58 protein-coding genes (1 of these 58 cut by a window edge) are annotated in these 55,924 nt (G+C 69.4%); 34 read left to right on the forward strand and 24 right to left on the reverse strand.

The window, feature by feature from the left end:
- Positions 1-127: 127 nt before the first annotated feature.
- Both ACZK5N_RS08325 and istA read right to left on the reverse strand, forming a co-directional pair.
- Positions 128-871, reverse strand: coding sequence for an ATP-binding protein (locus ACZK5N_RS08325; protein ID WP_459017647.1), 744 nt, complete (start codon positions 869-871; stop codon positions 128-130).
- Positions 868-2,433 carry an IS21 family transposase gene (gene istA / locus ACZK5N_RS08330; RefSeq protein ID WP_459017646.1) on the reverse strand — a complete coding sequence of 522 codons (1,566 nt, stop codon included), beginning with the start codon at positions 2,431-2,433 and terminating at the stop codon, positions 868-870. Before istA ends, ACZK5N_RS08325 begins: the two co-directional genes overlap by 4 nt.
- A 305-nt stretch (positions 2,434-2,738) precedes the next feature.
- Between istA and ACZK5N_RS08335 the strand changes: the two genes are divergently transcribed.
- The 3 genes from ACZK5N_RS08335 (at position 2,739) to ACZK5N_RS08345 (ending at position 4,023) form a co-directional block, all read left to right on the forward strand.
- Entirely contained in the window at positions 2,739-3,413 is a 675-nt protein-coding gene (locus tag ACZK5N_RS08335; protein WP_459018819.1) for a tyrosine-type recombinase/integrase, read from the forward strand.
- A 165-nt stretch (positions 3,414-3,578) separates the two neighbouring features.
- Complete coding sequence (locus tag ACZK5N_RS08340) at positions 3,579-3,794, forward strand: hypothetical protein (RefSeq protein WP_459018820.1); 216 nt, start codon at positions 3,579-3,581, stop codon at positions 3,792-3,794.
- Entirely contained in the window at positions 3,778-4,023 is a 246-nt protein-coding gene (locus ACZK5N_RS08345) for a YlcI/YnfO family protein (protein ID WP_459018821.1), read from the forward strand. Before ACZK5N_RS08340 ends, ACZK5N_RS08345 begins: the two co-directional genes overlap by 17 nt.
- Before the next feature lie 25 nt (positions 4,024-4,048).
- Here the strand turns inward: ACZK5N_RS08345 and ACZK5N_RS08350 are convergent, their stop codons facing one another.
- From ACZK5N_RS08350 to ACZK5N_RS08370, 5 genes are all read right to left on the reverse strand, one after another.
- Complete coding sequence (locus ACZK5N_RS08350) at positions 4,049-4,411, reverse strand: type II toxin-antitoxin system death-on-curing family toxin (RefSeq protein WP_459018822.1); 363 nt, start codon at positions 4,409-4,411, stop codon at positions 4,049-4,051.
- Positions 4,408-4,611, reverse strand: coding sequence for a CopG family transcriptional regulator (locus tag ACZK5N_RS08355; protein ID WP_459018823.1), 204 nt, complete (start codon positions 4,609-4,611; stop codon positions 4,408-4,410). The genes ACZK5N_RS08350 and ACZK5N_RS08355 overlap by 4 nt, the downstream gene beginning before the upstream one ends.
- A gap of 200 nt (positions 4,612-4,811) precedes the next feature.
- Complete coding sequence (locus ACZK5N_RS08360; RefSeq protein ID WP_459018824.1) at positions 4,812-4,967, reverse strand: hypothetical protein; 156 nt, start codon at positions 4,965-4,967, stop codon at positions 4,812-4,814.
- A 107-nt stretch (positions 4,968-5,074) separates the two neighbouring features.
- Positions 5,075-5,563 (reverse strand): ABC transporter permease, encoded by a 489-nt coding sequence (locus ACZK5N_RS08365; RefSeq protein ID WP_459018825.1) that lies wholly within the window; start codon positions 5,561-5,563, stop codon positions 5,075-5,077.
- Between the two features lie 196 nt (positions 5,564-5,759).
- A complete protein-coding gene (locus ACZK5N_RS08370) occupies positions 5,760-5,885 on the reverse strand; it encodes a hypothetical protein (RefSeq protein ID WP_463624804.1) in 126 nt (41 codons plus the stop codon).
- Positions 5,886-6,017: 132 nt separating this feature from the next.
- Here ACZK5N_RS08370 and ACZK5N_RS08375 point away from each other — a divergent pair, with 132 nt between their 5' ends.
- Positions 6,018-6,308, forward strand: coding sequence for a hypothetical protein (locus ACZK5N_RS08375; RefSeq protein ID WP_459018827.1), 291 nt, complete (start codon positions 6,018-6,020; stop codon positions 6,306-6,308).
- An 89-nt stretch (positions 6,309-6,397) separates the two neighbouring features.
- Here ACZK5N_RS08375 and ACZK5N_RS08380 read toward each other — a convergent pair whose 3' ends face one another.
- Positions 6,398-7,492, reverse strand: coding sequence for a cobalt-precorrin-5B (C(1))-methyltransferase (locus tag ACZK5N_RS08380; RefSeq protein ID WP_459018828.1), 1,095 nt, complete (start codon positions 7,490-7,492; stop codon positions 6,398-6,400).
- Positions 7,493-7,710: 218 nt separating this feature from the next.
- Between ACZK5N_RS08380 and ACZK5N_RS08385 the strand changes: the two genes are divergently transcribed.
- Complete coding sequence (locus ACZK5N_RS08385; protein WP_459018829.1) at positions 7,711-8,094, forward strand: hypothetical protein; 384 nt, start codon at positions 7,711-7,713, stop codon at positions 8,092-8,094.
- A gap of 35 nt (positions 8,095-8,129) precedes the next feature.
- Here the strand turns inward: ACZK5N_RS08385 and ACZK5N_RS08390 are convergent, their stop codons facing one another.
- The 4 genes from ACZK5N_RS08390 to ACZK5N_RS08405 form a co-directional block, all read right to left on the reverse strand.
- Positions 8,130-8,753, reverse strand: coding sequence for a response regulator transcription factor (locus ACZK5N_RS08390; protein ID WP_459018830.1), 624 nt, complete (start codon positions 8,751-8,753; stop codon positions 8,130-8,132).
- The gene (locus ACZK5N_RS08395; RefSeq protein WP_459018831.1) at positions 8,750-9,832 is read right to left on the reverse strand and encodes a sensor histidine kinase; all 1,083 of its coding nucleotides are present in this window, start codon (positions 9,830-9,832) and stop codon (positions 8,750-8,752) included. Before ACZK5N_RS08395 ends, ACZK5N_RS08390 begins: the two co-directional genes overlap by 4 nt.
- A gap of 118 nt (positions 9,833-9,950) precedes the next feature.
- Positions 9,951-10,481: an alpha/beta fold hydrolase gene (locus ACZK5N_RS08400; RefSeq protein ID WP_459018832.1), complete on the reverse strand. Its 531-nt coding sequence runs from the start codon at positions 10,479-10,481 to the stop codon at positions 9,951-9,953.
- 40 nt (positions 10,482-10,521) lie between these two features.
- Positions 10,522-11,175, reverse strand: coding sequence for a precorrin-8X methylmutase (locus ACZK5N_RS08405; protein WP_459018833.1), 654 nt, complete (start codon positions 11,173-11,175; stop codon positions 10,522-10,524).
- 211 nt (positions 11,176-11,386) lie between these two features.
- On the opposite strand from ACZK5N_RS08405, the gene ACZK5N_RS08410 reads away from it, so the two are divergent.
- The 9 genes from ACZK5N_RS08410 (at position 11,387) to pyrE (ending at position 20,111) form a co-directional block, all read left to right on the forward strand.
- On the forward strand, positions 11,387-12,061 hold the full coding sequence (locus tag ACZK5N_RS08410) for an energy-coupling factor ABC transporter permease (protein ID WP_459018834.1): 675 nt from the start codon (positions 11,387-11,389) through the stop codon (positions 12,059-12,061).
- Positions 12,048-12,323 carry an energy-coupling factor ABC transporter substrate-binding protein gene (locus ACZK5N_RS08415; protein WP_463624805.1) on the forward strand — a complete coding sequence of 92 codons (276 nt, stop codon included), beginning with the start codon at positions 12,048-12,050 and terminating at the stop codon, positions 12,321-12,323. Before ACZK5N_RS08410 ends, ACZK5N_RS08415 begins: the two co-directional genes overlap by 14 nt.
- A gap of 13 nt (positions 12,324-12,336) precedes the next feature.
- Positions 12,337-13,080: a cobalt ECF transporter T component CbiQ gene (gene cbiQ, locus ACZK5N_RS08420; RefSeq protein WP_459018836.1), complete on the forward strand. Its 744-nt coding sequence runs from the start codon at positions 12,337-12,339 to the stop codon at positions 13,078-13,080.
- Positions 13,065-13,877: an energy-coupling factor ABC transporter ATP-binding protein gene (locus ACZK5N_RS08425; protein ID WP_459018837.1), complete on the forward strand. Its 813-nt coding sequence runs from the start codon at positions 13,065-13,067 to the stop codon at positions 13,875-13,877. The genes cbiQ and ACZK5N_RS08425 overlap by 16 nt, the downstream gene beginning before the upstream one ends.
- A complete protein-coding gene (cbiT, locus tag ACZK5N_RS08430) occupies positions 13,874-14,473 on the forward strand; it encodes a precorrin-6Y C5,15-methyltransferase (decarboxylating) subunit CbiT (protein WP_459018838.1) in 600 nt (199 codons plus the stop codon). The genes ACZK5N_RS08425 and cbiT overlap by 4 nt, the downstream gene beginning before the upstream one ends.
- A 59-nt stretch (positions 14,474-14,532) precedes the next feature.
- Positions 14,533-17,106, forward strand: coding sequence for a bifunctional hydrogenobyrinic acid a,c-diamide synthase/histidinol phosphate aminotransferase CobBC (cobBC, locus tag ACZK5N_RS08435; RefSeq protein ID WP_459018839.1), 2,574 nt, complete (start codon positions 14,533-14,535; stop codon positions 17,104-17,106).
- 189 nt (positions 17,107-17,295) lie between these two features.
- A complete protein-coding gene (cobT, locus tag ACZK5N_RS08440; protein ID WP_459018840.1) occupies positions 17,296-18,351 on the forward strand; it encodes a nicotinate-nucleotide--dimethylbenzimidazole phosphoribosyltransferase in 1,056 nt (351 codons plus the stop codon).
- Positions 18,352-18,780: 429 nt separating this feature from the next.
- Positions 18,781-19,575, forward strand: a complete 795-nt coding sequence (locus tag ACZK5N_RS08445; protein ID WP_459018841.1) for a class E sortase — start codon at positions 18,781-18,783, stop codon at positions 19,573-19,575.
- A complete protein-coding gene (gene pyrE / locus ACZK5N_RS08450) occupies positions 19,572-20,111 on the forward strand; it encodes an orotate phosphoribosyltransferase (RefSeq protein ID WP_459018842.1) in 540 nt (179 codons plus the stop codon). The genes ACZK5N_RS08445 and pyrE overlap by 4 nt, the downstream gene beginning before the upstream one ends.
- 52 nt (positions 20,112-20,163) lie before the next feature.
- Here the strand turns inward: pyrE and ACZK5N_RS08455 are convergent, their stop codons facing one another.
- Together ACZK5N_RS08455 and aceA are read right to left on the reverse strand one after the other, a co-directional pair.
- Positions 20,164-22,395: a malate synthase G gene (locus ACZK5N_RS08455; RefSeq protein WP_459018843.1), complete on the reverse strand. Its 2,232-nt coding sequence runs from the start codon at positions 22,393-22,395 to the stop codon at positions 20,164-20,166.
- Between the two features lie 31 nt (positions 22,396-22,426).
- Positions 22,427-23,704, reverse strand: a complete 1,278-nt coding sequence (gene aceA, locus ACZK5N_RS08460) for an isocitrate lyase (protein ID WP_459018844.1) — start codon at positions 23,702-23,704, stop codon at positions 22,427-22,429.
- A 134-nt stretch (positions 23,705-23,838) separates the two neighbouring features.
- On the opposite strand from aceA, the gene ACZK5N_RS08465 reads away from it, so the two are divergent.
- From ACZK5N_RS08465 to fbaA, 6 genes are all read left to right on the forward strand, one after another.
- Positions 23,839-25,311, forward strand: a complete 1,473-nt coding sequence (locus ACZK5N_RS08465; protein ID WP_459018845.1) for a helix-turn-helix domain-containing protein — start codon at positions 23,839-23,841, stop codon at positions 25,309-25,311.
- A 68-nt stretch (positions 25,312-25,379) separates the two neighbouring features.
- Positions 25,380-26,156, forward strand: coding sequence for a LemA family protein (locus tag ACZK5N_RS08470; RefSeq protein WP_459018846.1), 777 nt, complete (start codon positions 25,380-25,382; stop codon positions 26,154-26,156).
- Between the two features lie 139 nt (positions 26,157-26,295).
- Positions 26,296-26,838: a YceI family protein gene (locus ACZK5N_RS08475; RefSeq protein WP_459018847.1), complete on the forward strand. Its 543-nt coding sequence runs from the start codon at positions 26,296-26,298 to the stop codon at positions 26,836-26,838.
- Between the two features lie 91 nt (positions 26,839-26,929).
- Positions 26,930-27,565 carry a TrmH family RNA methyltransferase gene (locus ACZK5N_RS08480; RefSeq protein WP_459018848.1) on the forward strand — a complete coding sequence of 212 codons (636 nt, stop codon included), beginning with the start codon at positions 26,930-26,932 and terminating at the stop codon, positions 27,563-27,565.
- Between the two features lie 22 nt (positions 27,566-27,587).
- Complete coding sequence (locus tag ACZK5N_RS08485) at positions 27,588-28,127, forward strand: hypothetical protein (RefSeq protein WP_459018849.1); 540 nt, start codon at positions 27,588-27,590, stop codon at positions 28,125-28,127.
- A gap of 135 nt (positions 28,128-28,262) precedes the next feature.
- Positions 28,263-29,291, forward strand: coding sequence for a class II fructose-bisphosphate aldolase (gene fbaA / locus ACZK5N_RS08490; protein WP_459018850.1), 1,029 nt, complete (start codon positions 28,263-28,265; stop codon positions 29,289-29,291).
- Positions 29,292-29,362: 71 nt separating this feature from the next.
- Here fbaA and ACZK5N_RS08495 read toward each other — a convergent pair whose 3' ends face one another.
- Positions 29,363-29,713 carry a rhodanese-like domain-containing protein gene (locus ACZK5N_RS08495; protein ID WP_459018851.1) on the reverse strand — a complete coding sequence of 117 codons (351 nt, stop codon included), beginning with the start codon at positions 29,711-29,713 and terminating at the stop codon, positions 29,363-29,365.
- Between the two features lie 143 nt (positions 29,714-29,856).
- Between ACZK5N_RS08495 and ACZK5N_RS08500 the strand changes: the two genes are divergently transcribed.
- From ACZK5N_RS08500 to ACZK5N_RS08530, 7 genes are all read left to right on the forward strand, one after another.
- Entirely contained in the window at positions 29,857-31,374 is a 1,518-nt protein-coding gene (locus tag ACZK5N_RS08500) for a sugar ABC transporter ATP-binding protein (protein WP_459018852.1), read from the forward strand.
- Positions 31,371-32,378: an ABC transporter permease gene (locus ACZK5N_RS08505; protein ID WP_459018853.1), complete on the forward strand. Its 1,008-nt coding sequence runs from the start codon at positions 31,371-31,373 to the stop codon at positions 32,376-32,378. The genes ACZK5N_RS08500 and ACZK5N_RS08505 overlap by 4 nt, the downstream gene beginning before the upstream one ends.
- 62 nt (positions 32,379-32,440) lie before the next feature.
- A complete protein-coding gene (locus ACZK5N_RS08510) occupies positions 32,441-33,496 on the forward strand; it encodes an ABC transporter substrate-binding protein (RefSeq protein ID WP_459018854.1) in 1,056 nt (351 codons plus the stop codon).
- 94 nt (positions 33,497-33,590) lie between these two features.
- Complete coding sequence (locus tag ACZK5N_RS08515; protein ID WP_459018855.1) at positions 33,591-35,360, forward strand: L-fucose isomerase; 1,770 nt, start codon at positions 33,591-33,593, stop codon at positions 35,358-35,360.
- A gap of 409 nt (positions 35,361-35,769) precedes the next feature.
- Positions 35,770-37,206, forward strand: a complete 1,437-nt coding sequence (locus ACZK5N_RS08520; protein WP_459018856.1) for a rhamnulokinase — start codon at positions 35,770-35,772, stop codon at positions 37,204-37,206.
- On the forward strand, positions 37,203-38,186 hold the full coding sequence (locus ACZK5N_RS08525; protein ID WP_459018857.1) for a LacI family DNA-binding transcriptional regulator: 984 nt from the start codon (positions 37,203-37,205) through the stop codon (positions 38,184-38,186). Before ACZK5N_RS08520 ends, ACZK5N_RS08525 begins: the two co-directional genes overlap by 4 nt.
- Positions 38,187-38,256: 70 nt before the next feature.
- Positions 38,257-38,700, forward strand: a complete 444-nt coding sequence (locus ACZK5N_RS08530) for an RbsD/FucU domain-containing protein (RefSeq protein ID WP_459018858.1) — start codon at positions 38,257-38,259, stop codon at positions 38,698-38,700.
- A gap of 14 nt (positions 38,701-38,714) precedes the next feature.
- Here ACZK5N_RS08530 and lplAB read toward each other — a convergent pair whose 3' ends face one another.
- The 8 genes from lplAB to ACZK5N_RS08570 form a co-directional block, all read right to left on the reverse strand.
- Positions 38,715-39,764: a lipoate-protein ligase LplAB gene (lplAB, locus tag ACZK5N_RS08535; protein WP_459018859.1), complete on the reverse strand. Its 1,050-nt coding sequence runs from the start codon at positions 39,762-39,764 to the stop codon at positions 38,715-38,717.
- 9 nt (positions 39,765-39,773) lie between these two features.
- On the reverse strand, positions 39,774-40,010 hold the full coding sequence (locus tag ACZK5N_RS08540) for a thioredoxin family protein (RefSeq protein ID WP_459018860.1): 237 nt from the start codon (positions 40,008-40,010) through the stop codon (positions 39,774-39,776).
- Between the two features lie 21 nt (positions 40,011-40,031).
- Entirely contained in the window at positions 40,032-41,069 is a 1,038-nt protein-coding gene (locus ACZK5N_RS08545; protein ID WP_459018861.1) for a permease, read from the reverse strand.
- Between the two features lie 2 nt (positions 41,070-41,071).
- Positions 41,072-41,374: an ArsR/SmtB family transcription factor gene (locus ACZK5N_RS08550; RefSeq protein WP_459018862.1), complete on the reverse strand. Its 303-nt coding sequence runs from the start codon at positions 41,372-41,374 to the stop codon at positions 41,072-41,074.
- 64 nt (positions 41,375-41,438) lie between these two features.
- Complete coding sequence (locus ACZK5N_RS08555) at positions 41,439-42,233, reverse strand: sulfite exporter TauE/SafE family protein (RefSeq protein ID WP_459018863.1); 795 nt, start codon at positions 42,231-42,233, stop codon at positions 41,439-41,441.
- Positions 42,230-42,577 (reverse strand): rhodanese-like domain-containing protein, encoded by a 348-nt coding sequence (locus tag ACZK5N_RS08560; protein WP_459018864.1) that lies wholly within the window; start codon positions 42,575-42,577, stop codon positions 42,230-42,232. The genes ACZK5N_RS08555 and ACZK5N_RS08560 overlap by 4 nt, the downstream gene beginning before the upstream one ends.
- Positions 42,574-43,947, reverse strand: a complete 1,374-nt coding sequence (locus ACZK5N_RS08565; RefSeq protein WP_459018865.1) for a rhodanese-like domain-containing protein — start codon at positions 43,945-43,947, stop codon at positions 42,574-42,576. Before ACZK5N_RS08565 ends, ACZK5N_RS08560 begins: the two co-directional genes overlap by 4 nt.
- A gap of 62 nt (positions 43,948-44,009) precedes the next feature.
- Positions 44,010-44,681 carry a fructose-6-phosphate aldolase gene (locus ACZK5N_RS08570; RefSeq protein WP_459018866.1) on the reverse strand — a complete coding sequence of 224 codons (672 nt, stop codon included), beginning with the start codon at positions 44,679-44,681 and terminating at the stop codon, positions 44,010-44,012.
- 202 nt (positions 44,682-44,883) lie between these two features.
- On the opposite strand from ACZK5N_RS08570, the gene ACZK5N_RS08575 reads away from it, so the two are divergent.
- The gene (locus tag ACZK5N_RS08575) at positions 44,884-45,954 is read left to right on the forward strand and encodes a hypothetical protein (protein ID WP_459018867.1); all 1,071 of its coding nucleotides are present in this window, start codon (positions 44,884-44,886) and stop codon (positions 45,952-45,954) included.
- Positions 45,955-45,997: 43 nt separating this feature from the next.
- A complete protein-coding gene (locus tag ACZK5N_RS08580; RefSeq protein ID WP_459018868.1) occupies positions 45,998-47,887 on the forward strand; it encodes a hypothetical protein in 1,890 nt (629 codons plus the stop codon).
- Between the two features lie 9 nt (positions 47,888-47,896).
- Here the strand turns inward: ACZK5N_RS08580 and ACZK5N_RS08585 are convergent, their stop codons facing one another.
- Positions 47,897-49,135, reverse strand: coding sequence for an MFS transporter (locus tag ACZK5N_RS08585; RefSeq protein WP_459018869.1), 1,239 nt, complete (start codon positions 49,133-49,135; stop codon positions 47,897-47,899).
- Between the two features lie 385 nt (positions 49,136-49,520).
- Here ACZK5N_RS08585 and ACZK5N_RS08590 point away from each other — a divergent pair, with 385 nt between their 5' ends.
- The 5 genes in view from ACZK5N_RS08590 to ACZK5N_RS08610 are tightly spaced (at most 30 nt apart) and all read left to right on the forward strand, a layout consistent with a single transcriptional unit that may run on beyond the window.
- Positions 49,521-50,288, forward strand: a complete 768-nt coding sequence (locus tag ACZK5N_RS08590) for a DeoR/GlpR family DNA-binding transcription regulator (protein WP_459018870.1) — start codon at positions 49,521-49,523, stop codon at positions 50,286-50,288.
- A gap of 14 nt (positions 50,289-50,302) precedes the next feature.
- Positions 50,303-51,679 (forward strand): dihydrolipoamide acetyltransferase family protein, encoded by a 1,377-nt coding sequence (locus tag ACZK5N_RS08595; protein ID WP_459018871.1) that lies wholly within the window; start codon positions 50,303-50,305, stop codon positions 51,677-51,679.
- Between the two features lie 17 nt (positions 51,680-51,696).
- Positions 51,697-53,064, forward strand: a complete 1,368-nt coding sequence (gene lpdA, locus ACZK5N_RS08600; protein ID WP_459018872.1) for a dihydrolipoyl dehydrogenase — start codon at positions 51,697-51,699, stop codon at positions 53,062-53,064.
- Positions 53,065-53,094: 30 nt separating this feature from the next.
- A complete protein-coding gene (locus ACZK5N_RS08605; RefSeq protein ID WP_459018873.1) occupies positions 53,095-55,554 on the forward strand; it encodes an alpha-ketoacid dehydrogenase subunit alpha/beta in 2,460 nt (819 codons plus the stop codon).
- Between the two features lie 5 nt (positions 55,555-55,559).
- On the forward strand, positions 55,560-55,924 hold the beginning of the coding sequence (locus ACZK5N_RS08610; protein ID WP_459018874.1) for a PHP domain-containing protein. It continues 994 nt past the right edge of the window; only the first 365 of its 1,359 coding nucleotides appear in the window; it begins with the start codon at positions 55,560-55,562; the stop codon falls past the right edge of the window.

Genomic DNA, 55,924 nt, shown 5'->3' on the forward strand with positions numbered 1-55,924 from the left:
GTGAGTATTTGACCGTGTGAGCGCCGTTGGTTATCGCGCTTGAGCGCCACTGGATATTGGGGTCGAGCGCCGGGGGTAGTGCCGGTGAGCGCCACCGGGGGTCGTGGTGGCGCTCACCGGCTCTGGGTTATGCGGTGGCGGTGTGTTCGCGCATGTTGGTGCCGCCGGTTTCGATCCAGATGGTGTTGTGGACGATGCGGTCCATGATCGCATCGGCGTGGACTCCGGAGCCGAGGCGCTGGTGCCAGTCTTTCTTCGCGTACTGGGTGCAGAACACGGTGGAGACTGCGTCGTAGCGGCGTTCAAGCAGTTCCAGGAGCATGCTGCGGGTGCTGTCGTCGGGCGGGTCGAGGAGCCATTCGTCGATCACGAGCAGCGTGAACGCGGCGTATTTGCGGAGGAACTTCTCCTTCCCGGCGGGCCGGTCCCTGGCCGCAGCCCAGGCCTCTTCGAGGTCGGGCATGCGTATGTAGTGCGCCCGATACCGGTGCTGGCAGGCCTGTTTCGCCAGCGCGGAGCCGAGGTAGGACTTCCCGGATCCGGTGAAGCCTTGGAACACGACGTTCTGCTGTCTGGTGATGAAGGTGCAGGTGCCCAGTTGGGCAATCACCCCGCGGTCGAGGCCACGCTGTTCGACCAGGTCGAGGCGGCGGAAGTCCGCGTTCGGGTAACGCAGCCCCGCCCGGCGGATCAGGCCTTCGACCTTGCCGTGGGTGAACGTGGCGTGGGCGTCGTCGACGGCCAGCTTGATGCGTTCTTCGAACACCATCCCGAGGGTGAGGGTGTCGTCCTGGGTTTCCAGGGCGTCGACCAGGCAGGTGGCGCCGATCTCGCGGAGCTTGCGTTTGGTCTCGGTATCGATCCGGGTCATCGTGCGCCTCCGTAGTAGTCGGCCCCACGCACGTACCCGACCGGCCCACCGCCGCCGTTCTCCGGTTCGATCCCCGGCCCTCGGCTGCGGGTGTGGTCCTGGTTGGTTTCCAGGATCGGCCTCAGATGGGCGTAGCGGGGCGAGCGGACCCTGGACGCCAAGGCGATCTGGCAGGCTGCTTCGAGGCGTTCAGTCGAGTAGCGGCGAGTGAGCCGCAGGACCGCCAGCGCGGCATCGAGGCCCTGCTCATCGACCGGGACGGACTCGAAGATCCGGTTGACCACGGTCAGCGTGTTCTCCCCGACCCGGCCCGCCCACTGGCGGACCCTGGCCGCGTCCCATTGCCGGTAGCGCGGCCCCTCGGGCAGATCGGCGTCGTGGGTGCGGTACTGGTTGAACACGCCTGGTGGTGCGAGCAGGTGGCTGGTCAGCCGCGTGTGACCGGTGAACACCTCGAGCATCGTGTCGGTGACCCGCAGATCGACACTGCGACCAATATGCGAATACGGCACGGAGTAGAAGTTCTTCTCCCACACGACATGCCCATTCTTCTGGACTCGTCGCCCGTAGACCCAGCGGCTGATCTCGAACGCGACCGCGGGCAGCGGCCGCAGCAGCGGCTTCTCCTCCGCTTCGAACACACTCAGCCGGGAGCCTTGGCGTTTCTGGAAGGGTTCACGGTTGTAGGCCTCCACCCGCTGGTAGATCGCGGCGCGCAGCTCGGGCAGCGTGGCGAAGCGGCGGTCCCGGAGCCCGGCGATCACCCACGTCGCGACATGCGCGACGGTGTTTTCGACGCTGGCCTTGTCCTTGGGTTTCCGGACCCTGCCGGGTAGCACCGCAGCCGAGTAGTGCGCAGCCAACTCCCGGTAGGCGTCGTTGAGGACCACCTCACCCTCGGCGGGGTGTTTGATCACGCCGGTCTTCAGGTTGTCTGGAACGATCCGCGGGACGGAGCCGCCGAACCAGTCGAACATCGCCACATGCGCCCGCAGCCACGTGTCCTGCCGCATATCCAGGGCCGGCTCGACGAACGCGTAGCGGGAGAACGGCAACGTGGCCACGAACAAGTAGACGCGCTGCTGCTGCCCGGTCACCGGATCGGTCAGCTGCATCGTCGGCCCGGACCAGTCGACCTCGATGCTCTGCCCGGCCTTGTGACCGATCCGCGACGCGGCCCCGCTGACCAGGACATGCTGCTGATAGTTCTTGCAGAACCGGTCATAGCCCATCGCCGTCGACCCCTCGACGCGGCATCGGTCGACGTACTCGCCATGGAGCAGCTTCAACGTCACCCCGACCCGGGCGAGCTCGCGATGCACCGACGGCCAGTCCGGCTGCGCATGGACGCTCTCATGCTCCCCGCGGCCCGGGAACAGACGGGCATACACCTGCGCCTCGTCCAGGTCGGCGACGTCGTCCCAGCCGACGTCCTCCCGCTCGGCGGCCTCGATGACCGCGGTCACGCTATGGCGTGACATGCCCTGCGCGGCGATCTGCCTGCCCGAGAACCCCTCCTCGCGGAGCCGAAGCACCAGCTTCGCTTTGATCTTGCGTACCATCCCAATCACTCCTTCTGCCGCGTGATAGGCCACACGGCAGGAGGAGCCTACGAACCCCGCACCCGGCGCTCACCGACACGAACCGGTGGCGCTCAACCCCACGAACCCGCACGGCGACGGATGGCGCTCAACCGCAATACCGCTGGCGCTCAGAAGACCGAATACTCATCCATACTGAATCAGACCTGCGGGCATTTCTGGTGTGGTGTCGCGAGCGGGGTCTGGAGCCGTTGGAGGCTAGTCGGGCGCAGATCGAGTTGTACGTGCGCTGGATGCAGGAGGTGCGACACTTCCAGCCCTCGACCGTGAGCCGTCGGGTCTCGGTGATGGCAGGCTTCTATCGCACCTGCGTTATCGACCAAGTAATCCCGGCGTCGCCTGCTGACTACGTCAGGCGCCCCAACGTGCCGCCGGAGTCCCCGACTCTGGGCCTTTCGCACCTTCAGTTCGAGGCCATGCTCAGCGCCTCACGGCTGTCGGCTAACGTCAACGACTTCGCCCTGGTGGTGATGCTGGGACTGCTCGGACTCCGGATCTTCGAAGCATGCGGCGCCAACATCCAGGACCTCGGTGAGGAGCATGGTCACCGCGTGCTGAAGGTCCACGGCAAGGGCGGCAAGGTCGTCCTCACCCCACTCCCGCCCGCGGTTCAACGGGCGGTCGAACACGCCGTCGCCGGAAGAGCGGAAGGGCCGATCCTGCTCAACCGTCGCGGCTCTCGGATGGACCGCCACGCTGCCACCCGGCGGCTGAAGCACCTCGCCGAGTCCGCCGCGATCCAACTGCCGCGGATGCACCCGCACATGTTGCGGCACACGTTCGTCACCACGATGCTCGACGCTGGAGTCGACCTACGTGACGTCCAGATCGCCGCCCGACACGCAGACCCCAGAACCACCATGCGCTACGACCGCGCCCGCAAGAACCTCGACAGGCACCCCAACTACATCCTCGCCGCCTACATGGCCTCCGGCACCTGACATGCTACGAACCCGGTGTCGTACTACATTGTCCGACGCAAGGTACACTGGGCGACGTGGGAGAGGAACTCAACTGGGACGACGAGTCCGCGGCGTACATCCGAAATCGCGGCGACCGTTACCCCGCGCGGGGGTGGCGTCGAACCGAACTGGGCGCAGGAGGTGATGGATGATCCGGACCTCGCGGCGTTCGAGCCGGACCCGAAGTCACGGATGGGTGCTTCTCGATTCATCGGCTTCTCCACGGCTGCTGGAAGAGTGCTGGTCGTCATCGCGTTCCGAGACGCTGATGGGGATCTGCACGGGATCAATGCGTGGCCGGCAACGGGTGCCGATCTGAGGTTCTATCGAGAGGGGACTAGACATGGCAAAGACAATTGATCCTGCGCTGGCGGCTCGCCTGCGAGATGAGTCTGAGAGAACCCGCGAGAACGACTACCCGGAGGGCGCGCGACCGTCCCGCCCGAACCGGACAAAGGTGTACTCGATCCGGCTCAGCGAAGACGAGCAGGCCCGGGTGCAGCAGGCCGCCGACGCCCAGCACCTTCCACCGTCGACCCTGGTGCGTTCCTGGATCCTCGACCGACTCAACCAGGACAAGACCGCCTGAAGCCATCCGGATCTACCGCTGGTGGTCATTGCCAAGACGTGAGGCGGGTCGATACTTCCTGGTACGTCGCGGTCCCGCTGGCGACCGCGATAACCAGGTCGTACGCCTCGCCGTCAGGCGCATCCAAGTCGATGCCATTGAGGCCGTAGAACACCACCAGCGACAGCCAGCCAAGACGCTTGTTCCCATCGACCAGGCCATGGTTTCCGACCAACGATTCCAGTAACACCGCTGCCTTGTCGTCGAGGCCGGGATACGCATCCCTGCCGAAGACGCTCACACGCGGGCGGTGGACCGCGGAGTCGAGCAGTCCGATGTCGCGAACGGGGCCAACTCCAAGGTCCTCCACCAACGACAAGACGTCCTCGAGGGTGAGGTACTCGATCAATGGCCCAACCGGTCGAGCAGATCGGCGTAGCGTGCCCGAGCCGCAGTGGACAGGAGTCGTACCTTGTCCTCGCGGAGCCGTCGTGCTGCTGCTTCACGGATGGCGCGCACGGTGGCTTCCTGCTTGCTCACCCCCTCTGCCTCGGCGAGCAGTGCGAGGGCCCTCTCGTCCTCTGGTTCCAGTCGAAGTGTCATCGCCATGTCCTCATGATACCAGTGTGGTATCTCCCGCTCATCAGCGGGCGGCGCCGTCAAGGAGGGCGGATGCTCCGGTCTTCGTGAGCCGGGGGGCCAGGGCGGGGTCCGCGTGGTGGTGTTTGGGGGCCTTCGGACAGGCCATTGAGGGAGGCGCCGTAGAGTAACGGGGCGGGTACTGGGTCGAGCAGCCACAGCGGAGTCAGTCAGTCCCGGTAGCGGATGGTGGTCGCCTTGCTGGGCCGGTCCACGTCGACGGGGCTTGCGGCGGTCCTGACGGTTTCCCAGGCCGGGGGGCCAGCGGTGGCGGTGCCGTACGCGGTGATCCAGGCGCGCAGAATGTCGGATCGACGCACGGTCACGCCCTGCTCGTCGGCCAGGTCACGAGACAGGGCACGAGTTAGGCAGGTCCAGCTGGGTCCGCGGGCACGCGGGGCCAGGGACCGGATCCCACAACATCCGCGACTGGTCAGGCCGTTCGGAGTACCGCCACGGGGTCGCGGTGTGCGGCCACCATGCCTGCGGGCACCGTCGCGACGAGGGCCGCCACGACCACGAGGGTGGCGGTGGCGGCGGTATGCCCGAGCGGAGCGATGGTTTCCGTGGCCATGCCGAAGGCCGTTACCGCGACGATGCCCAGCACCGCGCCGGCGGTGGTGGACAGCGCGGCGCGAAGAACGATCAGGCTCATGAGGTCGAAGCGGCTGATGCCGAGGGCTCGCCGTCGGCCGAGGTCGCGCTGCCGGATGAGCACGTCGGCCAGGGCGACGGCGCCAACGAACAGCGCGCCGACGAGCAGGACGATGAGGGTGGTCTCGTAGCCGGCCAACCGGACGACCCCGCCCACCAGTTGGGAGGTCTCGGCGAGGTCCCGTGGGGAGGAGAGGCCCAGGTTCCCGGGGTCGGTGGGCGCCAGCAACCTCCGGAGACCGCGTTCGGTGGGGCCGAGTTGACCCACATCGTCGACGATGACTCGTGCCTGCTCACCAACCCCGGGTGTCGCGGAAACGTAGATGGCGCCGTCGCGGAGCCAGTCGAACGGGGCTGCCGCGTCGTGCGTGTCGAGAATGTCGGCTCCGCATCGCCTCCGTCAGGTGGGCGGGCAACACTCACATGAGGGATGGCTCCCCTGGGTGTGTAAGGGCTGCCCGTGGTCAGCAGCCCGGGTACCAGGGGAAGACGGTGCAGATGTCTCGGGCCTCGGCGTCGGGGCGCGGGGGCGCGTCAGCGGGGCCGACGATGGGCAGTAGCAGTGCGAGGAGCGAGACCAGGATCGACATGCTGCTCATACAACAGGGTTCCGGTGTGTGTAGGCGCCGGTGGGGTGTGGGTGGGTTCATTCGTGCCCGGATGGGGTACGAAAGATCCTTCTTGTGGGTGTCGGGGTTGTGGGCGTCCTAGGGTGGGTGCTCGTGAAGCGTGCAATGGTGGTGAATCGCCTGCTGGCGTGGGGTGGGGCTGAGTCAGCCGTCGCGCTGCTGATGATTGCGGCTTCGGTGTTTGCGTTCGTGGGCGGTCGGATCTCTGTGGCTGCGTTGGCGGCGGATGTGCTGGCGCTGGTGCTGGCGCTTGTCGCTTTGCGCTGGCTGGGGCTGGGGATCGGCCTTCTGCTGCCCGGGCTGGCTGTGGTTCTCTGGCTGGATCCTGACGGTTCGGGAATGGCTTTGTATCTGTGCGCGATGAGCGGCAGCTCGAGATCGTAGGGGAGGGACTCAAGAACCTGAGGCGGTAGGACCCTGGAACGTCTGCGCTCATCCCCGACATTCACCGGACCGACGTGCCGCATCCCTCATCAAGCCGAGTTGCCGACGATGGCGCCGCCCCGATCGATGCAGACGACCTCGACCGCGACGGGGGCCCCGCGTAGGACGGCGAGGGCGTGATCCTGGGCCGCGGTGGCGACGGCGTCGCCCAGCGGGATGCCGTCTGCCTCGGCCAGGCCGAGGGCCTCTGCCGCGGTGTTGGCGGCACGGATCGCCGTGGCGAGCGCCTCTCCGGCGCCTGCCTCGATGGCCAGGCCCGCGAGGTGGGACAGGTCCACCTGGGTGCGGTGGGAGTGCAGGTCGAGGTGTCCGGCGGCCAGCTTGGTGAGCTTGGCGAACCCGCCGCAGATGGTGAGGCGCTCGACGGGGTGCCGGGAGACGTATTTCAGGACGGCCCCCGCGAAGTCACCCATGTCCAGCAGCGCCAGCTCGGGCAGGCCATACAGCTCGGCGACGACGCGCTCCGACGTCGAGCCGGTGCAGGCGGCCAGGTGTTGCAGGCCGGCGGCGCGGGCGACGTCGACGCCGCGCCTGATCGAATCGATCCACGCGGAGCACGAGTAGGGGACCACGACGCCTGTGGTGCCGAGGATGGAGATCCCCCCGACGATGCCGATGCGCGGGTTCCAGGTGTGCCGGGCGATGGCCTCGCCGTCGTCAACCCCGATGGTCACCTCGAGGTCGAGGGACACGCCGTGTCGGCGGGCGACGGCGGAGAGGTTTGCCGTGATCATCGCCCGTGGAGCGGGGTTGATGGCCGGCTCGCCCACAGGGAGCGGGAGCCCGGGCAGCGTGACGGTGCCGACGCCGGCGCCGCCGACGAACCGCACGCCCGAGCCCGGCGGGCCCGGGCGCACCCAGGCGCGGACGAGGGCGCCGTGCGTGACGTCGGGGTCGTCGCCGGCGTCCTTGGTGACGGCGGCCATCGCGACACCGTCGCTCAGCTGCTCGAGGGTGAGGGCGAACGACGGCCGGCGGTCCAGGGGCAGCTCGATCTCCACCAAGTCCGGGAACTCGCCAGTGAGCAGGGCCTCGTAGGCGGCCGTCGCGGCCGCGGTGGCGCAGGCGCCGGTGGTCCAGCCGGGCCGGAGCTTGGAGTCATCGAGTTGCCCGCGGCGCGCCATCGTCAGCAGCCTCTAGTCACAGGTTGGGGGGCGGTGACGGGCACGTCGCCAGCGTACCGGGAGCGCTTTCTTGGCTGGGGCCGGGGTCGGACCGAGCGTCGCTCCCTGCCTTGCAGTGTGCAGAGGAACGGGTAGCGCCGACTCATGGGTGGGCACAAAAGTACCCTCTTTGGTCCCGCTGCTTGTTCGGCGACGGGTCGCTGTGTTGACTAGGCGGTATGAAGCACTGGATGGTGTGGCTGGTTTGGGCTGCGGTTGGTCTGAGCCTCGGCTGCACGTCGAGCCAGGCTGCCCCCGAGGTAGCTTGGCGGGAGGGGGCGCTAAACGACGGCGGACCCACGGCCCTGGTCAGCGGGATGCTGCAGCTCAATGATGGCTGCCTATACCTGACTGCCGAAGATGGGACCGACTACCTACCGGTCTTCCGCGGCGCCCCGAGTTGGGGTGACCATGGTGCACTCGAGACAGAGCACGGTACCTTCGAACTCGGTCGGCCGGTTGAACTGACCGGCGGTGAGTCCGCGGCCTCGGCTGAGGTCTCCGATGACACGCACATCCCGAAAGGTTGCGATCTGACCAAGCCGCGCTGGACCGTCAACTAGGTCGGAGCAGGACCATCCGGGCGGGGCATCTCATCTCAGGTGGATGCGTTTGACCAAGAGACGGATTGTGCCATCAGCTGGGGGCGGCTGTTGACGCCCGCGCGCCTCATGAGGGTGCCGACCCGCTTCTTGACCCCCGAGACGGACATGCCCAAGGCCTCGGCCATCTGGTGATAGCTGCGGCCGGCGTTGATGGCCCGGATCAACTCGTGGTCGACGGCGTCGCGCAGCACTCCGTCGGGCGCTGGCTCCCGGCTGGTCACCCTCGTGGTGAGGGGGCGCGCCGCGTCGGGTGAGTGGACGAAGATCCCGGCGTGCGCGGTCAGGATGGCTGCGACAAGCGCCTTGGCGGGGGTGTCCTTGTACAGGAACCCGCTGGCGCCCGCCCCGAGCGCCTCGGTGAGGGTGGTGCTGCTGAGGCTAGTGAGCAGGAGGACGCGCGGCGGGTCCGGGCGGGAGGTGAGCGCCCGGCAGGCCTCCACCCCCGACATGCCCGGCATCCGGACGTCCATGAGCCACAGGTCGACTTGGGACGCGGCGAGAGCCTCATGCCCGCCGGCGCACTGGTGGACGACCGCGATGTCGTCGACGCGCGCGAGCGTGCTCGCGAGGTAGCTGAGGACGAGGGCGTCGTCGTCGCAGATCCCGACGCTGATCATGTCTGCAGTTGCCTCACGGTCAGCGGCATCTCCACCAGGCAGGTCCAGGTGCCGTGCGCCGATGCCATATGGAGGCTCCCGCCCGCCAGAGTGGCACGGTGGCGCATGCCGAGCGTGCCGAGGCCGGTGCCCTGGGTCTGCTCGGCACTCATCCGGTTGGTGATCACCAACTGGTAGTCCACTGCGGACAGCTCGCCGACGATGGTGCAGGGGCCGTGCCTGAGGCCGTGCTTGGCCACGTTGTGGAGAGCCTCCCGGAAGATCTGCGCGAGGGCGCGGTCGACGGAGGCGGGCAGGGTGGGGCTGAGGTCTCCGGACAGGGTGACCTCGTGGCCGCGACGCTTGAGTTCGCGGACCTCAGAAGCCAGGGTCTCCCGGAAGTTCGCGTCCTGCGGCTCGGCCTCTCCGAGCTGCATCATGCGGATGGTGTCGCGGAGGGCGGCTCCAGCGTTGCGGGCCCGATCGGACAGTGCGGCCAGGGTCTCTGGAGTGGCGCCGCCGGCGAGGTGGGCCGCGTCCGCCTCCATAGCGATGACGGTGAGTTCGCGGGCGACCGAGTCGTGCAGATCCAGGGTGGCCTGAAGGCGAAGGTCGCGTTGGCGACGGGCCTCGGCCTCGGCGGCGTTGCGCGACACGGCGTTGAGGCCGAACCCGACGAGCACGAACACGCCGTCGAGGGCGAGCCAGCCGAGAATCACCTCGAATGGATTGAACTCCTCTCCGAGCTTGCGGGCGGAGGCGGTCACCGACGCCGTGAACACGGTCGCCGCCATGACCGCCGCCTGGGCCCACCGGCCGTTCCGTAGGGCCGCGACCACCGGCAGCAGGAGGAGGTAGGGCCAGAAGCCGAGGGAGTTCTCGTCGATTGCGGCCGCCGCGATGGCCAGGGTGATGGTCAATGCCGCGCCGACCTGCGGCCACCGGACCGCGACCACCACGGTGACGAACGCGGCGATGTCGATTGCCACGACCTCAGGAGTCAGGACCATCCGCGCTCGGGGCGCGAGGAATTCGGCCGTGATGATCACGAGCGCGATGAGGACCTCCAGCGCGCCGCTCGAGAGTGCTTTCCGTCCCACGCCGTCATCCTACGGCTCGGCAACGTTCGCCTGACGAGCGGAGGAGCGCGGGAAGGTACTTTCGTACCCTCTCGGATGCGTTCGCGCCGGATCGCGGCGACACTGCGCCCATGACGATCTACGGATACCTCGTCGCAGGGCAGTGGTCGTGGGCGGTGGGGTCCGTCGGCGCCCCGGCCGACCTGTGCGAGCTCTTCCCGTGGCTTCCCGGGTGCCGACAGGTCTTCATTCGCAGTGGTGAGCGTGTGGCGCCGAGGCTCTTAGGGGGACCTCGGCGCCACACTCGTCCATTGGGTGGTCGAGATCCTTCCCGGCCAGCAGGTACTTGCCGACGAGCGCGGCGTGATCCGCGATGCTCAGGTCGCGGTTGGGGGCGGGGCGAGCGGCCGTATCCGGCCAGATCGATGAGGTGGACGTCGCCGTGGTTGGCGAGTTCCACCGCCGTCGGACCGTACGAACGCGCGGACACGCCGATGCCGTGGATGAGCACGAAGTCAGGGCTCGTCTTCTGCGGGACCTGGCAGGGGAACCGGTAGGACACCATCGACGCGTCGCCATAGCCGGAGCGGCTGGTGTGGTACTCCACCGTGCCGACGTACTTGTTCTTGTACACCACCTCGTCGCGGGGTGCGTGGCGGCGGGCGGGCATGCGCCTCAGCGTAGCCCTGCCGGCGTCATGCCAGCGATTCTCAGCCCTGGCGCGAGGTGTTGGTCAGCTCGTCGGTGCTGGCGATGGCGTTGACGGCGGCCACCGTGAGGGCCGAGCCGCCCCGTCGGCCGTGGACGACGAGGTACTCGAGGCCGAGGTCGTTGTCGGCCAACGCCTGCTTGGACTCGGCGGCGCCGACGAACCCGACGGGGATGCCGATCACCGCGGCCGGCCGCACGCCGGTCTCCGCGACCACCTCGAGCAGCCGGAAGAGTGCGGTGGGGGCGTTGCCGATGGCGACGACGGCGCCGTCGAGGCGGGGCAGCCACAGGTCGATCGCGGCCATGGTCTTGGTCATCGACTTCTCGGCGGCCAGCGCCGCGAGGCGGGGGGCCTTGATGTGGCAGACGACGTCGTTGTCGCGGGGGAGGCGGGAGGCGATGATGCCGGTGGCCACCATCGAGGAGTCGCAGAGGATCGGCGCGCCGGCCCTCAGGGCGGCGTTGGCGGCGGCCACGACGCCGGGGGTGAAGGCCACGTCGTCGGCGACGTCCGGGGCTCCGGCCGCGTGCACCATCCGCACGACGACGCGGGCCACGTCGTCGGGGAACCGGGTGAGGCCGGTCTCCTCGCGGATGATCCGGAAGGACTCCCGGTAGATCTCGGAGCCGTCGGTCAGATAGTCGTAGCGCACGCCGCTCACCGTAGTGGACCCCGTAGCCGGGTGACGACGGGGGTTGTGGTTGACTGGCGTCACACATTCATCCGCGAGGGGACCAGGAAGCCGGGTTGAGCCGGCACGGTCGCGCCACTGTGAACCGCCGTCGCGCGGGAAGTCAGGAACTGGCCCCTCAAGGCCGACTGCCCGGGACGCGTCATCCCGGCCGAAGGGACTTGAGATCGCGATGCATATCGCCGAGGGGATGCTACCCCCATTGCACTGCGCGGCCTGGTTGGCCGCCTCCACCCCGTTCGTCATCCACGGCGCCCGCGCCGTGCTCACCACGGTGCGAGAGCACCCGGAGCGCAAGTTGATCCTTGCGGCGGCCGGCGCGTTCACGCTGGTGGTGAGCGCGATGAAGCTGCCGTCGATCACGGGGAGTTCGTCGCACCCCACCGGTACAGGCCTGGGGGCGGTGCTGCTCAAGCCGCCGGTGATGGCGTTCCTCGGCACGCTGGTGCTCCTGTTCCAGGCGACGTTGCTTGCTCATGGCGGGCTGACGACGTTGGGGGCGAACGCGTTCTCGATGGCGGTCGTCGGACCGTGGGCGGCGTACGGGGTCTATCGGGCGACGTCGCGGCTATCGGCTCCGCTGTGGTTGTCGATGTTCGTGGCGATGGCGGTGGCGAACATCGCCACCTACGCCGTGACGTCCTTCCAGTTGGCGCTGGCCTACCCGGATCCGGTGAGTGGGCTCGGGGGTGCACTCGTGAAGTTCCTCACGCTCTTTGCGGTCACCCAGATCCCCCTGGCCGTCGCCGAGGGGCTGCTCGGCGTGTTGCTGGTCGGGTTCCTGACCCGTGCGGCGTACCCGGTGCTGTCCGGGCTCGGCCTGCTTCGGGGGGATGTCCGTGTTTAGCCGCCGCGACCTGTGGATCGGGGCGGCCCTCGTCGTCGCGATCGTCGCGGTCTATCTCGGGAGCCTGGCGTTGGCACCCTCGGGGGCCGAGTTCGCCGGCACTGACGCTGCGGCCACAGAACTCGCCGGAGGCCCGAGGTACGGGCCGTTGTTGAGCCTCAGCCCGGAACTCGAGTCCGGCCTGTTCGCACTCCAGGCGGGACTGGGCGGGCTCCTCCTGGGCTTCGTGCTCGGCCGATTGACAGCTCGGCGCACGTCGTGAACGGCCTACTCACGTGAGCGTCCACCTCACCGCCGTCGACGACGCCGCCTGGGCCGGACCGTGGCGGGGGGTCGCCGTCGGGCACAAGGTGGGGCTCGCCGTCGCGCTGGTGCTGACCGCTCTGCTCACCCCGGCCTGGCCTGGGAGCCTGCTCGTGGCGGCGGCTTCGCTGCTCCTGATGCTCGGCCCGGCCCGCATCCGACCCGGGCTGGTTGCCACCGTCGCGCTGCCGCCCCTGGCGTTCCTGCTCGTGGGCGCGCTGCCGCTGGCCGTCGAGGTGGGCGACGGGCTGCGCGTCACCGCCGACGGCGGGCTCCGGGCGGCGGAGATGCTCGCGCACGGCGTCGCGGGGACACTGGCCGTCCTGCTGCTCGCCACCACCACGCCGATGGTCGACGTTCTCGGCTGGCTGCACCGTCGCGGCATCCCGGGCCCGCTGCTGGAGCTCGCCGAGCTGATGTACCGGCTGCTGTTCGTCCTCCTCAGCAGCGCGCTCGCGCTGCAGGCCGCACAGACCGCACGACTCGGGGGCGAGGCCCCCTTCCGGCGCCGGTTCCGGGCCGCAGTCGACGGCGTCGGCACGGTGCTGCTGATGAGTTGGCGCCGCGCCACCCGGCTGCAGGCGGGCCTGGAGCTGCGCGGCTACGAGGAGTCGCTGCCGACGCTGCGGCAGACCGGCTCCACCCGCCCCTGGACTCTGGCTGCGGGCGCAGCTCTCATCGCCGGCATCTGGCTGGCCTCATGGGCGGTGGCGTGATGTTGCGGGCCGAGGGGGTCGTCGTCGGGTATCCCGGCGGGCCGGCGGTGCTGACCGGCGCACACCTCACGGCCGCGCGGGGGCGCCGGGTGGCGCTGCTCGGGGCCAACGGGTCCGGCAAGACCACCCTGCTGCAGTGCCTGGCCGGCGCGCTGCGCCCCTCCGACGGCCGGGTCACGCTGGACGGACAGCCGCTGTCCCACACGCGGACCGCGCTGCGGGCGCACCGTCGTCGCGTCCAACTCGTGCTTCAGGACCCCGACGACCAGCTCTTCTCGGCGGATGTCACCCAGGACGTCTCGTTCGGGCCGCTCAACCTCGGCCTCACCGACGACGCCGCCCGCGCCCGCACCCTTGAGGCCCTCTCGTTGCTCGGAATCGCGCACCTCGCCGCCCGCCCCACGCACCAGTTGAGTTTCGGCGAGCGCAAGCGCGTGGCCCTGGCGGGGGCGGTGGCGATGAGGCCGGACCTCCTGCTTCTCGACGAGCCGACCGCCGGCCTCGACCCCGCCGGGGTCGCCGACCTGCTGGTCACCCTTGCCGGCCTGGACGCCGGCATCGTGCTGGCCACCCACGACGTCGACCTCGCCCTGGCCTGGGCCGACGAGGTGGCCGTCGTGGTGGGCGGCCGCGTGGCGCAGGGGCCACCGTCGCTGCTCGGCGATGAGGTCCTCCTCCGCGACGCCCACCTCCGCCGCCCCTGGCCGCTGGAACTCGCCGAACGCCTCGGCCTGCCCGGCGCCCCCCGCGACCTCGACCAGGTCCTCGACCTCCTCGCCGAAGGATCCCGCGCATGATCACCGACCCCGACGGCACCCTCCTCGGCCGCACCCCCGGCCTGCCCGACGACGTCTTCGAGCACGACGGGCTCATCACCAAGCGGCACATCCGCGCCTCCGCGCTGGCGCTGCTCCGCCCCCGGGCCGGGGAGCTGCTGTGGGACCTCGGGGCGGGCGCCGGGTCGGTGGCCATCGAGTGGTGCCGGGCCGCCGACGGGGCGCGGGCGGTCGCCGTCGAGCGGGTGCCGGAGCGGGCGGCGAGGGTCGCGGCGAACGCGGCCCGGCTTGCGCCGGCGGGCGCGGTGCGGCTGGTGGAGGCGGGTGTCGCGGAGGCGCTGGCCGGCCTGCCGCGGCCGGACGCGGTGTTCATCGGCGGCGGAGCGACCTCGTCGCTGGTGGATCGGGCGGTTGAGGCGTTGCCGCCTGGGGGCCGGATCGTCGTGCACGGGGTGACGGTGGAGGCCGAGGAGGTGTGTGTCGCGGCATACCGACGGTGGGGCGGGCAGCTCGCCCGGCTGCACCACGAGCACGCGGCGCCCATCGGCCGCCTGCTCGGCTGGACGCCGGCGCGCGCCGTCGTGAGCTGGGCGTACCTCGTGGCGGTGTCGCGGTGAGAGATGACGCTCGTCAAGCACCCCTTCCAGCAGGGCCAACGCGGGCAGGCGGGCATCGAATGGTGAGCCGGCTGGTGATCGCGGCGCCGTCGTCGGGGCAGGGGAAGACGACGGTGGCCACCGGCCTCATGGCGGCGTTGCGGGCGCGGGGGCTGGAGGTGGCGCCGTTCAAGGTGGGGCCGGACTACATCGACCCCGGCTACCACGGGCTCGCCACAGGACGGCCGGGCCGGAATCTGGATCCGTTCCTCTGCGGGGAGGAGCGCATCGGGCCGCTCTTCGCGCACGGCTCCGCCGGGGCGGATGTGGCGGTGATCGAGGGCGTGATGGGGCTGTTCGACGGCCGGCTCGGCACCGGGGGATACGGGTCGACGGCGCACGTGGCGGGGCTGCTCGAGGCGCCGGTGGTGCTGGTGATCGACGCGCGGCACACGGCGCGCAGCGCCGGGGCGGTGGCGCTGGGCATGGCGAGGTTCGATCCCCGCGTTCACGTGGCGGGAGTGATCCTCAACCAGGTGGGCAGCGAGCGCCACGGCGCGGAGGCCCGCGCCGCCGTCGAGGAGGTGGGGCTGCCCGTGCTGGGGGTGCTGCCGAAGGCACTGGACATCGAGGCGCCGTCGCGACATCTGGGGTTGGTGCCGGTGGCGGAACGCGACGACTCGAGGGTCGCGGCGATGGGCGACATGGTGGCCGCGCACGTGGACGTGGCGGGGCTGCTGGCGGTGGCTCGTGCCGTCGGTCCGGTTGGATGCGAGGCGTGGGACCCGGCGCGGGAAGTGTCGCCGCCGTCGGACCGTCGGCCCGTGGTGGCCGTGGCCGGCGGCCGGGCGTTCACGTTCCGGTATCCGGAGACCGACGAGCTGCTTGCCGCGGCGGGTTGCCGGGTGGTGGAGTTCGACCCGCTCGTGGACGAGAGGCTGCCGGAGGGGAGCGCCGGGCTGTGGCTCGGAGGCGGGTTCCCGGAGGTGTACGCGGGGGAGTTGGCATCGAACCGGGCCTTGATGGCCGAGATCCGGGAGGCGGTCACGGGCGGGCTGCCGACGGTCGCGGAGTGTGCCGGGTTGCTGTACCTGTGCCGGAGCCTGGACGGTCGCGGGATGGTGGGCGCCGTCGAGGCGGACGCGGCGATGGGGCCGCGGTTGACGATGGGCTACCGGGTTGCGACGACGGACCGGGCCACGCTGCTTGGCCGCCCCGGGGAGGAGGTGACCGGGCACGAGTTCCACCGCACGACGGTGACTCCGGTTGGGGAGACCGCAGCCAGGGAAGCGGACGGGCCCGAGGGCGCCGTGCCGGCGTGGATGCTGGACGGGAGGGCTGACGGTGTCGCGGGGGGGAGCCTCCACGCGTCCTACCTGCACGTCCACTGGGCGGGCCACCCCCAGTTGGCGCAGCGCTTCGCCGACTCGGTCCATTCCCGCTCCCTCAGGAAGGCCTCCCGCGAGGCGGCGGAGCGCATCCCCCGCCTCGCGCCTCCGGCGAAGGGGAACGTTCCCGAGGCCGGCTCGACCCACCAGCGCGGCTGGTGTTCCTCCAGATCGGTTCCCGATCCCCTGAGGGGTCCGAGACCCTGCCTGGAGGAACAGCAACCGCGCACCCCCGACCCAACCTGGCTCGTGCCCGGCACAGTCGACCTCCTGCACCACGGCGACAGCGACCTCGCCCCAGGCCTCGTCGACCTCGCCGTCAACGTCCGAGTCCCAGCGACACCGGCCTGGCTCGCCGAAGAGATCTTCGGCGATGGCAACGTCGCCACCTACCCGGACCCAAGCCCCGCCCGCGACGCAATCGCCGCGCACCACGGTGTCGACCCCGGGATGGTGCTCCCGGTCGCCGGCGCCGCGGAGGCGTTCACGCTCATCGCCCGCGCCATCCCGGGCGACGCGCTGATCGTCCATCCCCAGTTCACCGAGCCCGAGGCGGCGCTCCGCGCCGCCGGCCGCGACCCCCGTCGACACCTGCTCCGCCCTGACGGGGGCTTCAGGCTCGTCCCCTCCCAGGTTCCGACGGCCGACCTCACCATTGTCGGCAACCCCACCAACCCCACCGGCGTCCTCCACCGCGCCGAGGACCTCCTCGGGCTCCCCTCCAAGACCCTCGTCGTCGACGAGGCCTTCATGGACGCCATCCCTGGGGAGCGGGAGACCCTCATCGAGCCCTCGATGCCCGGGCGCCTCGTGCTGCGCTCGCTCACCAAGACCTGGGGCCTGGCAGGGCTTCGGATCGGATACGTCGTCGGCGACCCCGCCCTTATCGACCTCCTCGCCGCCCAGCAGCCGCCCTGGTCAGTCTCCACGCCTGCGATCCGCGCGGCCGTCGCCTGCACCTCGCACCGCGCCGCCGCCGAGGCTGCCCGCCTCGCGGAGGAGACCGTCGCGGCCCGCGCCGACCTCGCCGCCCGCCTCACCCAAGCCGGACTCGCCGTCGTCCCGGGCCAGGCCCCCTTCGTGCTCGCCGACGCCGCGGCACTGTCCCCGTCGTCGCTGCGCGGGCCCCTGGCCGAGCGAGGGTTCGCCGTGCGTCGCGGCGAGACGTTCCCGGGTCTCGGGCCGACGTGGTTGCGGTTCGCGGTCCGCACTCCGGACCTCCACCGCCGCCTGGCCGCGGCCCTGACCGACCTGGCGGCCACGTGAGCCGCTCAGCCATGGACGCGCCCGAAGTCGCGATCAGCACCCCGCCCTCGGTCCGCGGGGCACGCGTGCGACCGGCCAGCGACAGCACCGCGTCGCGCCCGGCCAGGGCCCCCGCCAACCGGCGCCCCTCCGCGGTGCCACCCAGGAGCGGAATCACCACGCCATACAACCATCCGTGAAAGGACACCCATGACCCTCCTCGATGACACCCTGTCGGCCATCCGCCCCGCCTCCGCCCACGCGCTTGCCGCAGCTGAGGCCCGCCAGCTGCGCCTCACCAAGCCCCCGGGCAGCCTCGGCCGCCTGGAGGAGATCGGCAACCGCCTCGCCGCCATCGCCGACGCCTGCCCGCCCCCGCTTCCCCAGCGGGCGGTGATCGGCCTGTTCGCCGGCGATCACGGCGTCTGTGCCCAGGGCATCAGCCCCTGGCCCCAGGAGGTCACGGTCCAGATGGCGCTCAACATCGCCTCCGGCGGCGCGGCGATCAATGCGATCGCCCGCCAGGTGGGAGCCGACGTCTGGGTGACCGATGTGGGTGTGGCGGCGGAGGTCCCGGCCCACCCGGGGATCCGCGCACGCAACGTCCGGCGAGGGACCCGCGACTTCACCGTCGAGCCCGCGCTCACGCTCGACGAGGCCCGTTCGGCCCTCGAGGTGGGCATCGAGACGGCCAACGAGGCCATCGACGCCGGTGCCGACATCCTTCTCACCGGCGAGATGGGGATCGGTAACACCACGCCGGCAAGCGCGCTGATCGCGGCGTTCTCGGGCCTGCCCGTGACCTCGGTGACGGGCCGTGGGGCCGGCGCCGGCGACGACATGCTGTCGAAGAAGATCCAGGTGATCGACGGCGCGCTGGCCCTGCACCGCCCCGACCCGACGGATCCGCTGGGAGCGCTCGCCGCCGTCGGCGGTCTGGAGCACGCGGCGCTGGCAGGGTTCATCCTCGGCGCGGCGGCGCGTCGGGTGCCGGTGATCATCGACGGTGTGATCGCCGCGTCCGCGGCGTGTGTCGCGGCGGCGATCGACGAAGCGGTGACCGGCTACCTCATCGCGGGCCACGCGGGCGTCGAGCCAGGGATCAAGGCTGCGCTGACCTGGCTGGACCTGCAGCCGCTGGTGGACCTCGACCTCCGCCTGGGCGAGGGCACCGGCGCGGCGCTGGCCCTCCCGACGGTGCAGGCGGCTGCGCGGATCCTTCGGGAGATGGCGACGTTCGACTCCGCGGGTGTCGCGGAGGGGTGAGGGCCCCCGGCCTGCAGTTACGCCCGGGTCCAGGACGCTCGTGCGCGGAGACGGGGCCCCAGTGCCGCCCTCTGCGCTCAGGCGGGGGCGGGGTGACCGGCACTACCGGCACGTCTCCGCGGAGTGGGCGCCGCTCTCCTGTGAACGTCGGTGGCATTCAGGAACGGAGGAGTGCCCCTAGCTGCACCCACCACGTCGTGAATGAAGGGCCCGCGCGCGCGGAATCGTGCCCAAACTGGCACCCTCTGGTCCCTTCCCTGAGCGTCAGGCCCTGCACTGGCGTCCCGCTGCTGCGGACGCCGCGCGTGTCACCACACGCCACCGCCGGGCAGGACCCTCGGTGAGCGGCGGCGCCACGCCCGAAGTCACTGCGCGCAGTCAGCGGGAGTGGGCGGGGCCTGAGTGGGCCGGGTAGGGAAGAATGGCGCCATGGAAGCGAAGCGGGCCGCGGACGACGGCGTGGAGCCGGCTCCCGGCGCCCCTGCTCCCGACTCTTCCGGGGAGACGATGGGGGCCCCGGCTCGAGCCGCGGAGCCCCAGCCGACGCTCGCCGGGCGATCGGGGGTCTCGCCCCTCGCCGTCCTCGGGGTCGTGCTTCTCACAGCGACACTCGCAGTCAGCGGATTCCTCGGCTGGCAGATCTACGGCACCACGTGGCTCGCCCAAGGCGCCGCCGCCCAGAGCGTCGCCGAGCTCCGCGCGTCCTGGGACGCCGCGACACCCTCAGCCACACCGTCGCCGGATTCCCCCGAGGATCCGCAACTCCCGGTCCCCACCCTTCCTGCGCCCGGAAAACCGGCGTGGATCCTGCGCATCCCGTCCCAGGACGTCGAATGGCCCATCGTCTCCGGCGTCGAGACTGAGCTGTTGAAGGCGGCTGTCGGCTGGTACCCGTCGACGGCGCTGCCCGGGCAGGTGGGAAACGCCGCCCTGGCGGGGCTGCGCATCACGCACGGGGAACCCTTCGGCCGCGTGCTTGAGCTAGCCGAGGGCGACGAGGTGATCATCGAAACGGCCCAGGCCGTCTACACCTACCGGATCACGTTGCCCCCATCGCAGCTCACCGTGCACCGCGACGAGTCCTGGGTTCTCGACCCCGTCCCCGGCAAGCCGGACCTCGCGCCCACCGAGGCGATCCTCACCCTGACCACCCACGAAGACCTCATCGATACGCCGGACCGCGCAGTCGGATTCGGCGTCCTGGAGAACACGGAGCCCACATGACAGACCGCAGCGAACTCGTCGACCACATCAGGAACCTGGCCGTGGTGCACGGCAAGGTGACGCTCGCCTCCGGCAAGGAGGCCGACTACTACATCGACATGCGCCGCGTCACCCTCGACGGTGCAGCCTCACCGCTGGTGGGCCGCGTGATGAACGAGCTGGTGGCGGACCTGGACTTCGACGCCGTCGGCGGGCTCACTCTCGGGGCGGATCCCGTCGCCACGGCCATGCTGCACGCGAAGGCCGCCGAGGGCGGCCGGCTGGACGCCTTCGTAGTCCGCAAGTCGGCCAAGGGCCACGGCATGCAGCGCCGCATCGAGGGCACCGAGGTGGCGGGCCGGCGGGTCCTCGTGGTCGAGGACACCTCCACGACGGGGGGCTCGGCCCTCACGGCCGTCGAGGCCGTCCGCGAGGCCGGGGGAGAGGTGGTCGCTGTCGCCGTCGTGGTGGATCGCGGCACCGGCGCCGCCGAGAAGGTGGGCGACGCCGGCCTCGAGTACCGCTACGCCGTGGACCTCGCGGACCTCGGCCTCTGAGAGTCCTCCGCCTAGGCGCGAGCGACTGAGCCCCCCTCAGAGGGCAGGGGCCTCAGCTGATCCCGAACCTCGCCTTGAACTCGCGACGCCTCGCGTGGAGGATCGGCTCGGTGTAGCCCGACGGCTGCCACGTGCCCTGCAGCACCAGGTCCCGCGCCGCGCACCACGCGATCGAATCCTCGAACGAACTCCCCGCCGTCGGCGCCATGGCCAGGTACGCCGGGTCGTCGGCGTTCTGCGCGTCGACGACGGCCGCCATCCGCTTGAGCGACTGCAGCACGAACGCCTCCGAGACGATCCCGTGCCGGATCCAGTTGGCGAGCATCTGGGAGCTGATCCGGCAGGTGGCGCGGTCCTCCATCAAGGAGGTGTCCGTGATGTCGGGCACCTTCGAGCAGCCGACGCCCTGCTCGATCCAGCGGACGACGTAACCCAGGATGGACTGGCACGAGTTGTCCACCTCCTGCTGACGCTCCTCGGGCGTCCAGCGCGTGTGGGGCGCCAGCGGGATCTCGAGCAGATCGTCGAGGGTCGCCCGCCGCCCCCCCGCCGCGATCTCGCCCTGGCGGGCCCGGGCGTCGACGCGGTGGTAGTGCGTGGCGTGCAGGGTCGCGGCGGTGGGGGAGGGAACCCACGCCGTGGTGGCCCCCGAGGAGGGGTGCCCGATCTTCTCTGCCACCATGTCGGCCATCAGGTCGGTCTTGGCCCACATGCCCTTGCCGATCTGCGCCCGGCCGGGCAACCCGCTCGCGAGGCCGATGTCGACGTTCCAGTCCTCGTACGCGGCCATCCAGGAGGCCTGCTTCATCTCCGCCTTGCGGATCATCGGCCCCGCCTCCATCGAGGTGTGGATCTCGTCGCCGGTCCGGTCCAGGAACCCGGTGTTGATGAAGATGATCCGGTCGGCCGCCTCGTTGATGCAGGCCATGAGGTTGAGCGTGGTGCGTCGCTCCTCGTCCATGATGCCCATCTTGATGGTGGTGCGCGGCAGGCTCAGGATGTCCTCGACGGCGCCGAACAGGTCTGTGGTGAAGGCCACCTCGGCCGGCCCGTGCTGCTTGGGCTTGACGATGTAGATGGACCCGCTGCGCGAATTGCGGCGGTCGTTGTCCGACGACAGGCCAGGGATGGCGCACAGGCTCGTGACCAGCGCGTCGAGAATGCCCTCGGGCAGCTCGCGGCCCTCGGCGTCGAGGACGGCCGGCGTGGTCATGAGGTGGCCGACGTTGCGGCACAGCATGAGCGCCCGGCCGTGCAACCGCAGCTCGCCGCCGTCGGGGCGGGTGAAGCGCGGGTCGTCGGCGAGGGTCCGCAGGAACGAGCGGCCGCCCTTGTCCATCTCCTCCGCCGCGCTACCGTCGTTGAGCTGCAGCCACGTGCGGTAGCCGAGGACCTTGTCCGGCCCGTCGACTGTGGCCACCGAGTCCTCGAAGTCCATGATCGCGGTGACGGCGGACTCCAGGACGATGTCGTCGATGCCGGCGGGGTCGTCGCGCCCGATCCGGCCGGCCGGATCGATCCGCAGCTCGATGCCGAGTCCGTTGTGCTGGATCACGACGGACGTCGGCGCGTCGGGCGCCCCCGAATACCCCGCGTACGACTCGGGGTCAGCCAGGTCGACGACCTGCCCCGACGTGAGCGTGGCCCGCAGCCGCGACCCGGCCTCGTAGCGGATGACCTCCGCATGTGACCCCGCCGCCAGCGGGGCCGCACGGTCGAGGAACTCCCGCGCCCAGGCGATGACACGGCCGCCGCGGATGGGGTTGTAGCGCCCCTCACGCTGCGCCCCGTCGTCCTCGCTGATCACGTCCGTGCCGTAGAGGGCGTCGTAGAGGGATCCCCACCGGGCGTTGGCGGCGTTGATCGCGAACCTTCGGTTCGTGACCGGGACCACCAGCTGCGGGCCGGCCATCTCGGCGATCTCGGTGTCGACGCCGGTGGTGGTCGCCCGGACGCCCTCGGGCTCGTCCAGCAGGTAGCCGATCTGCCTCAGCAGGTGTCGGTAGTGCGGCGCGTAGGGCGTGCCGGGGGTGGCCCGATGAAACTCGTCGATGGCCCGCTGCATCCGCTCGCGCTCCGCGAGGAGGGCCCGGTTGCGGCCCGAGAAGTTGGTGAAGAGGCTCTCGAATCCGGCCCAGAACCGCTCCCGCGACACGCCCGTCAGGGGCAGCGCCTCGCTGTCGACGAAGTCCACGAGGCTCCGGTCCACCCAGAGCCGCCCGACGGGGGCATGGGTGTCCTGGGCGGTGTGGGTGTGTGCGGGGGCGGTCAGGGTGATCGTCATGGGAGTGCTCCTTCTCTTCAGCGAGGTGGTGTCAGAACTGGGCGGACTCTGTGGAGTCCTCGAGTGCGGTGGTCGAGCTGGCGGGGTTGATGGCGGCGGCGATGGTGTCGAAGTAGCCGGTGCCCACCTCGCGCTGGTGCCGGGTCGCCGTGTAGCCGCGTTCCTCGGCGGCGAATTCGCGCTCCTGCAGCTCCACGTAGGCGCTCATGTTGCGGGTGGCGTAGCCCTGCGCCAGCTCGAACATCGAGTAGTTGAGCGCGTGGAATCCGGCCAGCGTGATGAACTGGAAGGTGTAGCCCATCGCGCCCAGCTCGCGCTGGAACTTCGCGATGGTGGCGTCGTCGAGGTGCTTGCGCCAGTTGAACGACGGTGAGCAGTTGTAGGCCAGCATCTGGTCCGGGTGTTCGGCCTTGATGGCCTCGGCGAACTCACGTGCCGCAGCCAGGTCCGGGACGCCGGTCTCCATCCACAGCAGGTCGGCGTACTTCGCGTAGGCCTTGCCGCGGGCGATGCTGGGCTCCATGCCGGGGCGGACCTTGAAGAAGCCCTCGCTGGTCCGGTCTCCGGTGATGAACTCCTGGTCGCGTTCGTCCACGTCCGACGTGATGAGCGTGGCCGCTTCGGCGTCGGTGCGCGCGATGATCACCGTCGGCACCCCGGCCACGTCCGCGGCGAGGCGGGCCGCATTGAGGGTGCGCTCGTGCTGCTGGGTGGGAATGAGCACCTTGCCGCCCAGGTGGCCGCACTTCTTCTCGGAGGCGAGTTGGTCCTCCCAGTGCACGCCCGACGCGCCGGCGGCGATCATGGCCTTCATCAACTCGTAGGCGTTGAGCGTGCCGCCGAAGCCCGCCTCGGCGTCGGCGACGATGGGGACCAGCCAGTCCTCCACCGTGCGGATGCCCTCGGCGTGCTCGATCTGGTCCGCACGCAGCAGCGCGTTGTTGATGCGGCGGACCACCTGCGGCACGGAATTGGCCGGGTAGAGCGACTGGTCGGGGTAGGTGTGTCCCGAGAGGTTCGCGTCGGCGGCCACCTGCCAGCCGGAGAGGTAGATGGCCTTGAGGCCGGCCTTGACCTGCTGCACGGCCTGGTTGCCCGTCAGTGCGCCGAGCGCGTTGATGAAGTCCTCGTTGTGCAGCTGGTGCCAGAGCTTCTCGGCGCCGCGTCGGGCCAGCGTGTGCTCCTCCTGGACGCGGCCACGCAGTCGGACGACGTCCTCAGCCGTGAAGTCGCGCTGCACGTGGGCCCAGCGGGGGTTGATGCGCCAGTCGTACTCGAGCAGCTCTGCGGACATGGGTTCGGTGATCATCGGGAGTCCTTCCGGGTGGGGCAGCGTCCCTGCTGCCGTGTGCCTTGCGATGTGACGATCCTCCGCCGCTGTGACAGCAATTCCTAGAAGTATTTCTCGTAAAGAAATGCAGAAATTCCGCTAGGCTGAACTTCATGCCAGTCGACGATGCGCAACGCGCTCCAGGCGGGGACGCCGAGGGCCCTTTCGACCCGTTTTCCCTGGGCAGGCGGCTGCGCCACCTCCGCAAGGAGCGCGGGTTGACCCTCAGCCAGGTGGCCGAGCAGTCCGGGCTGGCGCCGTCGCAGTTGTCACTCATGGAGAACGGCAAGCGTGAGGCCAAGCCGTCGCATCTCCAGACCCTCGCCCGGGTCTACGGCGCCACGCTCGAGGATCTGACCGCCCCCGTGCCCAGCCGTCGGACCCAGCTGGAGATCGAACTCGACCGCCTCATGCGGGCGCCCCTGGCACAGGCCAAGGGACTGCCCGCGGTGCGGATCTCCCCGCGCATGCCGCTGGACGTGCTGGAGGCGCTGGTGGCGCTCCATCGCGAACTCGCCCACGACGCCGCCGAGCGCATGGCCACCCCGGAGGAGGCGCGCCGGGCCAACGCGCAGCTGCGCGACGAGATGCGGGCCCGCGACAACTACTTCGGCTCGATCGAGGAGGAGGCTGCGAGCCTGCTGAAGCGAGGCGGGTACGTGGGAGGACCGCTCTCGCAGCACCTCATCGGGGAGATCACCGCCCACCTCGGCTTCACGCTGCACCACGTCAGCGACCTGCCGCATTCGACCAGGTCGGTGACGGACCTCAAGAGCAAGCGGATCTACCTGGCCGCCGCGAGGTCCGGCGAGTACGAGCCGCGATCCGTGCTGCTCCAGGCCCTTGGTCACCACATCCTGGAGCATTCGCCGCCCAGCAGCTACGGCGACTTCCTCCGGCAACGCATCGAGACCAACTACTTCGCCGCCGCACTTCTGCTCCCGGAGGAGCCCGCCGTCGAGTTCCTGCGGGCGGCGAAGGAGCGCCGGGAGCTCTCGGTGGAGGACCTCCGCGACATCTTCGGCGTGAGCTATGAGGCGGCCGCACACCGTTTCACGAACCTGGCCACCAGGCACCTCGGCATCCCGGTGCACTTCCAGCGCGTGCACGAGTCCGGGATCATCTACAAGGCCTACGAGAACGACGGCGTCGCCTTCCCCAAGGACAACCTGGGTGCCATCGAGGGACAGCCGGCCTGCCGCTACTGGACCTCGCGCGAGGTGTTCGGGGTGGCGGACAAGTTCAACGCCTTCAACCAGTACACCGACACACCCACCGGCACGTTCTGGTGCACGGCGCGGGTGGAGCAGACCAGCTCCGGCTACTTCTCCACCGGCATCGGCGTGCGCTACCGCGACTCGAAGTGGTTCCGCGGCCGAGACACCCGCGAGCACTCGGTCTCCACGTGCCCGGACCCGACGTGCTGCCGACGGGCGCCCGAGGACCTGGCGTCGAAGTGGTCCGGTTACGCGTGGCCCAGCGCCCGCACGCACGCTCACCTTCTGGCCGCACTGCCGCCCGGCACCTTCCCCGGCGTCGACGACACCGAGGTCTACCAGTTCCTGGACTCCCATCACCAGATGTGAGCAGTCGGGTGCTGCGCCTGAATCCTCGCCTGCGCTACCGTGAAGACGACTGATCTAAGGAGATCCCTGTGGACACCATCCTGATTATCCTCATCGTCCTGGTCGTCATCGCGCTCGCGGTGGTGGGCTGGGGCGTCGGGGCCTACAACGGCTTCGTCAAGAGCCGCAACCTCATCCAGGAGTCGTGGCGCCAGATCGACGTGGAGCTCAACCGCCGCTACGAGCTGATCCCCAACCTGGTGGAGACGGTGCGCGGCTACGCGGCCCACGAGCGCAACACGCTGGAGCAGATCACGGCGCTGCGCAACACGGCCCGTTCGTTGTCCCAGCAGAGCCACGGGCAGCCCAGCGAGCAACGCGCCGCCGTCGAGTCCGAGCTGACGCAGGCCGTGCACAACCTGCTCGTGTCGGTGGAGGCGTACCCGGATCTGAAGTCGAATACCAACTTCCTCGAGCTGCAGCGCGAGCTGACGGACACCGAGGACCGCATCGCCGCCTCGCGTAGGTTCTACAACGCCAACGTGCGTGATTACAACACGCGCATCGAGTCCGTGCCGAGCAACATCATCGCCGGTTTCGCGAAGTTCGAGAAGGCCACGTACTTCGAGGTCAACGACCCGATGGTGCGCCAGGCTCCTGATGTGAACTTCGGCGAGATCTCGCAGCGCCCGGCGGGGGCGCCGGAGCCGGCGCAACAGCAGATCCAGGCACCGCGCCAGGACGAGCTCGCCCAGCCCTATCAGGCGCCCCAGCGCGCCCAGCAGGAACCCGAGGGCCAGCCGGTGGTGCCGCCGCCCGCGCAGCAGGCGGGCGAGGGCGGGTACCGGCCGCCGTTCACCAGCTGACCAGGAGCCGTGGAGGGGCCCGCATTCCGACGAGGGGGCGGGCCCTTCCGCTACCCAGAGAATGAAGTCGGCAATACTCGTTGACATTTCAACAAACCTAGTTTAGGGTTGTACCAACAGCCCACGAAAGGACACCCACATGAACCTCAACGAACTCAACGGCACCTTCGTTATCGACCCCTCCCACTCCGCGCTCTCCTTCGTGGCCCGCCACGCCATGGTCACCAAGGTCCGCGGGTCCTTCGAGAAGTTCGAGGGCTCGGCCACCGTCGACGCCGCGAACCCCGCCAACACCTCCCTCGAGGTCACCATCGACGCCGCCTCGATCAATACCCGCAACGCCGACCGCGACGGTCACGTCCGCTCCGCCGACTTCTTCGACGTCGAGAACTTCCCCACCTGGACCTTCAAGGGCACCGGCTTCGCGGTCAAGGGCGACGTCGTCGAGGTGACCGGTGACCTCACCATCAAGGACACCACCCGCTCCATCACCCTCCCGCTCGAGTACCAGGGCTCCGCGAAGGACCCCTTCGGCAACACCCGCGTCGGCTTCGAGGGCTCCACGCAGATCCTCCGCTCGGACTTCGGTCTCACCTGGAACGCCGCGCTTGAGACCGGTGGCTTCCTCGTCTCGGACAAGGTCACCATCGAGGTCGAGATCTCGGCCATCCAGCAGGCCTGATCCTCCGCAGCACGCAGCGCCCCGGCTATTAGCCGGGGCGCTGTCGCGTTCCTGGTTTGCCTCGCTGAGTCAACTGGGACAAGCTCGCCTCGTGACCGAGTCAGTACCCGAGGATCCGACGGCGCCCGCCGTCGGCGTGGAGCCGCACCCCCTGCCCTGGCCCGAGGGTGACCACCTGGACCCCGAGCTGTTGGCCGAGGGGGATCGCCGCAACGTCGTCGACCAATACCGGTACTGGAGGCTGGCGGCGATCGTCGCGGACCTGGACCGGACCCGGGTACCGCTGCACGTGGCCATCCAGAACTGGGAGCACGATTTCAACATCGGCTCGATCGTGAGGACGGCGAACGCGTTCAATGTCGCGGCGGTGCACATCGTGGGCCGAAGGCGGTGGAACCGTCGCGGCGCCATGGTCACGGACCGCTACCTCCATGTCCTCCACCACGACGACGAGGCCTCGCTCCTGGCGTACCTGGCAGGGGAGGGCGTGACCCCGGTCGGCGTGGACAACCTGCCGGGGTCGGTGCCGCTCGAATCGGCCCAGCTGCCGGAGCGTTGCTGCCTCGTGTTCGGTTCCGAGGGGCCGGGCCTGACTGACGCGATGGTCGAGGGCTGCGAGCGTCTCGTCGCCATCACGCAGCGGGGCTCGACCCGCTCGATGAACGCAGGTGCAGCCGCGGCGATCGCGATGTACCACTGGACCCTCCAGCACGCCGCTCCCCACTGACCTGGACGCTATTGTGGCGGGCATGCAGTCAGAGCGGTTCGCGGCGGGCCTGACCCCTCTCCCGACGGCGGCACGCGTGACGCAGAAACGCGGTGCCCTGCGCTGGCGGGTCATCTCCACCCTCGTCTCGCTGGCCATCCTGGCCGTCATCATCCTGACCCTGGGCCGCGACTGGCCGCAGGAGTGGACCATCGCGATGGTCGCCCTCTGGGTGGGATCGTCGGTGTTCTGGCTGGCGATCTCCATCGTCGGGCTGCAGCGCGCCAAGCGTGACCTCGGCCGCATCCACGACGGCGTGGCGTTCTTCTTCGATCACGACGGGGTCGAGTTCATCACGCCGCCCGCCGCGCTCGTGCCCTGGGACCGCGTGGCCGCGCTCAAGCTCGGCGGGGGGCTGTCCGGCGCCGGCCCATCCATGGTGCTCGAGACCGCCGCCGGCCCCGTCGCGAAGGTGCCGCTGAGTTTCCTCGACGCAACCCCGGCTGTCATCGACTCCGCCGCCCGCGCGTACTCGCTGGGGCGAGTGGGCCTGGATGTCCGCGCCCTCGACAGGGTGCTCTAGGCGCCTGCTGAACACGCATGCCGAGCCTCGGACGCGGCGCTCCCGGACGTGCCGGCGTGACCCCGGCCTCCCCCGGGGGGATGCGAGGCGATAGGGTTGGGCCGACCAGAAGTCTCACTCAGAAAAGAGGCATCCATGCCCATTGCTACTCCCGAGATCTACGCCGAGATGCTCGATCGGGCCAAGGCGAACAAGTTCGCGTACCCGGCCATCAACATCACCTCGTCGTCGACGGTGACCGCGGCCATCCAGGGGTTCGCGGAGGCTGGCTCTGACGGCATCATCCAGGTGTCCACAGGCGGCGCCGAGTACGCGTCCGGTTCCACCATCAAGGACAAGGTCGTCGGCGCAGCCGCGCTCGCGGCCTACGCGGCGGAGGTGGCGAAGAACTACCCCATCCAGATCGCGCTGCACACCGACCACTGCCCCAAGGACAAGCTGGACTCGTTCGTCCGTCCGCTGCTGGCCATCTCGGCCGAGCGCGTGAAGAACGGCCTGCTGCCCCTGTTCCAGTCCCACATGTGGGACGGTTCCGCGGTGCCGATGGAGGAGAACCTGCAGATCGCTGACGAGCTGCTGGCCCTCACCAAGGCCGCCAACATCATCCTCGAGATCGAGGTCGGCGTCGTCGGTGGCGAAGAGGACGGCGTCTCCGCTGAAATCAACGACAAGCTCTACACCACCATCGAGGACGGCATGCGCACCGCCGAGGTGCTCGGCCTGGGTGAGAAGGGTCGTTACATGACGGCGCTGACCTTCGGCAACGTGCACGGCGTGTACAAGCCCGGTGCGGTCAAGCTGCGTCCCGAGGTCCTCAAGGAGATCCAGGACGCCGTCGGCGCCAAGTACGGCAAGGACAAGCCGTTCGACCTGGTTTTCCACGGCGGCTCCGGCTCCACCGCTCAGGAGATCTCCGACGCGGTGGACTTCGGTGTCATCAAGATGAACATCGACACCGACACGCAGTACGCGTACACCCGTCCGGTGGTGGAGCACATGTTCCGCAACTACGACGGCGTGCTGAAGATCGACGGTGAGGTCGGCAACAAGAAGCACTACGACCCGCGCGCGTGGGGCAAGCTGGCCGAGGCCGGCATGGCCGCCCGTATCGTCGAGGCGTGCGAGAACCTCCGCTCCGCCGGCACCACGATGGGCGCCAAGTGAGCTGAACCACGGTTCACACGGCGAGTGGCCGGTCCCTTCGGGGGCCGGCCACTCGCCGTTTCTGGCTCGGGCTACTTCAGTGACGCGTACGCGCCGCCGTCGACGAGGTTGGTGAAGCCGAGGTCCTCCATGATGTCGATAGCGGCCGCCGAGCGGCTGCCGGAACGGCAGTAGACGACGTAGGTGTCGTCCTTCGGGAGTTCTCCGACGCGGTCCGCGAAGTCCGCGGCCTGGACGTCGATGTTGAGCGCTCCGTCGAGGTGCCCGCTGTCGTACTCGGCCGGAGTCCGCACGTCGATCACGGCTGCGCCGTCGGAGATAGCCGTGCGCGCGGTATCAGCGCCGGCGTCTGAGCATGCGCTGAGCCCCACCAGGGCGGCCAGGGCAATGACGAGGGCGAGGAGTGGTGTGCGTAGGTTCATGGGCGCCATCGTATACCCCAGTGGGTATCGGTTCATCACACTTCTATAACGGCGCTGGCCAACACCACGCCCGTAAGATAGCGTTAACATCGTTGCTGGTCGGGCGGTTCCGCCCGGGGCCCGGCAGGTACGAAGGAGTACGTGTGACCACACTTCTAGAGCTGAAGAACGTCTCGAAGACGTTCCCCGGCGTCAAGGCGCTGAGCAACGTCCACCTGGATCTCAATGCGGGCGAGGTGCTCGGTCTGTGCGGTGAGAACGGCGCGGGCAAGTCCACCCTGATGAAGATCCTCACAGGCATCTACACCCCGGATCCGGGGGCGGAGATCTGGCTGCAGGGCAAGCAGGTGGAGGTACGCAACACCAACCACGCGCGGGACCTGGGGCTCAGCATCATCCACCAGGAACTCAACATGGTGCCGGATCTCACTGTGGCGCAGAACCTGTTTCTCGGCCGTCCCGGCAGCCACAAGGGCGGCTACATCGACGACGCCAAGCTCAACCGCGACGCCGCGGACCTGATCGAGCGCCTCGGCATGAACCTCAACCCCAAGACCTACGTGCGGGACCTGTCGGTCGCGCGGCAGCAGATGGTGGAGATCGCCCGCGCGATGTCCTATGACTCGCGCATCCTCGTCATGGACGAGCCGACGGCGGCCCTCACGCTCGCCGAGACCGACGCGCTCTTCGGCATGATCCGTGACTTCGTCACCCCGGAGACCGGGCTGATCTACATCTCCCACCGCATGCCGGAGATCGAGGAGATCACGGACCGTGTGTCCGTGCTGCGCGACGGCCAGTACATCGGCACCGTCGTCACCAAGGATGTGGAGATCCGCGAGATCATCTCGATGATGGTGGGCCGCGAGGTCTCGGGCGACGCGCGCCCCCGCACCAAGCCGGTCTCCGACGAGGTGGTCCTCAAGGTCGAGGGTCTCAACACCACGAAGCTGGTGCGCGACGTCAGCTTCGAGGTCCGCAAGGGCGAGGTACTGGGATTCGCCGGGCTGATGGGCGCCGGTCGCACCGAGGTGGCCCGGGCCGTCTTCGGCGCGGATCCCCGCACCAGCGGAGAGATTTCGCTGCACGGGAAGAAGGTGGGCATCCGGACGGCGGCCGACGCGGTCCGGGCCGGGATCGGCTACCTCTCGGAGGACCGCAAGCAGTTCGGAGTCCTGTTGGACCAGGACGTCAAGGCCAACACGGCTATGGCGGCCATGAAGGACTTCCACATCGGCGGTTTCATCCTCGACGGCAAGATCCGCACCGTGGGCACCGAGTACTCGAAGAAGCTCCGGGTCAAGACGCCCAACGTCAACCAGTTGCTCGGCAAGCTCTCGGGCGGTAACCAGCAGAAGGTGGTCATCGCCAAGTGGCTGGTGCGCAACTGCGACGTGCTGATTTTCGACGAGCCCACCCGAGGCATCGACGTCGGCGCCAAGGAGGAGATCTACAACCTCATTGAGCAGCTGTCCGGCCAGGGCAAGGCGATCGTCGTCATCTCATCCGAACTGCCGGAGGTGCTGCGGGTCTCGCACCGCATCGCGGTCATGGCCCACGGCCACATCACGGGATTCCTCGACAACGAGGACGCCACTCAGGAGAACATCATGGAGCTCGCCACCGTCGGCAAGGCTCAGTTGAAAGGAAACGCAGCGTGAGCACTGAAGCCGCCTCCAAGGCCGCCCCTGCCCAGCAGTCACAGATTCGGACGTTCCTCAAGTCCTCGCTTCAGCAGCTGTTCGTCTTCGCAGCGCTGATCGTCGTCTTTGTGTTCTTCATGGTCTTCGCCCCCAACTTCAACGCCGGCGTCGTGATCCCCAACATCCTGCTCCAGGCCGCTGCGATCGGCACGATCGCGCTGGGAGCCACGTTCGTCATCGGCACCGGCGGCATCGATCTGTCGGCCGGCACGGGCATGACGTTCACCGCGGTCATGGCGGGCGTCTTCATGTCGGCGGAGTTCATGAACCTCCCGCTCGGCATCGGCCTCCTCCTCACGATCCTCGTGGGAGCGGTGATGGGCATGGTCAACGGCTTCCTGATCGCGTACCTGCACATCCCGCCGTTCATCGCCACGCTGGCGATGATGATGGTGACCCGAGGTCTCTCGTTGATCATCTCCAACGCCTCGTCGATCAAGATCGCCAACCCGGACTACTCGCTCATCTCCAACGGGCGGATCATCCCCTTCCTGTCGAACGCGGCGCTGATCTTCGTGCTCCTCGGCATCGTCGCCGCCGTGATCCTGGGCAAGACGCTGCTGGGCCGCTACGCACTGGCGATCGGCTCCAACGAGGAGGCCACCCGGCTCTCCGGCATCAACGTCAAGCTGTGGAAGGCGCTGGTCTACATCACCGCCGGCATCTTCACCGCCCTCGGCGCCATCCTCTACTCCGGCCGGTTCGGCTTCGTTCAGCCCGCGGAGGGCCTGGGCATGGAACTGCAGGTCATCGCGGCTGTGGTCATCGGCGGCACGTCGCTGTCAGGCGGCCGTGCCAACATCGTCGGCACCATGATGGGCGCACTGCTCATGATGACGCTGACCGTCGGGCTGCAGATGATGGGCGTCGCCCAGCAGTGGCAGCTCGTCGTCACTGGCGTCGTCGTCCTCTTGGCCGTCTACGCGGACATCGTGCGCCGCCAGCGCGCCTCTGCCGTCTAGACCCTCACAACTTCATCCACCTCATGGGAGGGCGGTCCTCCCAGAACCGAAAGGAAACCGCCATGCGCATGTTGCGCTCCGCACTGGCAATGTCGTCAGTGCTCGTCCTGGGCCTCACGGCCTGCTCCACCTCCTCGACCCCCACGTCGTCGGCTCCGGCCCCGGCGGAAAGCACCAGCTCGTCCGCGCCGGCCGAGTCCTCCGCTCCGGCCGAATCCTCGGCGCCCGCCGAGGGCGAAGTCCCCATGGGCGATGGCACCCAGACCATCTACCTGGTGTCAAAGGGCTTCCAGCACCGCTTCTGGCAGGCAGTCAAGCAGGGCGCTGAGGAAGCCGGCGAGGAATACAAGTACAAGGTCGAGTTCGTCGGCCCGGAGAACGAGCAGGCCGTCACGCAGCAGCTCGACCAGCTCCGCACCGCACTCCAGCAGCAGCCCGCCGCCATCGGCTTCGCCGCACTGGACTCCGGCGCAGCCGGCCCGGTGCTCGAGGAGATCCAGGCCGCGAACATCCCGATCATCGCCTTCGACTCCGGCGTGGACTCCGACATCCCGTTGACCACCGTCTCCACCGACAACAAGGCCGCCGCTGCTGAGGCTGCCAAGAACATGGTGGAGCTGCTGGGCGGAAAGGGCACAGTCGGCATGGTCTGCCACGACCAGACCTCGGCCACCGGCAAGCAGCGGTGCGAGGGCTTCCAGGAGTACATGGCAGCCAACGCACCCGACATCAAGGTGCTGCCGCCGCAGTACGCGGGTGAGGTCGGCCTCGCCGCCAACACCGCCAAGGCGCTCATCCAGGCCAACGCGGACATCACCGGCATCTACGGCTCCAACGAGGCCTCGGCCATCGGCGCCCTCCAGGGCACCATCGAGTCCGGCAAGGAACTCAAGGTGGTCGGCTTCGACTCCGGCAAGGCCCAGCTCGACGCCATCCGCAGCGGCCAGGAGGCCGGTGCCATCACCCAGTCGCCCGTGAAGATGGGCTACGAGACCGTCGTGGCGGCCATCAAGGCCATCAACGGACAGGAACTGCCGAAGATCATCGACTCCGGCTTCGCCTGGTACGACGCCAGCAACATCGACGATCCTGAGATCGCCGCAAACCTGTACGAGTGAGTGACGCCGGGGTGGGTCCGTCAGGGCCCACCCCGGCCCACGTCCAGACACCACCGAAGAACCTCACAAAGAAGAAACAAAGAAGGTGTGATTCGTGACCAACTACCCCAGGATCGGCATTCGCCCCATCATCGACGGCCGTCGACGCGGCGTCCGCGAGAGCCTTGAAGACCAGACCATGAACATGGCTCTGCGGGTCAAGGAACTCTACGAGGCGGAGCTGCGATACCCCGACGGCAGCCCCGTGCAGGTCGTCATCGCTGACTCCACCATCGGGCGCGTCTCCGAGGCGCAGGCCTGCGCGGAGAAGTTCCGCCGCGAGAACGTCGGGCTCACGCTGTCGGTCACGCCGTGCTGGGCGTACGGGTCCGAGACGATCGACATGGATCGCGCCATTCCGCACGCCATCTGGGGCTTCAACGGCTCCGAGCGCCCGGGCGCCGTGTACCTCGCGGCTGCCCTTGCCGGCCACACCCAGCTGGGCATCCCCGCCTTCGGCATCTACGGCGAAGAGGTCCAGGACGCAGACGACGATTCCGTGCCCTCCGAGGTGCGCCAGCGGCTGCTGGACTACGCGGGTGCCGGTCTGGCCGTCGCGCTCATGAAGGGCAGGTCGTATCTCTCCATCGGTGGAGTGTCGATGGGTATCGCCGGCTGCGTGGTCAAGGAGGAGTTCTGGAACTACTACCTGGGCATGCGCAACGAGTACGTCGACATGGTGGAGATCGAGCGCCGGATCGAGCAGGGCATCTACGACAAGGACGAGTACGAGGCCGCTTACGCGTGGGTCCGCGAGAACCTCACCCAGGGCGAGGACTTCAACCCCGAGGAGTGGCAGGCCTCGGCCGAGGAGCATGAGGCATGGTGGGCCTACAGCACCAAGATGGTGCTCATCGGCCGCGACCTCATGGAGGGCAACCCGAAGCTCGCCGAGATGGGCTTCGAGGAGGAGGCCGGCGGCCACGGCGCGCTGATCTCCGGCTTCCAGGGCCAGCGCCAGTGGACGGACTACCTGCCCAACGGCGACCTGATGGAGACCCTGGTCAACACGCAGTTCGACTGGAACGGCAAGCGCCGCCCCAGCCTCATGGCCACGGAGAACGACAACCTCAACGGCGCCTCCATGATGGTCAACTATCTGCTCACGAACCGGGCGCAGATCTTCTCGGACGTGCGCACCTACTGGAGCGCGGACGCCATCGAGCGGGTCACCGGGCACCGCCCGGAGGGGCGTGCCGCCGGCGGTGTGATCGACCTGCGCAACTCCGGCGCCACGACGCTGGACGGCACGCTGGCGGCCACCGACGACGAGGGCGACCACGTCATCAAGCCCTGGTGGGACCTGACAGATCAGGACATCTCCGCCATGACCGAGGCCACCACGTTCCACCCGGCCAACATGGGCTACTTCCGCGGCGGCGGCTTCTCGACGCACTTCCGCTCCGCCGGGGACGTGCCCGTGACCATGACGCGCATCAACTGGGTCGACGGGCTGGGTCCCGTGATGCAGCTGGCCGAGGGCTACACCGTCGAACTGCCCGACGAAGCGGCCAAGACTATCGAGCTGCGGACCGATCCCGGGTGGCCCACCACCTGGTTCGTGCCCACCATCACCGGCGAGGGCGCCTTCACGTCCGTCTATGACGTGATGAACGCCTGGGGCTCCAACCACGGAGCCATCACCTACGGCCACATCGGACACCAGCTGATCACGCTGGCCTCGATGCTCCGCATCCCTGTGAACATGCACAACGTGTCACGTGAGCGGATCTTCCGGCCGAAGAACTGGCTGGGCTTCGGCACCGCCGATCTGGAGGGAGCCGACTACCGCGCCTGCGCGCAGTTCGGCCCGCTCTACAACTAGCACACGGGGGGCGAGCCCCCCGTGAACCCCCCGCACGGGGGGCAAGCCCCCCGTGCGCCCCCGTGACCCAACACGGGGCTCCGGCCCCGTGCGTCCATCTTCGCCCCGCGGTGCTCGCTTCGCTCGCGCGATTCCATGTTCCGGGGAACCAGGCTCCTTCTTCGCGGTTCCCCAGGCTCGCTTTGCTCGCGCGATTCGATGTTCCGGGGAACCAGGCTCCTTCGTCGCGGTTCCCCGGGCTCGCTTCGCTCGCGCGATTCCATGTTCCGGGGAACCAGGCTCCTTCGTCGCGGTTCCCCGGGCTCGCTTCGCTCGCGCGATTCCATGTTCCGGGGAACCAGGCTCCTTCTTCGCGGTTCCCCAGGCTCGCTTGATCGATCAACCGAACCACCACTCAGGAGGAAGAGAAGTGTCAACCGTCACCGCGCTGGCCGTCGACCTCGGCTCGTCGTCGGGCCGGATCATCGCCGGCACCCTCGACGACGGCGTCGTCCATGAGGTGGAAGTGCGGCGGTTCGAGCACGCGGCCACACTGCAGGGCCCCTTGGCAGGCTCAGGCCGGCACGGGTACCTCGCCTGGGATCTGGACTACATCTGGGCCGAGGTTGTGGCCGGCCTGCGCGACGCAGTCGCCCGCTTCCCCGGCGCCGTCAGCGTCTCTGTGGACACCTGGGGCGTGGACTACGTGCCGGTGGACACCGTCGGCTCGAGGCTGACACCGGGCCGCGCCTACCGCGATGAGCGCACCGCCCGCACCCACGCCGCGTTCCGCGAGCGTCTCAGCGACGAGGCCGCCTGGAACGCCACGGGCATCGCGCCCGCCACCATCAACACCGCCAACCAGCTGTTCGCCTTCCTCACGGAGGAACCGGACGTCGCGGCCACCGTCGACCAGGTCCTGCTGCTGCCTGATTACGTCACATTCCTGCTGTCCGGCGTGCGCGGGTGGTCACGATCCCACGCCTCGTCGTCGGGCCTCACGCGCCCGGGGGCCCACGAGTTCAGCGACGAGGTGTTCGAGGCTCTCGGCATCCCCCGATCCTGGGTCGGGGAGGTCACCCCCGAGCTCACGGTCGTCGGCCCGTGCACCGTGGAAGGGCTGGGGCAGCTGACGGTGGTGCGGGCCGGTGCCCACGACACCGCCTGCGCCGTACACGCACTGCAGCGCGACGCGGCGGATGAGTCCTACTTCCTGTCCTGCGGCTCGTGGTCCGTGCTCGGAGTTCTCCGCGACGAGCCGCTCATGTCCCGCGAGGCCTACGAGCTCGGCCTCACCAACGAGGCCCGCGCCGACGACGGCTTGCGCCCCCTCTTCAACATCACCGGGCTGTGGATCCTGCAGGAATGCCAGCGGGAGTGGAGGGCCGCCGGGGGCGTGCACGACATCGTCGAGCTGGTGGAGAGGGCCAATGCCGCTCCGTCGCTGCGCTGCGTCATCAACCCCGACGAGCCGCAGTTCGCTCAGCCCGGCGGCATGGTGGCCCGGATCACCGCGTCGCTCGCCGGCCAGGGCGCGGACACCGAGGCACTCGACGAGGGCGCCATCGTGCGCGTGATCCTCGAGTCGCTGGCGGCCCGCTACGCCCGAGGCATCGCGGACCTCTCCGCACTGACCGGTCACCCACCGCGGCAGCTCAATCTCGTGGGCGGCGGATCCCGAAACACCCTGCTCTGCCAACTGACGGCCGACGCCGTCGGGGTGCCGGTGGTCGCGGGGCCGGTGGAGGCGTCGTCGCTCGGCTCCCTCCTGGCCCAGCTGGAGGTCATGGGCCACCTTGATCCGGCGGACCGCAACGACGTCATCGCGGCCTCTGCCCACACGATCCGGTACGAGGCCCGGCCGTGAGCCGCCGCGGGCAGCGCGCGAACCTGCGCGATATCGCCGAGGCGGCAGGCGTGTCCATGCAGACGGCCTCACGCGTGGTGCGCGGGGTGGACGTGGTGGCCGAACCCACCCGCCAGCGCGTCCTGGAGGCCGTCGAGCGGCTCCACTACCAACCCAACATGGCTGCCCGGTCGCTGTCGGCCCACCGCACCGGGTCGGTGCACGTGATCGACGCGGTCCCCCTGTTGCACGGCCATGCCACCAGCTTCGTCGTCATCTGCCAGCAACTCGCGGCACTGGGGCTGCACATCTCCACCTCCGTCATCCGCTCCGGGCTGGACGGGCTCCCGCTGCACGAGCTGGTCCCCGTGGGTGCCGACGGCGTGATCATCCTGGGCGGACGCGACGAGCCGAGCCTGTGGGTCAACACCGTCGCCAGCAGGCTGCCCACCGTGTACGTCGGCCAGATCCAGGACCTGCCGGCGCCGGCGGTGGGGGTAGCGCTGGATCACCGGCTCGGGGCCAGGCTCGCCGTGGACCATCTCGTCGCGAGGGGGTCGCGGCGCGTCGCACATGTCGCCGGACCGATGGAATGGTCCGACGCGCTGCAGCGGCACGACGGATACCTCGAGGCGTGCATGGCCGCCGGCATGGAGCCGGTGGTGCTGCATGCGGGATCCTGGGACGCCGCGACAGCCGCGCCCCTCATGCGGGAGCTGCCCGCGGACGTCGACGCCATCTTCGCGGCCAACGACCACCTGGCGCTGGGCTGCATGACCACGCTGCAGCTGGCCGGAAGGTCGGTGCCGGGCGACGTCCGGGTGGTCGGTTTCGATGACGTCGTCGGCGCCGAATCCTTCCTTCCCGCGCTCACGACGGTGCGGCAGGACTTCCGCACGGTGGGGGAGACGGCCGTGGCCACCCTCAACCTGCTGCTCAACGGTCAGCCCGCCGAGCCGACCACCATCACCCCCGCCCTCGTGGTGCGAGCCAGCACCTGACGACGACATCCACTGAGGCCTCGCGCCTCATCAGTGCCGGGCGCTCGCCCGGCCCAAGCAAGGAGATCACATGCTCTACGGACCCATGACCCATCCGCAGCTCCTCGGCGCCCTCGGCCGCGCAGGGCACAGCAGCAAGATCCTGATCACCGACGGCAACTACCCGGCGGCCACGGGCGCACCGGCGACGGCGGAGCGGATCTACCTCAACCTGGCGCCCGGCCTGCTCACCGTCTCCGACATCCTCGAGGTGCTCAAGCTCACCATCCCGATCGAGGAGGCGGGGATCATGGTCCCCGCGGCGGACGTCCCCGCCGGCGAGCGGCCCGCGTCGATTCCCGCCCACGACGAGTACCGGGCGGCGCTGCCGGGCATCGCCGTGGTGGAGATCCCGCGATGGGACTTCTACGACGTGGCGAAGTCGGCCGATGTGTCCGTGGTGATCGTCAGCGCGGACCAGCGGCTCTACGCCAACCTGCTCCTCACCGTCGGGGTTCGCCAGCCCGGCGAGTAGCCGACGCAGGATACTCAGGGGATCCGCTTCGTCCACGCCTCCGAGCTGAACTTGGTCTCCACCAGCTCCTTGGCCGCGGCCAGCTCGTCGTCGCCGTAGGTGCGTCGCTGCGTCGCATAGCGGCCCTCGAAGTGCGCCAGGAACGAGGCGATGATCGCGTCGCGGGGCAGCCGGGTCTGCGAACGGAGCGGGTCCACGCGCTTGTTGGCGGACTTCGTCCCCTTGTCGGACAGCTTCTCCCGCCCGATCCGGAGCACCTCCAGCATCTTGTCCGCGTCGATGTCGTAAGCCATGGTCACGTGATGCACGACGACGCCGCCAGTCACCCGACGCTGCGCCGCGCCGGCGATCTTTCCCTTGTCCGAGGCGATGTCGTTGAGCGGCACGTATCGGGCAATGACGCCCAGCTCGGCCAGCGCGCCCATCACCCACTGGTCCAGGAACTCGTAGCTGCGCTCGAAGCTCAGCCCTTCGACGAGCGAGGCCGGCACCACGAGCGAGTAGGTGACGCAGTTGCCGGGCTCCATGAACATGGCCCCGCCGCCGGTGATCCGTCGCACCACGTTGATGCCGTGCCTGGCGCGGCCCTCGTCGTCGATCTCGTTGCGGTAGGACTGGAACGAGCCGATCACCACGAGCGGTTGGTCCCACTCCCAGATGCGGAGGCTGGGGTTGATCTCGCCCCGGGCGAGCCGGGCCGCGATCACCTCGTCGAGCGCCACGTGCATTCGGGGGTCCATCGAGACCGGGCCGATCACGTCGAACGTGTGATCCGACCAGTCGGACGCGTGGCCGAGCGCGCGGCGCACGGCGATCCCCACCGCCTCGGGGGTGAAGCCGATGAGCGTGGCCGCCGGATCCAGCCGGGCGGTGATGCCCGCGGCCAGGTCGGCCACCGACGACGACTCCGGCATTCCCAGCAGCGCGCCGTTGATGTCGTCGAGGGCCTCGTCGGGCTCCAGGAAGAAGTCCCCGGAGACAGCCGCGTGCGCTATCCGCCCGCCCTCTGCCTCGATGTCGACGGCGACCAGTTTGCCGCCAGGGACCTTGTACTCACCGCGCATCCCCCGAGACTAGCGGGCCCGGATCAGCTCCACGATCTGGCCGGGCGTCGGCACCCGGCCGTACGAGACGACGTCGCCGTCGATGACCAACCCAGGGGTGCTCATCACCCCGTGGGCCATGATGTCGGCGTACCCGGTGACCTTCTCAACCTCGGCATCGAGGTTGAGGCGGGCGAGGGCCTCGCGGACGTTCTTCTCCAGGTTGACGCAGTTCTTGCAGCCGGGGCCGAGGACCTCGATCAGCATGGGTGTTCCTTCTTTCCAGGATCAGGCGAACAGGTTGACGAAGAGTCCGATGGCGATGATGGCCAGCGAGACGCTGCCGAAGAACAACGCCAGCAGCTTGGGCTTGAGGACCTGCTTGAGGAGGATGAACTCAGGCAGCGAGAGCGCGACGGTGGCCATCATGAAGGACATCACCGTGCCCAGCGACATCCCCTTGCTCCACAGCGCCTCCGCGATGGGGATGACGCCGGCGGCGTTGGCGTAGAGCGGGACGCCGGCGAGCGTGGCGAGCAGGACCGCGAAGGGGTTGTCCGGGCCGGCGTACGCGGCGAAGAACTCCGTGGGCACCCAGCCGTGGATGAGGGCGCCCACCCCGACGCCCACGAGGATCCATATCCAGACGCGGCCCACGATGTCGCGGGTCTCCTCCACGGCGGCCTCGACGCGCTCGTGCAGGGTGGGGCGCCTGCCTTCGGCCTGCAGGACGGACACCGGGGTCTTGAACACGAAGTCCGCCACGAGATGATCGAGCGTGAGGCGGCTGAAGATGAAGCCGATGGTGATGGCCGCGATGAGTCCGGCAGCGACGTAGGCGATGGTGTTCGGGATGCCGAAGGTGTCGGCGAGCAGCACCACCGCCACCTCGTTGACCAGCGGCGAGGCGATGAGGAATGTGAGCGTCACGGCCAGCGGGATGCCTGCGCCGACGAAGCCGATGAACAGTGGGATGGAACTGCACGAGCAGAACGGGGTGATCGCGCCGAAGAGCGCCGCCAGGACGAGGGAGAGCCAGAGCGGCTTGCCGGCGAGGAACTGCCGCACGCGCTCCGGGCGCAGCGTGGTGCGCAGCATCCCGATGGCGAAGATCATCCCCACCAGCAGGAGCAGGATCTTCGAGGTGTCGTAGAGGAAGAAGTGGGCTGCGCCGGGGAGCCGTTCCGTCAGGTCCAAGCCCAGGGCCCGGGTGAACAGGGCGTCCCATGCCACCTCGTTGAGGGCGTACAGCCCGGCCCAGACCGCGGCGGCGCCGACGAGCAGGCCGACGAGTTGTCGAGAGCCGGGGAGAGTGGGGGCCGACATGGTCAACCCCGCAACTCTCCGGGGAGCGCAGAGCGCACGAGGGCTGCGGCGCCGTCGGCCAGCGTGTAATCCACCCACCGCCCTCGACGGGTACCGACGATGAGGCCCGCTTCGCGCAGCACTTTGAGGTGGTAGCTGAGCAGGTTGGGGGCGATGTCGATCGACGCCTGCAGGTCGCACACGCATTGCGTGCGGGACGTGAGGATGGACAGCACCCGCCACCGGACGGGATCCGCGACGGCCTGCAGCACGGCCACGGCCCTGTCCTCGCGCAGCGACAGTTCAATGACGCTTGATTCAAGCATGATTGAATCGTACGCCCCCTGAAACTACGGCGGAGACGGGGTCGGCCTACCGCCCCGGCCAGGTCTAGATCTGGAGCAGGGTCTGGATCAGGATGAGGAGCGACGTGACCGCGAGCAGGGCGGCGAAGCCGAGGCCGAGCGTGCGCGCAGGCAGGCGACGGCCCACCTTGCCGCCGAGGATCGCGCCGGCGGCCGCGAGGATGCTGAACCATCCGATCAGCGTCCAGTCGACGTCGATGGCCACCGTCAGTCGTGTGGTCAGGGCCACCAGCGAGTTGAGCACGATGACCAGCAACGATGTGGCCACCGCCTGCTGCATCGTGAACCCGAGCGCGATCACCAGAGCCGGCACGATCGCGAAACCGCCGCCCACGCCGAAGAATCCGGTGAGGAGGCCCACGCCGGTCGCCGTCGCGGCCACCACGCCCAGGTGCCCCCAATTGATGCGCAACGGGTTCCGCTCCACCATGTGCGGCACCGGGGGCGGGGGAGCGGCTGATGGGCGGAGGAACTTCTTCGCCATCACCGCAGAGACCACCAGAAGCAGAACGGCGAACATGGCCATCAGCACGTTGCCGGGCATCTGCATGGAAACCAGCGAGCCGCCCACCGCTCCTGCCGTCCCCAGGGCCGCGAACGCCACGCCCTCAGCGGGCCGGACGAACCCGGCACGCCAGTGCCCGATCAGGCCCGCGCTCGCGGTCACGGTGACCACGATGAGCGAGCCCACCATCGCCGCGCTGGGCGGCTGGCTGGCCAGGTACACCAGCACGGGGACCGTGATGATGGCACCGCCGCCGCCGAGGGCACCCATGATGAGCCCCACCCCTACGGCCATCGGCACCATCCACCACGTCATCGGCTGACCTGCTCCGCGCCGTGCGGGCGGGTGGCGACGGGGTGCCCGGCCGCGATCCAGCCCAGGGTTCCGCTGCTGACCGAGATGGGTCGACGCCCGGCGCGCGCCAGGATGCGGCTGGCGGTGATCGACCGGTGACCGCTGCGGCAGATCACGTAGACGGTATGGTCTTCCGGCACCTCCGCGACGCGCGACCCCACCTCGCCGAGGGGGATGAGGACCGCGGACGGGACGTGCGCCTCGGCGTATTCGGTCGGCTCGCGGACGTCCAGGATGAAATCGCCCCGCTTCCAGGCCCGGTGCAGATCAGGGATGGTGCACTCGGTGACCTCGCCGTCGGTCACTGTCCGCTCACCATCGGGAGGCCGTTCTTCTCGGCGTTCTCGAAGTTGTCATCGATCGTGACGACTCTCCGGCCTGAGGCCGCGAGGATCGAGCCGGCGATCGACGACCGGTATCCGCTCTGGCAGTGCACCCAGATCTCGCCGTCGGGGGCCTCGTCGATGCGGGTGATGAGGTCGTGCAGCGGGATGTTGCTGGCGCCGTCGATGTGTTTGGTGGTGTATTCCGACGTCCGGCGGACGTCGAGGATCCGCACCTCGCGGTGGTGCCGCACCTGGCTGAGGTCGCCGAACTTCGCCTGCTGCAGCGTGGCGGGCTCGTCGGTCCAGTCCTCGGGCGTGCCGTGGGCGCTGGCCGCGATGTGGTCGATGCCGATGCGCGCGAGTTCCCGTTGGGCTTCGGACACCTGCTCCCTGGACTCGCCGAGCAGCGTGATCGGGGTCCCCCAGGGGATCATCCAGCCGATGTAGGTGGAGAGTTGGCCGTCGATGCCGAAGTTGAAGGAACCTGGCACGTGGCCGGCGGCGTAAGCAGTGCGGTTGCGAAGGTCGACCACCCACTCGCCATTCTCGAGGCGGGAGCGGATCTCGTCCTTGTCCGCGTGCGTGGGCTCCGACAGGTCCGGCGCATCGGGGCCGGTCGAGTTGGCCGGAGCCATGTGTGCGTAATAGGCGGGGTAGACGTCGAGCCCGGCCAGAATCTCCTCGATCCACTCGGTCTCGTCCTGCGTGAGCACGGGGTTGATCCGCTTCTCGCGGCCGATGGTGGACTCGGTGCCGTCGGTCTGGGTGGCGGAGCAGAAGCTCCCGAACCCGTGCGTCGGTAGGACCTCAGTGGCGTCGGGGAGCTCCGCGGCGAGGCGGTGGGCCGAGTTGTACTGGTGGCGAACGAGCTCATGCTTGTGGGCCTCGCCGAGCAGGTCCGGGCGCCCCGTGGCTCCGAACAGGAGCGAGCCACCGCTGAAGACCGCCTGGCCCTTGGCGTCGTCGTCGTCCGCGGTGGGGTCGAACAGCACGTAGGACAGATGCGTGTAGGTGTGGCCCGGGGTGGCGAGCGCCTTGACCGACATGGTGGGGCTGATCTCGACGACCTGGGTGTCGACGATGGGGGAGCGCTCGAACTGCACCTGGTCCTCGGCGTTGACGTAGTAGTCCGCGCCGCGCTCCTTGGCGAGCGCGAGGCCGCCGGTGACGTAGTCGTTGTGGATGTGGGTCTCGAAGACCGCCTTGAGCTCGACGCCCTCGTCGTCGAGGATCTGGGTCACTCGGTCGATGTCGCGCTGTGGGTCGATGACGAACGCGGACGTGCCGTCGTGCACCACGTAGCTACGGTCGCCGAGGGTGGGGGTGGCGATGGTGATGATTCGTGCCATGGGTCACTCCTTCGTTTTGAAGGAAGTATATACCCTGGGGGGTATCCCTTGGTCAGCGGCGCTCAAGGGAGGGTCGTCGTACCGTTCACTTCCTTCCAGTCCGAGATGAACGCGTCCACGGCGTCCTCGATCATCGGCGCCGACAGTGCCTGCCGCAGCAGCTTCGGCGACAGCGTCACCGCGTGAGCCCCTGCCTCCAGGGCGTGGGAGACCTGCGAGATGTTCTTGAAGCTGGCCGCCATGATCTTGCTCGGCGCGTCGAAGCGGTCGATGAAGCTGGCCAGGGCACTGAGGGTCCCGCGGGTGTCGATGTCCAGGCTCTGCATCCGGTTGTAGTACGGCGCAAGGTAGTCCACACCGGTCGCGATGGCCAGGAATCCCTGCGTCTTGGAGTAGATCGCCGTGGCGGTGACCTTGACGCCCTGCTCCTTGAGCGTGCGCATGGCCTGGATGCCGGCTTCGGTGGTGGGGATCTTGGGGTAGACGTTGGCGTCGATCTTGTCCAGCAGCCGGTGGGCCTCGTCGATCATGCCTTGGGCGTCCTTGGCCAGCACCTGGACGTGCAACGTGCGGTTGGGGCCGATGATCGAGCGGATCCGCCGCAGGTGGGCGTAGAAGTCGATCGGGCCCTCCTTCTTCAGGATCGAGGGGTTGGTGGTGACACCGGTGACGGGGTAGATGGGCGTGAGCCGCTCGATGTCGTCGAGGTTGGCGGTGTCGAACAGGATGTCCATGGGAGCCTTTCGGGAAGCGTCGCGGGATTGCGCCCTCGCACCATTCCACCACCGGCGAGGCGTGAACGTGAGGGATCGGAGGCGATCCGGGCGGATGCCCACTGGGCACTACCGCCCGTCGGCCCGGGGCGCGAGAATGGGCCCAGGGACCACGGCCAGCGGGATCGCCCCGGGCGGCCGTGTCCCAGAGACGAGGGTTTCCATGGCCGGCGACGACGCGGTCCCCGAACCGGTCGACGTGGATGATGCGGGCGCGCGGACCGGCCCCCGGCGTTCGCGAGCCTGGGCCTGGGCTGTTGCCGGCGGACTCGTCCTTGCCGCCCTCGCCATCCCCCTGGGATACCAGGCGCTGAGAGGCCCTGACGGGGCGGTCCCTGGCGGCACTCCCAGCGCCACCCCGTCGGCCTCGGAGTCGCCCGGGGATCCGACGCCGTCGCCCACCGAGCCCGCTCCCAGCCCGGAGCCGAGCGCTCCCTCCGGCGAGAACCCGTGCCCTGGGATCGCCGAGGAGGCGCGCGAGGGCACGCTCGAGCTCACCCCCTTCGACGGCGACCTCCCCGACGGCGCCGTCCGCGCCTGGCTGTGCGGAGACCCGAATGAGGGATTCTCGGCCACGGGCGGACCGGCGGAGCCGCTCACCGAGGGCGTGGGGGACCTGGTCGGCTCCTTCAACGCGCTCGAGCCGCTGCCCGCGGACATCGCCTGCACTGCCGAGTACCGCATGACGTACGTCGTGGTCGTCGACTACGCCGATGGGTCGAAGCGGCTGCGCGGCGAGTTGCACGGTTGCCGGGTGGTGAGCGACGGCGAGCGCCTGTTCTCAGGCGGCGAAGGGTTCCTGCAGGCGCTCGTCGGCCTCTGGGAGGAGCAGCGCGCCGGGCTGGAGGCCCCGACGGAGGCCCCGGCGGTGTGCCCGCCACTGAGCACCCTGCTCGCCACCACGCCGGATGCCGTGGTCGCGGGTTTCGTGTGCTCCAGGGACTACAGCGACATCCGCGTCCTCGGCGAGATCCCGGATGATCTCGTGGCGCGAATCATCGAGTCGCTGAAGTCGGACGTGGGCGGCGAGGTGCCCGGGGTGGACATGGACGACCGCGGCGCCTTGGTCCTCGTCGATGGGTGGGGCTCGACGATGTCGCTGGTGCCGCTGCTCGACGGCAACTTCGCCGTCGACCCCGGCCCGGTGACGCAGCTGGTCTCCTGGAAGCCGCCGGTCGACCTCGCCACGGACCTGGACGCACTCCTCGGCCCGGAGCCCTCTCCCACGCAGTAGGCCCATGGGGCGGTCGAGGGCCGAGTTCCGCCATACTGCGGGGATGCACCGCCTCTCTGCCCGCGACCTGAGACGCAGCCGTCCCCACCTCCTCGTCCTCCGGGTTGCGTGGACCGTGGTCGCGGCGTCCGTGCTCGTCTCGCTCATCGTCTCGTCGTCGGCGGTGGACTTCCAACGTCCGGCGCTGTGGTCGCCGGGATACGTGGCCTTCGGGCTGACCCTGACCGTGATCGCCGGAGGCGGACTGGTCTGGTACGCGCCGAGGAGCACCCTGGCGGCCTCCATGGCGGTGGCCGTCTTCGGCGCCGTGGCCGTACCCGGTGAGCCGGGGGCCTGGTGGGCGGTCGCGACACTCGCGGCCGCGCTGCTGTCCTTCCTGCTCGTGCGCGACAGCCGCAGCCGCCCGACCGGTGGCCTCGTCGTGCCGCGCACGGACGTGCCCTTCGCGTCGTCCTGGGCCGCGAGCCCTGCGCTGAACCGCTGGATCGGGGTGGCGTCGATGATCGCGCTGCCCGTCGTCGGTGTAGCCCTCCTCATCGCGCACCAGGTGTTCGTGGCCGACGTTGCCGCGTTCGAAGCCGGAGCTACCACCGTCTCGGCCCCGATCGTCCGCGTCGAGGAGGACTCCGCCGTGCTGATCGTGTCCGTCGACGGCCAGGAGGTGGAGTTCGAGGACCCGTGGCTCGGGGACGGCCCGGGTATTGGCGAGACCGTGGACCTGCTGACCGACGGGGCCGGGCGGGCCACGTTGATCGGCCCCGGCCAGGACAACCCGGCGTGGCTGCTCGGTGCGCTCGGCGCGCTCCCCCTCATCGGGGTCGCACTGTGGGGGAGGTTCCTGGCTCCTGGCCGCCGTCGGGCTGCGCTCGTGGCCAACGGCGGGCCCAGCGCAACCGTACGGGTGGTGTGCGATGGCGACGTGGCGCTGGTGCTGCCCGTGGACGCAGATTGGCCTGTGCTCGAGCTCACCCACCTTGATGGACACGCCGACCGCGCCGGAGTCCTGGCCGTGAGCGAGAAGCATGAGAGTGCCTGGGACGACGAGGACGAGGATGTCGACTCGGTCGACGTGGGCCAGCCCCTCCCGGCCAACGCAGCAGACCTCGCAGCCTGGGTCGACGGGGTGCGCGACGAGATCGAGAGCGAAGACCAGGAGACGATGACCAGCGAGGAAAAGATCCTCGCCGAAGCCGTGGTGGGTCCGGACACCAACGGCGCCGAGCCCTTCATCCTGGTCGGCAGCTGGGCGAGTGGCCACTCCGTGGCGCTGGCGCGCACCACGGGCCAGGTCTGGCTGGCGGAGGCGAGCGAACCCCGGCCCTTCCAGGGTCGGCGACGGCTCCTCGGCGCCCTGCGACCTGAGACGCCCGGTTGGGATCATGTGGACGATGCCGCCGCCGGGCCGGCCGAGCGACTGCAGGCCTGGGCGCTGAGGCACGCGTCCTGGACCAGATGGGCTGCCGCGTGTGGGGTCGCCATGCCGTTGGCTGTGCTCATCCCCTGGCTGGCGCTGGACCCGACCGCAGACTGGTGGGACCTCGCCCGGGTCGCCGGACTGGCGGTGGCGGCCGTCATCGCCCCCTTCTGGGCAACGTCGTGGTCGTGGCTCGAGTTCGGGCGAGTGCGTGCCGGGTTCGCCTGGTACGGGTTGGCGTTCGACGAGGTGGTCGCGCGGGATCGGGTTGAGATAGTCGTGGCAGGTCGGACCGCGGTGGCGGTCCGGCTGCGTGATCCCGACGACGTCATCGGCTTCGACCCCGAGGTGCTCATCGAGGGGGAGTCGAGCGCGGAGCGGGCCGCGGTGGAGCTGCGGTCGTGGGTCGAGTTCGCGCCTGCCGGCAGCCGCAGCGGTCGTCGTCCGGCCCCGGGACTCGTCGCGGCTCTCGCGCTCGTCGTCGCCTGGGCGGCACAGCTCATCCCCGCCTGGCTCTGAGCTGGTCGATCATCGCGCCCGCGCCCGCCCGAGTGTGACCACCAGCAACAGAAACGCGACCGCCTGCGCCGCGCCGATCACCACGATCAGCCAGCCGATGGAGACGTCGAGCAGCCAACCTGCGACGAAGCCGCCGACGATGGCGAAGGCGCCCTGGATCGCGGCGAAGATGCCGTAGGCGGTGGCCAGCTGCGGCGCCGGCACGAGGTCGGCGACCAGCGCCTTGATGGTCGAGTCCTGGATGCCGTACGCGGTCGCCCACACGGCCACGCCGACCAGTGCCCAGCCGAGGGACGGCGCGAACGCCATCGCCGGCACGGTTGCCACCAGCACTGGCACGACCAACAGCACCCGCGACCCCCACCTGTCGAACGCCCACCCCGTCGCCAGCGCGGCCATCGCTTCAACCAGCATCGCGCCCGCGTAGATCAGTGGGACGGCCGCTGTCTCGACGTCGAGGGTCCGCGTCAGGTGAACGGAGATGACCGCGAAGGTCACGAGGCCCGCGGTGGTCAGCGCGGCGGCAAGCGCATAGCCGAAGAACGGCCCGGGGAGGTCGGTTCCCATGGCCCCGCGCCACCACGAGGTCTGGGCCGCCTGCTTAGCCCCTTGCTCGGGGGCGTAGACGCTGGGGTCGGGCACGGCCCGTCGGATCGCCAGGAGGACGAGCATGGCGATGACGCCAGGCACGACCAGCCAGCCCAGGCCGAGCCAGATCGACCCTGTCGCCGCCACGATCGCGGCCATGAGCAGCGGGCCGGCGAACGCGCCCAGTTGGTCGAGGGCCTTGTGCACGCCGAACCCCTTGCCGCGACCCACCGCCTTGGCCGCGTAGGCCAGGAGCGCAGACTTCGAGGGGGACCGAACTGCCTTGCCGGCGCGCTCCAGCAGGATCATCGTGGACGCGAAGACCAGCCCTGCGGCGCCGAGCTGCGGGGACAGCCAGAGCAGGGGCACGCAGACCGCGGTCAGCGCATAGCCGACGATGGTGAACGACCAGTGCGCCCCCCGTCGGTCGGCCACCGGTCCCGCGAAAAGCCGCAGCACCAGGGCCATCGCCTCGCCCGCCCCGGAGACCAGGCCGACGATCGCCGACGACGCGCCCAGCGCCAGGAGCGCGGGCCCGTACAGGGACCGGGCGCCCTCGTAGACCATGTCGGCGAAGAGGCTGACCAGGCCGAACCCCAGTACTACGTTCCAGGCGGACGGAAGACCGCGGCTCGCGGGAGCCGGCGCGGGGGATGACACGCCCCCACCGTACTTGCGTAAGACCCTTCGCGCAGATGAGCGCGACGCTGGCCTGAGCTCTGCCGGCGTGGACGATGAGCCGGAAACGGCACTCGACCACCGGATCGTCGGTCTTGAACGTTCAAGCCGCCGCGACATCGAAAGCAGGCTCAACCCGGCCTCACGGAAGCCGTGTCCGGCTCAAGTTGGCCAACCGGGAGCCGTGTCCGGCTCAAGTTCCGCCAGGCGTAGATCCGGCGCGATGCGAGGTCGGTGGCGTGACCCCGATCGTGACCCCCTGAGCAGATGCCCAGTCTTTCGCGACCCGCCGCACGAAACCGAATCAACGGGTTTATAGTCGGACTATCGAAAGCATTTCGGAAGCAAACGAAAGCGATGTGAGACAGTGACCGTCGAGCGCACCGAGCGTGAGCACGAGATCATGTCGCGACTCACGGACGACGGATCGCTGTCGGTGACCCTGCTCGCCGCCGAGCTTGGCGTCTCCGAGGTGACGATCCGCGGGGACCTGCGTGGCATGGAGCAGCGCGGCATGCTCGTGCGCACCCGCGGCGGCGCTCGCCCCACCACGCTGAAGTCGATCCTGCAGCGCGAGCAGCTCAACGTCGACGCCAAGCAGCGCATCGCCGCCGCGGCCGCCCAGATGGTGCGCGACGACGACACCATCATGATCGAGGCCGGCACCACCACCGCGCTGGTGGTGCGCAACCTCACCGGCCGCCGCGGCATCCAGGTGGTCACCAACTCGGCCCTGGTGTTCAGCACGGCCCGCATCAACCCGGACCTCACCATCATCCTCACCGGCGGAGTGTTCCGCCGAGAGTCCGAGTCGTTCGTCGGACCGCTGGCCGAGCGGGCCATCGCGGACTTCAACACCCGGCTCGCCTTCCTGGGCACCGACGGCTTCTCCCCTGAGCGCGGTCTGACCACGCGGTTCGTCGAGGGCGGCCAGGTGGCCTCACTCATGACGGACCGCGCCGAGGAGACCTGGCTGCTGGCCGACTCGTCGAAGTTCGGCCAGGCAGGCTTCGTCAGCTTCCTGCCCCTGGCAGGCATCACCGGAATCATCACCGACGACGGGCTCCCCCAGGGCGCCGTCGAAGCGCTGCGGGAACACACCCAGGTGCGCGTCGTCCAAGCAACCAACCAGTAAGAAGGACAGAACTCATGGCAACCGTCGTAGTCATGCCGCAGCTCGGCAACAGTGTCGAGTCGTGCCTGATCGTGTCGTGGCAGGTGAAGGTGGGCGACGAGATCGCCGAGAACGCCATCGTCTGCGAAGTCGAGACTGACAAGGCCTCCATGGAGGTCCCCACCTCCGCCGCCGGCACCGTGCTGGCGCTGCTCTGGGCCGAGGGCGACGACGTCCCGGTCAAGGAGCCGCTGCTGGTCGTTGGCGCAGCCGGGGAGGACCCCAAGCCCGCGCTCGACGCGGCTGGCTGGAAGGGCGCCGACGGCGAGGGTGCCGCCGCTCCCGCCGCAGAGGCCGCTGCCCCCGCCGCCGCGCCCGAGCCCGAAGCCGCCCCCCAGGTGGAGCGCACAGCCGCCACCGGCGCCTCCAGCCCACGGGCCCGCAACCTCGCCGCCGCCAACTCGCTGGCCCTCGGCGCCGTCGCCGAGGGCTCCGGCCCCGGCGGGCGCGTCATCGAGCGCGACGTCAAGGAGGCCCTCACCTCCGCCACCACCGGCGCCGCCCGCGCCGGGGCCCACGCCGCGGGCGCCGAAGGCACCGGCCTCGGCGGCCGCGTGACCACCGCAGACCTCGCCGCCCCGGCCCAACCGGCCGCCGCTGCTGCTGCCCCCTCCGCGCCGCGCCCGGCCAGCGCCGTCGACGCCGACTTCCCCGGCCCGTCGGAGGCCACGAAGGTCAAGGGTGTCCGCAAGGTCATCTCCGAGCGGATGATGAACTCGCTGGCCACCTCCGCCCAGCTCACCTACACCACCACCGCGAACGCGCAGGGCCTGCTTGACCTGCGCAAGAAGCTGAAGAACTCGGACCCGTCGCTCGGCATGAACGGCGTCACCATCGGCGACCTCGTCGGCTACGCCGCCGTCCGTGCCGCCGCGAAGAACCGCTCGCACAACTCGCACCTCAGCGACGGCGTGCTCACCACCTTCGAGCGGGTCCACATGGGCTTCGCGTGCGACACCCCCCGCGGCCTCCTGGTGCCGACGGTGCGCAACGCGTCGCTGATGAGCCTGCGCGAGTTCTCGGCCGTCAGCAAGCAGCTCGCCAACGAGGCCATCCAGGGCTCCATCAACCCCGATCTACTCTCCGGCGCCACCTTCACGGTGTCGAACCTGGGCGGATTCGGCATCGAGTCGTTCACCCCGCTGCTCAATGTGCCGCAGACCGCCATCCTCGGCGTCGACGCGATCTTCCCCCGGGTCAAGGTCAACGCCGACGGCTCCGTCGGCGCCGAGCAGCGCATCGGCCTGTCGCTCACCGCGGACCACCGCGCGATCGACGGCGCGGACGCCGCCCGCTTCCTGCAGGACCTCGTGAAGTTCATCGAGGCCATCGACATCACCGTGCTCGGCTGAGAGGAACTGACACATCCATGAGTGACTTCGACGTCATCGTCCTGGGCGGAGGGCCCGGCGGCTACATCGCCGCCGAGCGCCTCGGCCACGCCGGGAAGAAGGTCCTCCTCATCGAGGCCGACGCACTGGGCGGCACCTGCCTCAACGTGGGGTGCATTCCCACCAAGGCGCTCCTCAACGCCGCCAAGACCTACGAGCACGCCAAGCACGGCACCCAGCTCGGCATCCACACCTCCGACATCTCGGTGGACTGGACCGAGCTCCAGAGGTGGAAGGCCCAGACCGTCACCACCCTGGTCAAGGGTGTGGGCTTCGCGGAGAAGAAGGCGGGCGTCACCGTCGTGAAGGGCTACGGCACCTTTGACGGACCCGGCAAGGTCACCGTCGACGGCGCCACCCACACCGGCGACCATGTGATCCTCGCCACGGGATCGGTGCCTGTCATGCCGCCGATCCCCGGCGCCAAGGAGAACCCGCACGTGGTGGACTCCACCGGCATGCTCGCCGTCGAGTCCATCCCGCCGCGGCTGGCCGTCATCGGCGGCGGCGTGATCGGCCTGGAGTTCGCCAGCCTGTTCGCCACGCTCGGCTCCGAGGTCACCGTCGTCGAGATGCTGCCCGAGATCGTGCCGTTCATGGACGCCGAGCTGGCGCCCATGCTCCGCAAGGCGCTCAGCAACGTGAACTTCAAGCTCTCGTGCAAGGTCACCGCGATCGACGGCGGCACCGTCCGATACACCACGGCCGCCGGCGCGGGCGAGGCCATCGAGGCCGACGTCGTGCTCATGGCCGTGGGCCGTCGCCCGGCCGTCCAGGGCTGGGGTGCGGAGAACACCGGCCTCGAGGTCTCGGGCAAGGGCGTGGCGGTGGACGACCGCATGCGCACCAACCTGCCCAACGTGTGGGCCATCGGCGACGTCACCGGTCGCTCGCTCCTCGCGCACGCCGCCTACCGCATGGGCGAGATCGCCGCGGCGAACATCCTCGACCCCGAGGCCCACCGCAAGGGCGAGGTCATGCGCTGGTCCACCATCCCGTGGGCCGTCTACTCCATTCCGGAGGCCGCCGGCATCGGGCTCACCGAGGCCCAGGCGAAGGCCCAGGGCGGCAACGTCCGGACCGTCACCGTCCCCGGAGCCATGTCGGGCCGCTTCGTCGCCGAGAACGGCGTCAAGGCCCCCGGCGCCGCCAAGCTGGTCTACGACGGCGACACCCTGCAGGTGCTCGGCATGCACGTCGTCGGCAGCTACGCCTCCGAGATGATCTGGGGCGCCTCCGTGGTGCTCGAGACCGAACTCAACATCACCGACCTGCGCCAGGTCGTCTTCCCCCACCCCACCGTCAGCGAACTCATCCGAGAGGCGGCTTGGGCTGCCAAGGCCTGAGCGATCACAAGAAACTAGGAGCAGTCACCCATGCCACGCACCCTCGTCGTCGATCCGAGCAACGTCCGCTCGGCGTCGTTCATCACCACGCCCGACATTCCCGTCAACCAGTACCAGCCCAACTTCGCTGCGGAGCTTGAGACCCACGGCAAGGACGGCCTCGTCGACATCCTCCACGACATGATCGCGGTTCGTCAGTTCGAGACCATGCTCAACTCGATCAAGACCACCGGCGCGTGGAACGGTGTGGAGTACAACCACCGCGGCCCGGCCCACCTCTCGATCGGCCAGGAGTCGGCCGTCGTCGGTCAGGCCTCGCAGCTGGATCCCACCGACTACCTCTTCGGCTCGCACCGCAGCCACGGCGAGATCCTCGCCAAGTGCTACTCCGCCGCCCGCAAGCTGGACCCGGCCGAGCTCGAGAAGATCATGACCACCTTCCTCGACGGCGAGACCCTCGGGTTCGCCGAGAAGGTGGGCCACGACGGCCTGCTGGACCTGGCCGAGAACTTCATCCTCTACGGCACCGTGGCGGAGACGTTCGCCCGCAAGGCGGGCTTCAACCGCGGCCTCGGCGGCTCGATGCACGCCTTCTTCGCGCCGTTCGGCTCCATGCCCAACAACGCCATCGTGGGCGGCTCGGCGGACATCGCCACCGGCTCTGCGCTGTTCAAGCGGATCAACCGCCAGCCCGGCATCGTGATCGCCAACATCGGCGACGCCTCAATGGGCTGCGGCCCCGTGTGGGAGGCCATGATGATGTCCGCCATGGACCAGTACCGCACCCTGTGGAAGCACGGCGTGGAGGGTAACCCGCCCATCTGGTTCAACTTCTTCAACAACTTCTACGGCATGGGCGGCCAGACCTCCGGCGAGACCATGGGCTACGACATCCTGGCCCGCGTCGGCGCCGGTGTGAACCCCGAGGCGATGCACTCGGAGCGCGTCGACGGCCTCAACCCGCTCGCCGTGGCCGACGCCGTCGCCCGCAAGCGCCAGATCCTCGAGTCCGGCAAGGGCCCGGTGCTCACCGACACCATCACCTACCGCTTCTCCGGCCACTCGCCGTCGGACGCCTCCTCCTACCGCACCCGCGAGGAGGTGGAGCTGTGGGAGACCCACGACGGCCTCAAGAACTACGCGGCCTACCTCGTCGAGAACAAGGTGCTCAGCCAGGGCGAGGTCGACGACATCCAGGCGAAGTTCGACGAGCGCCTCACCAAGGTGATCGCCATCGCGACGAAGGACGAGGAATCCAGCCCCCGCGTCGGCATGGACTTCATCGAGTCCGTCATGTTCTCCAACGGCAACGTGGAGGCCATGGCCGAGGGCGAGGCCGAGCTGCTCGAGCCGCTGGAGGAGAACGCCCGCGTCAAGTCGCTGAAGAACAAGGTGCGCAAGGCCACCGACGAGAACGGCAAGCCCGTCTCCAAGGCGAAGGCCTACTCCTACCGCGACGCCCTGTTCGAGGCCGTCGCGCACCGCTTCGCCATCGACCCGACGATGGCCGGCTGGGGCGAGGAGAACCGTGACTGGGGCGGCGCGTTCGCCGTCTACCGCGGTCTCACCGAGCTGCTGCCGTACCACCGCCTGTTCAACTCGCCCATCTCCGAGGCCGCCATCATCGGCGCCGGCGTCGGTTACGCCCTCTCGGGTGGCCGCGCCATCGTCGAGCTCATGTACTGCGACTTCCTCGGCCGCGCCGGAGACGAGATCTTCAACCAGGCCGCCAAGTGGCAGTCCATGTCCGCCGGCCTGCTGACGATGCCGCTGGTCATGCGCGTGTCCGTGGGCTCCAAGTACGGCGCCCAGCACTCCCAGGACTGGTCCGCGCTCGTGGCCCACATGCCCGGGCTCAAGGTCTACTACCCCTCCACGCCCTACGACGCCAAGGGCATGATGAACCTGGCCCTGCGCGGGACGGACCCGGTGATGTTCTTCGAGTCCCAGCTCCTCTACGACGTGGCCGAGCAGTTCGCCGTCGACGGCGTGCCGGAGGGCTACTACGAGGTGCCCGAGGGCGAGCCGGTGGTGCGCCGCGAGGGCACCGACCTCACCATCGCGGTGATCGGCCCCACGTTGTACCGCGTGATGGAGACCGCCGACGTGCTGCAGGAAAAGTTCGGCATCTCGGCCGAGGTCATCGACCTCCGCTTCGTCGCCCCGCTGAACCTGGACCCCATCGTCGAGTCGGTGAAGAAGACCGGCCGCCTGGTGCTGACCTCGGACGCGGTGGATCGCGGCTCGTTCCTGCACAACGTGGCCTCCTCCATCCAGACGCTGGCGTTCGATCACCTCGACGCCCCCGTCACAGTGGTGGGCTCGCGCAACGCGATCACCCCCGCCGCGGAGCTGGAGAAGGAATTCTTCCCGCAGATCGAGTGGCTGATCGACGCCATCCACGAGCGGATCCTCCCGCTCAAGGGCCACGTGCCGACGACCAACCAGACCAACGCCGAGCTGGCTCGTCGGTCGCGGATGGGGCTCTGACCGCCATGTCGCGAGACGTGATCAACGATCCGACGATCACGCCGGCCGAGCGCCTGGCCGCCCTGCGGGAGTACCTGCAGGACGGCCCGGTGTTCCCGGAGTTCGTCACAGAGTCCAACAACCACGTGCACACCATCTACAGCTTCAGCCCGTACACGCCGGCCATGGCGGCGCTGCGGGCCCGCGAGGCCGGGCTGATGGTGGTGGGGTCGGTGGACCACGACTCCGCCGCCGCAGCCGCGGAGATGGCGGAGGCGGCGACGCTGCTCGGCATGGGCGCGGTGACCGGCTTCGAGTGCCGCGTCTACGTACACACCGCCGACGAGGTGAGCTCCGGCCGCGCGCCGATGCACACCCGCAAGCTCAACAA

It is taken from the genome of Tessaracoccus pujii, from assembly GCF_055326215.1.

What these genes read in the sequence shown, in the direction of transcription:
- ACZK5N_RS08325 (WP_459017647.1), bottom strand. Translation starts at nt 871, where the DNA reads ATGACCCGGATCGATACCGAGACCAAACGCAAGCTCCGCGAGATCGGC.
- istA (WP_459017646.1), bottom strand. Translation starts at nt 2,433, where the DNA reads ATGGTACGCAAGATCAAAGCGAAGCTGGTGCTTCGGCTCCGCGAGGAG.
- ACZK5N_RS08340 (WP_459018820.1), top strand. Translation starts at nt 3,579, where the DNA reads ATGGATGATCCGGACCTCGCGGCGTTCGAGCCGGACCCGAAGTCACGG.
- ACZK5N_RS08345 (WP_459018821.1), top strand. Translation starts at nt 3,778, where the DNA reads ATGGCAAAGACAATTGATCCTGCGCTGGCGGCTCGCCTGCGAGATGAG.
- ACZK5N_RS08355 (WP_459018823.1), bottom strand. Translation starts at nt 4,611, where the DNA reads ATGGCGATGACACTTCGACTGGAACCAGAGGACGAGAGGGCCCTCGCA.
- ACZK5N_RS08370 (WP_463624804.1), bottom strand. Translation starts at nt 5,885, where the DNA reads ATGTCGATCCTGGTCTCGCTCCTCGCACTGCTACTGCCCATCGTCGGC.
- ACZK5N_RS08380 (WP_459018828.1), bottom strand. Translation starts at nt 7,492, where the DNA reads ATGGCGCGCCGCGGGCAACTCGATGACTCCAAGCTCCGGCCCGGCTGG.
- ACZK5N_RS08385 (WP_459018829.1), top strand. Translation starts at nt 7,711, where the DNA reads ATGAAGCACTGGATGGTGTGGCTGGTTTGGGCTGCGGTTGGTCTGAGC.
- ACZK5N_RS08390 (WP_459018830.1), bottom strand. Translation starts at nt 8,753, where the DNA reads ATGATCAGCGTCGGGATCTGCGACGACGACGCCCTCGTCCTCAGCTAC.
- ACZK5N_RS08400 (WP_459018832.1), bottom strand. Translation starts at nt 10,481, where the DNA reads ATGCCCGCCCGCCGCCACGCACCCCGCGACGAGGTGGTGTACAAGAAC.
- ACZK5N_RS08410 (WP_459018834.1), top strand. Translation starts at nt 11,387, where the DNA reads ATGCATATCGCCGAGGGGATGCTACCCCCATTGCACTGCGCGGCCTGG.
- ACZK5N_RS08415 (WP_463624805.1), top strand. Translation starts at nt 12,048, where the DNA reads ATGTCCGTGTTTAGCCGCCGCGACCTGTGGATCGGGGCGGCCCTCGTC.
- ACZK5N_RS08425 (WP_459018837.1), top strand. Translation starts at nt 13,065, where the DNA reads ATGGGCGGTGGCGTGATGTTGCGGGCCGAGGGGGTCGTCGTCGGGTAT.
- cbiT (WP_459018838.1), top strand. Translation starts at nt 13,874, where the DNA reads ATGATCACCGACCCCGACGGCACCCTCCTCGGCCGCACCCCCGGCCTG.
- cobBC (WP_459018839.1), top strand. Translation starts at nt 14,533, where the DNA reads ATGGTGAGCCGGCTGGTGATCGCGGCGCCGTCGTCGGGGCAGGGGAAG.
- cobT (WP_459018840.1), top strand. Translation starts at nt 17,296, where the DNA reads ATGACCCTCCTCGATGACACCCTGTCGGCCATCCGCCCCGCCTCCGCC.
- ACZK5N_RS08445 (WP_459018841.1), top strand. Translation starts at nt 18,781, where the DNA reads ATGGAAGCGAAGCGGGCCGCGGACGACGGCGTGGAGCCGGCTCCCGGC.
- pyrE (WP_459018842.1), top strand. Translation starts at nt 19,572, where the DNA reads ATGACAGACCGCAGCGAACTCGTCGACCACATCAGGAACCTGGCCGTG.
- ACZK5N_RS08455 (WP_459018843.1), bottom strand. Translation starts at nt 22,395, where the DNA reads ATGACGATCACCCTGACCGCCCCCGCACACACCCACACCGCCCAGGAC.
- aceA (WP_459018844.1), bottom strand. Translation starts at nt 23,704, where the DNA reads ATGATCACCGAACCCATGTCCGCAGAGCTGCTCGAGTACGACTGGCGC.
- ACZK5N_RS08465 (WP_459018845.1), top strand. Translation starts at nt 23,839, where the DNA reads ATGCCAGTCGACGATGCGCAACGCGCTCCAGGCGGGGACGCCGAGGGC.
- ACZK5N_RS08475 (WP_459018847.1), top strand. Translation starts at nt 26,296, where the DNA reads ATGAACCTCAACGAACTCAACGGCACCTTCGTTATCGACCCCTCCCAC.
- ACZK5N_RS08485 (WP_459018849.1), top strand. Translation starts at nt 27,588, where the DNA reads ATGCAGTCAGAGCGGTTCGCGGCGGGCCTGACCCCTCTCCCGACGGCG.
- fbaA (WP_459018850.1), top strand. Translation starts at nt 28,263, where the DNA reads ATGCCCATTGCTACTCCCGAGATCTACGCCGAGATGCTCGATCGGGCC.
- ACZK5N_RS08495 (WP_459018851.1), bottom strand. Translation starts at nt 29,713, where the DNA reads ATGAACCTACGCACACCACTCCTCGCCCTCGTCATTGCCCTGGCCGCC.
- ACZK5N_RS08510 (WP_459018854.1), top strand. Translation starts at nt 32,441, where the DNA reads ATGCGCATGTTGCGCTCCGCACTGGCAATGTCGTCAGTGCTCGTCCTG.
- ACZK5N_RS08530 (WP_459018858.1), top strand. Translation starts at nt 38,257, where the DNA reads ATGCTCTACGGACCCATGACCCATCCGCAGCTCCTCGGCGCCCTCGGC.
- lplAB (WP_459018859.1), bottom strand. Translation starts at nt 39,764, where the DNA reads ATGCGCGGTGAGTACAAGGTCCCTGGCGGCAAACTGGTCGCCGTCGAC.
- ACZK5N_RS08540 (WP_459018860.1), bottom strand. Translation starts at nt 40,010, where the DNA reads ATGCTGATCGAGGTCCTCGGCCCCGGCTGCAAGAACTGCGTCAACCTG.
- ACZK5N_RS08545 (WP_459018861.1), bottom strand. Translation starts at nt 41,069, where the DNA reads ATGTCGGCCCCCACTCTCCCCGGCTCTCGACAACTCGTCGGCCTGCTC.
- ACZK5N_RS08550 (WP_459018862.1), bottom strand. Translation starts at nt 41,374, where the DNA reads ATGCTTGAATCAAGCGTCATTGAACTGTCGCTGCGCGAGGACAGGGCC.
- ACZK5N_RS08555 (WP_459018863.1), bottom strand. Translation starts at nt 42,233, where the DNA reads ATGACGTGGTGGATGGTGCCGATGGCCGTAGGGGTGGGGCTCATCATG.
- ACZK5N_RS08565 (WP_459018865.1), bottom strand. Translation starts at nt 43,947, where the DNA reads ATGGCACGAATCATCACCATCGCCACCCCCACCCTCGGCGACCGTAGC.
- ACZK5N_RS08570 (WP_459018866.1), bottom strand. Translation starts at nt 44,681, where the DNA reads ATGGACATCCTGTTCGACACCGCCAACCTCGACGACATCGAGCGGCTC.
- ACZK5N_RS08575 (WP_459018867.1), top strand. Translation starts at nt 44,884, where the DNA reads ATGGCCGGCGACGACGCGGTCCCCGAACCGGTCGACGTGGATGATGCG.
- ACZK5N_RS08580 (WP_459018868.1), top strand. Translation starts at nt 45,998, where the DNA reads ATGCACCGCCTCTCTGCCCGCGACCTGAGACGCAGCCGTCCCCACCTC.
- ACZK5N_RS08595 (WP_459018871.1), top strand. Translation starts at nt 50,303, where the DNA reads ATGGCAACCGTCGTAGTCATGCCGCAGCTCGGCAACAGTGTCGAGTCG.
- lpdA (WP_459018872.1), top strand. Translation starts at nt 51,697, where the DNA reads ATGAGTGACTTCGACGTCATCGTCCTGGGCGGAGGGCCCGGCGGCTAC.
- ACZK5N_RS08605 (WP_459018873.1), top strand. Translation starts at nt 53,095, where the DNA reads ATGCCACGCACCCTCGTCGTCGATCCGAGCAACGTCCGCTCGGCGTCG.